Source organism: Pedobacter sp. MR2016-24 (genome assembly GCF_026239655.1).
In the GTDB taxonomy this organism is placed as follows: Bacteria; Bacteroidota; Bacteroidia; order Sphingobacteriales; family Sphingobacteriaceae; genus Pedobacter.
Window position 1 is genome coordinate 288,358 of record NZ_JAPIVO010000001.1, and the last position, 57,671, is coordinate 346,028.

The 57,671-nt window shown below is 39.7% G+C and carries 56 protein-coding genes (2 of these 56 only partly in view); 26 read left to right on the forward strand and 30 right to left on the reverse strand.

All coding sequences use genetic code 11. The annotated features are described in order from the left end of the window. From OQX62_RS01320 to OQX62_RS01360, 9 genes are all read right to left on the reverse strand, one after another. Positions 1-616 carry the 5' portion of a glycosyltransferase family 61 protein gene (locus OQX62_RS01320; protein ID WP_265829498.1) on the reverse strand. Its footprint begins 347 nt before the window's first position, so the window shows 616 of its 963 coding nt (coding positions 1-616); the start codon lies at positions 614-616; its stop codon lies beyond the left edge, outside the window. A gap of 90 nt (positions 617-706) precedes the next feature. Further along, positions 707-1,534 (reverse strand): glycosyltransferase family 2 protein, encoded by an 828-nt coding sequence (locus OQX62_RS01325; RefSeq protein ID WP_265829500.1) that lies wholly within the window; start codon positions 1,532-1,534, stop codon positions 707-709. Continuing rightward, entirely contained in the window at positions 1,534-2,715 is a 1,182-nt protein-coding gene (locus OQX62_RS01330) for a glycosyltransferase (protein WP_265829502.1), read from the reverse strand. Before OQX62_RS01330 ends, OQX62_RS01325 begins: the two co-directional genes overlap by 1 nt. A gap of 20 nt (positions 2,716-2,735) precedes the next feature. Next, positions 2,736-3,614, reverse strand: a complete 879-nt coding sequence (locus OQX62_RS01335) for a glycosyltransferase (RefSeq protein WP_265829504.1) — start codon at positions 3,612-3,614, stop codon at positions 2,736-2,738. After that, positions 3,614-4,414 carry a hypothetical protein gene (locus OQX62_RS01340; protein WP_265829506.1) on the reverse strand — a complete coding sequence of 267 codons (801 nt, stop codon included), beginning with the start codon at positions 4,412-4,414 and terminating at the stop codon, positions 3,614-3,616. The genes OQX62_RS01335 and OQX62_RS01340 overlap by 1 nt, the downstream gene beginning before the upstream one ends. A 2-nt stretch (positions 4,415-4,416) precedes the next feature. Further along, entirely contained in the window at positions 4,417-6,246 is a 1,830-nt protein-coding gene (locus OQX62_RS01345; protein ID WP_265829507.1) for an ABC transporter ATP-binding protein, read from the reverse strand. Positions 6,247-6,312: 66 nt separating this feature from the next. Then, a complete protein-coding gene (locus tag OQX62_RS01350; RefSeq protein ID WP_265829508.1) occupies positions 6,313-7,125 on the reverse strand; it encodes an alpha-1,2-fucosyltransferase in 813 nt (270 codons plus the stop codon). Between the two features lie 11 nt (positions 7,126-7,136). Beyond that, on the reverse strand, positions 7,137-7,871 hold the full coding sequence (locus tag OQX62_RS01355; protein ID WP_265829510.1) for a glycosyltransferase family 2 protein: 735 nt from the start codon (positions 7,869-7,871) through the stop codon (positions 7,137-7,139). 9 nt (positions 7,872-7,880) lie between these two features. Continuing rightward, on the reverse strand, positions 7,881-8,870 hold the full coding sequence (locus OQX62_RS01360; RefSeq protein ID WP_265829512.1) for a glycosyltransferase family 2 protein: 990 nt from the start codon (positions 8,868-8,870) through the stop codon (positions 7,881-7,883). Positions 8,871-8,922: 52 nt separating this feature from the next. Here OQX62_RS01360 and meaB point away from each other — a divergent pair, with 52 nt between their 5' ends. The 6 genes from meaB to recG all read left to right on the forward strand — a co-directional run bounded on the left by meaB (position 8,923) and on the right by recG (position 15,213). Beyond that, positions 8,923-9,810, forward strand: coding sequence for a methylmalonyl Co-A mutase-associated GTPase MeaB (gene meaB / locus OQX62_RS01365; protein WP_265829514.1), 888 nt, complete (start codon positions 8,923-8,925; stop codon positions 9,808-9,810). Positions 9,811-10,215: 405 nt separating this feature from the next. Beyond that, positions 10,216-11,556 (forward strand): OmpA family protein, encoded by a 1,341-nt coding sequence (locus tag OQX62_RS01370; protein WP_265830146.1) that lies wholly within the window; start codon positions 10,216-10,218, stop codon positions 11,554-11,556. A gap of 118 nt (positions 11,557-11,674) precedes the next feature. Next, positions 11,675-11,806 carry a DUF6728 family protein gene (locus tag OQX62_RS25080; RefSeq protein ID WP_323670589.1) on the forward strand — a complete coding sequence of 44 codons (132 nt, stop codon included), beginning with the start codon at positions 11,675-11,677 and terminating at the stop codon, positions 11,804-11,806. Then, positions 11,807-12,187 (forward strand): RidA family protein, encoded by a 381-nt coding sequence (locus OQX62_RS01375; RefSeq protein WP_265829516.1) that lies wholly within the window; start codon positions 11,807-11,809, stop codon positions 12,185-12,187. 1 nt (position 12,188) lies between these two features. Further along, positions 12,189-13,103 (forward strand): EamA family transporter, encoded by a 915-nt coding sequence (locus tag OQX62_RS01380; RefSeq protein ID WP_265829518.1) that lies wholly within the window; start codon positions 12,189-12,191, stop codon positions 13,101-13,103. 4 nt (positions 13,104-13,107) lie between these two features. Continuing rightward, positions 13,108-15,213 carry an ATP-dependent DNA helicase RecG gene (gene recG, locus OQX62_RS01385; RefSeq protein ID WP_265829520.1) on the forward strand — a complete coding sequence of 702 codons (2,106 nt, stop codon included), beginning with the start codon at positions 13,108-13,110 and terminating at the stop codon, positions 15,211-15,213. Positions 15,214-15,219: 6 nt separating this feature from the next. Here recG and OQX62_RS01390 read toward each other — a convergent pair whose 3' ends face one another. Further along, positions 15,220-16,428, reverse strand: coding sequence for a serine hydrolase domain-containing protein (locus tag OQX62_RS01390; protein ID WP_265829521.1), 1,209 nt, complete (start codon positions 16,426-16,428; stop codon positions 15,220-15,222). A gap of 139 nt (positions 16,429-16,567) precedes the next feature. Here OQX62_RS01390 and fumC point away from each other — a divergent pair, with 139 nt between their 5' ends. The 5 genes from fumC to OQX62_RS01415 all read left to right on the forward strand — a co-directional run bounded on the left by fumC (position 16,568) and on the right by OQX62_RS01415 (position 20,251). Next, positions 16,568-17,965 carry a class II fumarate hydratase gene (gene fumC / locus OQX62_RS01395; RefSeq protein WP_265829523.1) on the forward strand — a complete coding sequence of 466 codons (1,398 nt, stop codon included), beginning with the start codon at positions 16,568-16,570 and terminating at the stop codon, positions 17,963-17,965. Position 17,966: 1 nt separating this feature from the next. Further along, complete coding sequence (locus OQX62_RS01400; protein ID WP_265829525.1) at positions 17,967-18,464, forward strand: fumarate hydratase; 498 nt, start codon at positions 17,967-17,969, stop codon at positions 18,462-18,464. A 9-nt stretch (positions 18,465-18,473) separates the two neighbouring features. Beyond that, positions 18,474-19,271 carry a S1/P1 nuclease gene (locus OQX62_RS01405; protein ID WP_265829527.1) on the forward strand — a complete coding sequence of 266 codons (798 nt, stop codon included), beginning with the start codon at positions 18,474-18,476 and terminating at the stop codon, positions 19,269-19,271. 1 nt (position 19,272) lies between these two features. After that, positions 19,273-19,716: a low molecular weight protein-tyrosine-phosphatase gene (locus OQX62_RS01410; RefSeq protein ID WP_265829529.1), complete on the forward strand. Its 444-nt coding sequence runs from the start codon at positions 19,273-19,275 to the stop codon at positions 19,714-19,716. A gap of 79 nt (positions 19,717-19,795) precedes the next feature. Then, complete coding sequence (locus OQX62_RS01415) at positions 19,796-20,251, forward strand: PA2169 family four-helix-bundle protein (RefSeq protein WP_265829531.1); 456 nt, start codon at positions 19,796-19,798, stop codon at positions 20,249-20,251. A 72-nt stretch (positions 20,252-20,323) separates the two neighbouring features. Here the strand turns inward: OQX62_RS01415 and cphA are convergent, their stop codons facing one another. Then, complete coding sequence (gene cphA / locus OQX62_RS01420; RefSeq protein WP_265829533.1) at positions 20,324-22,939, reverse strand: cyanophycin synthetase; 2,616 nt, start codon at positions 22,937-22,939, stop codon at positions 20,324-20,326. Positions 22,940-23,359: 420 nt separating this feature from the next. Here cphA and OQX62_RS01425 point away from each other — a divergent pair, with 420 nt between their 5' ends. The 4 genes from OQX62_RS01425 (at position 23,360) to OQX62_RS01440 (ending at position 28,126) form a co-directional block, all read left to right on the forward strand. After that, entirely contained in the window at positions 23,360-24,235 is an 876-nt protein-coding gene (locus tag OQX62_RS01425; RefSeq protein WP_265829535.1) for a cyanophycinase, read from the forward strand. A 4-nt stretch (positions 24,236-24,239) separates the two neighbouring features. Continuing rightward, positions 24,240-25,082, forward strand: coding sequence for an isoaspartyl peptidase/L-asparaginase (locus OQX62_RS01430; RefSeq protein WP_265829537.1), 843 nt, complete (start codon positions 24,240-24,242; stop codon positions 25,080-25,082). A gap of 70 nt (positions 25,083-25,152) precedes the next feature. Continuing rightward, on the forward strand, positions 25,153-25,782 hold the full coding sequence (locus tag OQX62_RS01435; RefSeq protein ID WP_265829539.1) for a hypothetical protein: 630 nt from the start codon (positions 25,153-25,155) through the stop codon (positions 25,780-25,782). A 211-nt stretch (positions 25,783-25,993) separates the two neighbouring features. Continuing rightward, positions 25,994-28,126 (forward strand): carboxy terminal-processing peptidase, encoded by a 2,133-nt coding sequence (locus OQX62_RS01440; protein WP_265829541.1) that lies wholly within the window; start codon positions 25,994-25,996, stop codon positions 28,124-28,126. Between the two features lie 101 nt (positions 28,127-28,227). Here OQX62_RS01440 and OQX62_RS01445 read toward each other — a convergent pair whose 3' ends face one another. Continuing rightward, positions 28,228-29,151 (reverse strand): SPFH domain-containing protein, encoded by a 924-nt coding sequence (locus OQX62_RS01445; protein ID WP_265829543.1) that lies wholly within the window; start codon positions 29,149-29,151, stop codon positions 28,228-28,230. A 122-nt stretch (positions 29,152-29,273) separates the two neighbouring features. Here OQX62_RS01445 and OQX62_RS01450 point away from each other — a divergent pair, with 122 nt between their 5' ends. Beyond that, complete coding sequence (locus tag OQX62_RS01450; RefSeq protein ID WP_265829545.1) at positions 29,274-29,459, forward strand: hypothetical protein; 186 nt, start codon at positions 29,274-29,276, stop codon at positions 29,457-29,459. On the opposite strand, the gene OQX62_RS01455 is transcribed toward OQX62_RS01450, so the two are convergent. Together OQX62_RS01455 and OQX62_RS01460 are read right to left on the reverse strand one after the other, a co-directional pair. After that, the gene (locus tag OQX62_RS01455) at positions 29,456-30,583 is read right to left on the reverse strand and encodes a CapA family protein (RefSeq protein WP_265829546.1); all 1,128 of its coding nucleotides are present in this window, start codon (positions 30,581-30,583) and stop codon (positions 29,456-29,458) included. The two genes, OQX62_RS01450 and OQX62_RS01455, sit on opposite strands and share 4 nt — an antisense overlap. 76 nt (positions 30,584-30,659) lie before the next feature. Continuing rightward, the gene (locus OQX62_RS01460; RefSeq protein WP_265829548.1) at positions 30,660-31,214 is read right to left on the reverse strand and encodes a C40 family peptidase; all 555 of its coding nucleotides are present in this window, start codon (positions 31,212-31,214) and stop codon (positions 30,660-30,662) included. Between the two features lie 235 nt (positions 31,215-31,449). On the opposite strand from OQX62_RS01460, the gene pdhA reads away from it, so the two are divergent. The 3 genes from pdhA (at position 31,450) to hisS (ending at position 35,590) form a co-directional block, all read left to right on the forward strand. Further along, entirely contained in the window at positions 31,450-32,442 is a 993-nt protein-coding gene (pdhA, locus tag OQX62_RS01465; RefSeq protein ID WP_265829550.1) for a pyruvate dehydrogenase (acetyl-transferring) E1 component subunit alpha, read from the forward strand. A gap of 31 nt (positions 32,443-32,473) precedes the next feature. After that, the gene (locus OQX62_RS01470) at positions 32,474-34,126 is read left to right on the forward strand and encodes a pyruvate dehydrogenase complex dihydrolipoamide acetyltransferase (RefSeq protein WP_265829552.1); all 1,653 of its coding nucleotides are present in this window, start codon (positions 32,474-32,476) and stop codon (positions 34,124-34,126) included. Positions 34,127-34,201: 75 nt separating this feature from the next. Then, positions 34,202-35,590 (forward strand): histidine--tRNA ligase, encoded by a 1,389-nt coding sequence (gene hisS, locus OQX62_RS01475; RefSeq protein ID WP_265829554.1) that lies wholly within the window; start codon positions 34,202-34,204, stop codon positions 35,588-35,590. Positions 35,591-35,611: 21 nt separating this feature from the next. Here the strand turns inward: hisS and OQX62_RS01480 are convergent, their stop codons facing one another. Then, entirely contained in the window at positions 35,612-36,379 is a 768-nt protein-coding gene (locus OQX62_RS01480) for a dienelactone hydrolase family protein (protein WP_265829556.1), read from the reverse strand. 43 nt (positions 36,380-36,422) lie between these two features. Next, a complete protein-coding gene (locus OQX62_RS01485) occupies positions 36,423-36,890 on the reverse strand; it encodes a nuclear transport factor 2 family protein (protein ID WP_265829558.1) in 468 nt (155 codons plus the stop codon). 77 nt (positions 36,891-36,967) lie between these two features. Here OQX62_RS01485 and OQX62_RS01490 point away from each other — a divergent pair, with 77 nt between their 5' ends. Beyond that, positions 36,968-37,738 carry a Ku protein gene (locus OQX62_RS01490; protein ID WP_265829560.1) on the forward strand — a complete coding sequence of 257 codons (771 nt, stop codon included), beginning with the start codon at positions 36,968-36,970 and terminating at the stop codon, positions 37,736-37,738. On the opposite strand, the gene OQX62_RS01495 is transcribed toward OQX62_RS01490, so the two are convergent. The 4 genes from OQX62_RS01495 to OQX62_RS01510 form a co-directional block, all read right to left on the reverse strand. Continuing rightward, on the reverse strand, positions 37,735-38,127 hold the full coding sequence (locus OQX62_RS01495; RefSeq protein ID WP_265829562.1) for a response regulator transcription factor: 393 nt from the start codon (positions 38,125-38,127) through the stop codon (positions 37,735-37,737). The two genes, OQX62_RS01490 and OQX62_RS01495, sit on opposite strands and share 4 nt — an antisense overlap. A 216-nt stretch (positions 38,128-38,343) precedes the next feature. Beyond that, positions 38,344-39,789, reverse strand: coding sequence for an SDR family oxidoreductase (locus tag OQX62_RS01500; protein WP_265829564.1), 1,446 nt, complete (start codon positions 39,787-39,789; stop codon positions 38,344-38,346). Continuing rightward, positions 39,786-41,087: an ABC1 kinase family protein gene (locus OQX62_RS01505; protein ID WP_265829566.1), complete on the reverse strand. Its 1,302-nt coding sequence runs from the start codon at positions 41,085-41,087 to the stop codon at positions 39,786-39,788. The genes OQX62_RS01500 and OQX62_RS01505 overlap by 4 nt, the downstream gene beginning before the upstream one ends. A gap of 14 nt (positions 41,088-41,101) precedes the next feature. Beyond that, positions 41,102-41,746 (reverse strand): TetR family transcriptional regulator C-terminal domain-containing protein, encoded by a 645-nt coding sequence (locus tag OQX62_RS01510; protein WP_265829568.1) that lies wholly within the window; start codon positions 41,744-41,746, stop codon positions 41,102-41,104. 86 nt (positions 41,747-41,832) lie between these two features. Here OQX62_RS01510 and OQX62_RS01515 point away from each other — a divergent pair, with 86 nt between their 5' ends. The 3 genes from OQX62_RS01515 to OQX62_RS01525 all read left to right on the forward strand — a co-directional run bounded on the left by OQX62_RS01515 (position 41,833) and on the right by OQX62_RS01525 (position 45,992). Beyond that, positions 41,833-42,234, forward strand: coding sequence for a hypothetical protein (locus OQX62_RS01515; RefSeq protein ID WP_265829570.1), 402 nt, complete (start codon positions 41,833-41,835; stop codon positions 42,232-42,234). A gap of 298 nt (positions 42,235-42,532) precedes the next feature. Then, the gene (locus OQX62_RS01520) at positions 42,533-44,851 is read left to right on the forward strand and encodes a TonB-dependent receptor (protein ID WP_265829572.1); all 2,319 of its coding nucleotides are present in this window, start codon (positions 42,533-42,535) and stop codon (positions 44,849-44,851) included. A gap of 151 nt (positions 44,852-45,002) precedes the next feature. Then, positions 45,003-45,992, forward strand: coding sequence for an alpha/beta fold hydrolase (locus tag OQX62_RS01525; protein WP_265829574.1), 990 nt, complete (start codon positions 45,003-45,005; stop codon positions 45,990-45,992). On the opposite strand, the gene OQX62_RS01530 is transcribed toward OQX62_RS01525, so the two are convergent. Both OQX62_RS01530 and OQX62_RS01535 read right to left on the reverse strand, forming a co-directional pair. After that, entirely contained in the window at positions 45,993-46,775 is a 783-nt protein-coding gene (locus OQX62_RS01530) for a zinc-dependent peptidase (RefSeq protein ID WP_265829576.1), read from the reverse strand. Continuing rightward, on the reverse strand, positions 46,776-47,792 hold the full coding sequence (locus tag OQX62_RS01535) for a Gfo/Idh/MocA family oxidoreductase (protein WP_265829578.1): 1,017 nt from the start codon (positions 47,790-47,792) through the stop codon (positions 46,776-46,778). Between the two features lie 94 nt (positions 47,793-47,886). Here OQX62_RS01535 and OQX62_RS01540 point away from each other — a divergent pair, with 94 nt between their 5' ends. Then, on the forward strand, positions 47,887-48,231 hold the full coding sequence (locus OQX62_RS01540) for a hypothetical protein (RefSeq protein ID WP_265829580.1): 345 nt from the start codon (positions 47,887-47,889) through the stop codon (positions 48,229-48,231). Positions 48,232-48,313: 82 nt separating this feature from the next. On the opposite strand, the gene OQX62_RS01545 is transcribed toward OQX62_RS01540, so the two are convergent. The 6 genes from OQX62_RS01545 to OQX62_RS01570 all read right to left on the reverse strand — a co-directional run bounded on the left by OQX62_RS01545 (position 48,314) and on the right by OQX62_RS01570 (position 54,725). Next, positions 48,314-48,994 carry an OmpA family protein gene (locus OQX62_RS01545; protein ID WP_265829582.1) on the reverse strand — a complete coding sequence of 227 codons (681 nt, stop codon included), beginning with the start codon at positions 48,992-48,994 and terminating at the stop codon, positions 48,314-48,316. A 165-nt stretch (positions 48,995-49,159) separates the two neighbouring features. Then, positions 49,160-49,858 carry an ABC transporter ATP-binding protein gene (locus tag OQX62_RS01550; RefSeq protein ID WP_265829584.1) on the reverse strand — a complete coding sequence of 233 codons (699 nt, stop codon included), beginning with the start codon at positions 49,856-49,858 and terminating at the stop codon, positions 49,160-49,162. Further along, a complete protein-coding gene (locus tag OQX62_RS01555; protein WP_265829586.1) occupies positions 49,855-51,333 on the reverse strand; it encodes a DUF5687 family protein in 1,479 nt (492 codons plus the stop codon). Before OQX62_RS01555 ends, OQX62_RS01550 begins: the two co-directional genes overlap by 4 nt. A gap of 6 nt (positions 51,334-51,339) precedes the next feature. Further along, positions 51,340-52,620: a replication-associated recombination protein A gene (locus OQX62_RS01560; RefSeq protein ID WP_265829588.1), complete on the reverse strand. Its 1,281-nt coding sequence runs from the start codon at positions 52,618-52,620 to the stop codon at positions 51,340-51,342. Positions 52,621-52,671: 51 nt separating this feature from the next. Continuing rightward, positions 52,672-53,931: a DEAD/DEAH box helicase gene (locus OQX62_RS01565; protein WP_265829591.1), complete on the reverse strand. Its 1,260-nt coding sequence runs from the start codon at positions 53,929-53,931 to the stop codon at positions 52,672-52,674. Between the two features lie 59 nt (positions 53,932-53,990). Further along, positions 53,991-54,725 (reverse strand): DUF4197 domain-containing protein, encoded by a 735-nt coding sequence (locus OQX62_RS01570; protein WP_265829593.1) that lies wholly within the window; start codon positions 54,723-54,725, stop codon positions 53,991-53,993. A gap of 140 nt (positions 54,726-54,865) precedes the next feature. Between OQX62_RS01570 and OQX62_RS01575 the strand changes: the two genes are divergently transcribed. Together OQX62_RS01575 and OQX62_RS01580 are read left to right on the forward strand one after the other, a co-directional pair. Beyond that, positions 54,866-55,444: an RNA polymerase sigma factor gene (locus OQX62_RS01575; RefSeq protein ID WP_265829595.1), complete on the forward strand. Its 579-nt coding sequence runs from the start codon at positions 54,866-54,868 to the stop codon at positions 55,442-55,444. After that, positions 55,437-56,282 carry an energy transducer TonB gene (locus OQX62_RS01580; RefSeq protein ID WP_265829597.1) on the forward strand — a complete coding sequence of 282 codons (846 nt, stop codon included), beginning with the start codon at positions 55,437-55,439 and terminating at the stop codon, positions 56,280-56,282. The genes OQX62_RS01575 and OQX62_RS01580 overlap by 8 nt, the downstream gene beginning before the upstream one ends. A 64-nt stretch (positions 56,283-56,346) precedes the next feature. Here OQX62_RS01580 and OQX62_RS01585 read toward each other — a convergent pair whose 3' ends face one another. Then, entirely contained in the window at positions 56,347-57,357 is a 1,011-nt protein-coding gene (locus OQX62_RS01585) for an inorganic phosphate transporter (protein ID WP_265829599.1), read from the reverse strand. Between the two features lie 12 nt (positions 57,358-57,369). Further along, positions 57,370-57,671: the end of a DUF47 domain-containing protein gene (locus OQX62_RS01590; RefSeq protein ID WP_265829601.1), read on the reverse strand. Its footprint extends 340 nt past the window's final position; 302 of the gene's 642 nt are visible here — the last part of the coding sequence; its start codon lies beyond the right edge, outside the window — the gene reads right to left on this strand; the stop codon is at positions 57,370-57,372.

Consider the following 57,671-nt stretch of genomic DNA (forward strand, 5'->3'; position numbering starts at 1 on the left):
GTTCATTGAGGATCTTTCGGCGGGAGGCTTTTTCTCTGCTAACGTAGATGTTCCTATCCGGCATCTTTTTGGGGATTAAAAATCTATCTCTGATTTTATTGATCAATTCTGAATTGAAATTTCCGGTTGGTGCGGTATGAGAACAGGAAATTAGTTCTTTAATACGGAGTCTTTTATTAGGAACATAGTAATGCGCATCGTAATTCAAAATTTCAAGTGTATCTCGAATGTATGATTTGGTTTTGTATGATTCAGGAAGAATGATCCTGAAGTTATTCTTTTTAGTATCTCTACTATTCAAATAGGACGTTTCTTCCAATGCAAACAAACGCGTTAATGCATCTGTGAACCAGTGAAAGTATTCTGAACTAAATTCATCAGTAATCCATATTGCTTTATCCAGCTTTTGAAAAGGGCGGAAATAAAGACTTATTTTTTTAAAAATCCGTTTTTTATCAGCGCTTTTGGTTCGGCTAAATTGTTCATAAAATTTACAATTCTGCAGATTAAAAATGACCTCTCTTAAAATATCCGAATTTATTAAGCGCAATACTACAGTTTCTTTGATATCAAGTGAAAGCTCATGTTCAAAAAGGAATAAATCCTCGTTCAACATGTTTTTTGGCTGTATTCTTATTTCCCGACGTGATGGTACAATTGTTTCGAAGCTCATATTATCTTAACTGCTCTCACATTTTTACAATATTTATTTCTTCCTGCCTGCTGGAAGGAATAGAACAAGCATTGTCATAAACGCTTTAAGGATCTTCCAAAGTACACGATTTTCTTTTATAATAAAAAATTGTTGTACTCTCTTCTCCTTTATTTGGGAGATTTGCTGATAGTCTGCTACAAATGCCGGGAAATACTTTTTGAGGGAAATGTTTCTTTCCTTATGCATTTGGGCATGGTTTTCAACGTTTGAAGATATGCCAGTGGCATCATAGTCCGTAACAATAAAATCTAAATGTTTGTGAGGCACATTTTCTTTACATATAGCATAGATAAAGAATTCCCAATCAGACACTATTTTGAAACCTTCATTATAAAAAAATATTTCTTCAAAAAGTGATCTTTTAATGAAACTGGCCTGGTGTGAAATGTTATGTTCAACAAAAAACTGGAATGTCAGCTGTTTGGGGAAGCTCCGTTTGTTTTTTTTGTCAGCTTCCTCATAAATAATGTCGCCATAATAAATTCCGTAATTGCCATTTATTTTATGAGTAACAGTACTTAATACTTGATTGTCATGCAGACTGTCTCCACTATTGAGGAATAATATATATTGACCTCTGGACACGCTAATCCCTTTATTCATTGCATGGTAAATCCCATTATCTGGCTCGCTTACCCAATATGTTAGCTTATCTTCATATTTTTCTAATAATTCTTTACTGCCATCAGTACTATTACCATCGATAATAATGAACTCATAGTCTGAAAATTCCTGTTTAATTACGCTCTCTATGGTCTTCTGCAGACCTGCAAAATTATTATAAGAGACAGTTATGATGCTTATTTTTTTTGCATTCATTATATAATAGCTGTAAATAATTCTTTAAGCTGGGCTTTTACGTTTTCGGGAGAGTAACTCTGAATTGAATCATAGGCTGCCTTATTTATTTTTGACCATAACTCCTCATTATTATATAATAAAATGATTTTCCTGGAAAATTCCAAACTGTCATCCGCGCTTAGTACATTAAGCCCGTCTGTTAAATTCATCCCCTCAAGTCCTATGGCAGTGGAAACAATTGGCAAACCAAATTCAAGACTCTGACCAATCTTTCCCTTCATACCTGCCCCATATCTTAATGGTGCAATAAAAACTCTGCTATTAAGAAAGTATGAAGATACATCATTGAGATAACCTGGAACAATGACTTTTTCTGAGGCAAGCGCAAGGACTTCAGCAGATGGATCACTACCTAATAAATAAACAGGAATATCACCTAATTTATGCCAGACCATTGGCATAATATCATTAATTAACCACTTTACTGCATCTATATTAGGGTCATGTTTATAGCCTCCTATAAATAACAACCCCTTCCTCTCCGGAAAGGGAACCTGATTTAGGATTTGAACTGTTTCGTGAACATTTGGAATTACCGTAACATTTTTTATTCCTTCTTCGGCCAATATATTTTTTTCAATTTCAGTAACAACAATAGTTGCATTACTAGAGACGGCAAGTCCCAATTCCAGTTTTTTCGTTTTTAGAGCTTTCTTTTTTAGCTTTGAATCGTTATGGTTTTCTGCCTGACGCAGCATTCTCAGATAATGAAGATCCACCGTATCGAATATTGTTTTTGTTTTCCTACGCAGCAGTTTCTGGTATTTGTGATTAAGAGCAGGCCTTGATATCCATGCATAATCTATTGTATCAAGACGTTGTTTCAGGAGCGCTATGTTTTTAACAGCAGGAGTGCTGATAAGCACTTCTATATCCATCCTTTTAAGGTCATCATAGTATGGCAAAGTTGCTTTTCCATCTTCAGGAAAAAAAATCACGTTAAATCCTATTTCCCTGAATAATTTTAACAGCTCAAATAATCTTTTTGATCCGGATGATTTATCATAATACGGCACATAATCGTCTATAACTAATAATGTCTTCACCTTGGAATCTTCAGAAAATGACAATTTATGATTTTCAGAAGATTTGGGAAATCTTAGTAGCTGAGCTATATTCTTTACTATATTTTTAATCATTGATATGAGTTAGGATGCGTTTAACTTTGACTCTCTTTGATAATGAATTTTATCCGTGAAAATAACGACTTCTTTCTGGTGTAAAATATTTTTTCCGAGTTAGCTATCAATAAATAACACAAGTAAAAGGAGAAAGTGGTATTCAGTAATAATTGGTAGGCATGCAAAAGTTTACTGATTAAATATTCAGTTTCTTTTGGATTGAGAGGGTGATCACGAAATATGTTCAGGTTTCTGACTCTCCTGTCTTTATCATTTATGGTATCTTTTACTGTAGAGTTTGAAAGGTGTCTCCTATGATACACCAGTGTATCCATTATAAAATCAAGGCGACCTAGACATGCTGCTGTATAAGCCATCCACCAATCGTAATACATATTTTCAGGAAATGGGCCTGTGTGTGATAAAAGCTCTTTATTAAAAAAGCAGGCGTGGCCAGAAATTGAATTATTGTAAAGTAGGTAAGCGGTACATTGTCCTTTCACAAAACGATGACCATCAGACATCTTTCCTGTAAGAGATCCATTATGGTCTATAATTGCTGAGTCGTGGTATAGGAGGAGGTTATCATCTATGCTGGCCATCATCAGGGATATTTTATGTAAATCCCAGATATCATCCTGATCTGCTATGGCAATAAAACTACCCTTACAGAGCGAAAGTGCTCGTGCAAAATTTTTGTTAAAGCCTAAATTTTCCTCGTTTTTGTACAACCTGATCTGATCATTTCTTTGCTGATACTGTTCCAATAAAGTGTAAGTACCATCACTGGAACAATCATCCACAATGACAATTTCTAAGCTTGGATAATCCTGCTCAGTAAGTGAGTCTAATTGCTCTCTGAGATATTTTTCTCCATTATAAGTACATACCGCAATTGAAATTAATGCTGGTTCCATTAGCTGGTCTTTTTCTTAAAACCATTATACATTCTCACAAAAAACAACGATATGGGATTTCCCATCAGTCTGCCGATTAAGGAGCCTGAAAGATGGAATACGGTGATATTGGTTTGTAACCAGCGACTTCTGAAAAAATGATTATATTTTTTAATAAGCGCGTTACGGGTCTTATAAAAGTCTTTGTCGGGATTACCCCTGCTTTTATGCGTCAGATCAAAATCAATTACATACGCGGAGTAGCCTTTAATACTAGCTTGCAAACATAATTCCGTTCCATATAGATGAAAGCCTGTTAAGTCGCTGGACAGGCTTAAACTCGCTTCGTTCTTAACCAATAGAAAATTTTCGTCCAGCGTATTCACCGCCAGGGGGAATTTACCTTTACTATTTAGAGGACCATTGGGGTAGGTAATATGGTAAACAATATGATTCGGGCCGGCAGCACCTGCATTGCCACAAACAGCCCATTTGGGATCTATGTGATCAAGCTGATTTAAGCGCGATTTCAGAGCATCGAAATCATCTTTATGAATCAGTACATCCTGATGGCATATAATAATATATTTGCCATTAGATTGGCGTAAAAATTGATTTAGACCCTTGTAAGCATCAAAAGTACAACCTTCACTATTGTCGATATATAAAAACTCACAATTCTCGGTGCTGAAACCTTTATTAATAAAAGTAGCCAGCATCTCGGAATACTCATCTTTTCGGGTTACCAGCGTACAAATTGAAAATTCAAAAGGATATTCTGGCGACTTAACAGACCTGGATATATCGATTAAATTATTCATAGTTAGTCAGTAAAAGCCTGCATATCTATAAGACGTTTGTACAAACCGTTATGAGCGATAAGCTCTGTATGACTTCCCATTTCTTTAACCTGCCCCTGATCAATAACAGCTATAACGTTTGCGTGCTGGATGGTACTTAGCCTGTGTGCAATTACGATAGAAGTACGGTTTTGCATTAAATTGTTGAGTGCTTCCTGCACCAGTTTTTCAGATTCTGTATCTAATGCTGATGTTGCTTCATCCAATAGCATGATCGGAGGATTTGCCAGTACGGCACGGGCAATACAGATTCTTTGTCTTTGTCCGCCAGATAACCTGTTGCCTCTGTCACCAACAAACGTATGGTAACCGTTTTCCTGCTTTACGACAAATTCATGTGCATTTGCAATTTTTGCGGCAGCTGTAACTTCTTCCTGCGTAGCATCTGGTCTTGCAAAGGCTATATTATTAAAAATGGTATCGTTAAATAAAAAGGACTCCTGGTTTACAATACCCATTTGTGACCTGAGACTTTCTGCGGTGATATCCTTGTAATCCAGACCGTCAATTCTTACAGTTCCTGATTTTGGATCATGGAATCTAGGTAAGAGATCCATCAGTGTACTTTTTCCACCCCCGGAAGGACCGACCAAAGCAACCGTCTGCCCCTTGGTTATCTTTATGTTAATACCCTTCAAAACTTCATTGGTGCCATAATTGAAATAGACATTATCGAGTGTTAGCGATTCCTTGAAACCAGCTATTTCAATAGCATCGGACTTGTTTTCAAAATCCGGTTTAGTATCTATTAAGGCCAGGACTCTTTCCCCCGCTGCAATCCCGGAATGTATACCACTAAAAGAGTCACTGATAGCTTTTACAGGCTGCATTACCTGAGAAAATATGGCTATGTACATTATAAATTGCGCTGGACTAAATTCTTTACTTCCTGAAATAACCAGTCCCCCGCCATATAATACGATAAAAACTACCACCAGAATACCTAAGGATTGTGAAACTGGAGAAGCCAATTGCTGTCGGCGTGCCATTTTCCGGTTAAGGTTGGAGTAAAACTCATTTTCCTGATGAAATTTATCCTTAATAGCCGGGGTCGAATTAAAGGCTTTAATAATTTTGATCCCGCTTAATGCTTCGTCCAGGAATCCAATCATTTTTGCAAAAGATTCATGAGCTTCAGTTGCCTGAGCTTTCAAACGCTTAACAATTTTGCTGATGATTAGTCCAGATACAGGGATGACAAGCAATGAAAAAAGTGTAAGTTTTACAGATATACTGAGCAAAACAACAACAAAGAATATCAGCTGGATGGGTTCTTTAAACAAGACCTGTAAAGTGTTAGTCACGGTATATTGTACAACCTGTACATCGGATGATACTTTGGACATAATGTCTCCCTTACGCTCATTATTGAAATAACCTATGTTAAGATCCATGATATTATTAAATACTTTTTTACGAAGATTGAGAAGGGTGTGCACCCTTAGATCTTCCATAAAACGCTGAGATAAGTAACGGAAAAGGTTTCCCAGGATGACTGATGCAAGTATCACGCTACATACGATTTGCAATGTTTCCAGTTTTCCATTGTGGACAATAGAATAATCAACGTAGTGATTAAATTTGGCAAGAAGGTCAAAACTTGAAGCCGATGTTTTAATCAGGGCTGTACTTGCAGAAGCGTCTTTTGTTGCAAAAAGTGTATTTAATAATGGTGTTAGAAGCGTGAAGTTAAATGTATTAAAAAACACAGCTAATAATGTGGCAATGATATAAGGGATTGCAAACTTTTCTATGGGCTTTGCAAAGGATAATAAACGAAAATATATTTTCATGTAATATTTTAAAGGTTCGTATGAAAGAAACAGGTGCAAATATAAGGTTTATTTATGACGGAGTATTTATATGATGTTCCTGAAGCACTGAGCGAACTTTTTAAAGTCGCTTGCATGTATGGACTTGCTTTTATCAAAGATCCAATAGAGATCTCTGTCTTGATAAAAAGCGGCCATTAGAGAAAACGTACTTGGCGGACCAATAATATAATCACAGCAGGATAACAGGTAAAGATCTTCTGCCGGACTGCCATTTAACAAATGAACCTGCTGCTGTAAGCTTTGTTCAAAGTATTTTTTGTCTACATTTTTGTCATTGGTAACGATGAAAATATCAGCATTGCCGATTTTTTCTTTATCAATGAAGTCTGCAATTAAGGTTGCATATTCCTGGTCGGATAAAAGATATTTCCCGCCATGCCATTTCGCATAATCTCCCCTTCGTATATGTATGCCAATCCGCTTATTACCTGATTGATTCGCTGTCAGGTAAGCATTCACGGGTTTGGTAACTTTTCCCTTAAAGCCAAATAGCGCTTTGATCTCTTCTCTGTAGCTAAGGAATAACTCGTAATCTCTAAAACCCCAGCCGTCGGCCAGGATCATCTTCTTACTTTTTAACAAGCTAATTTTTTCCTGCTGATTTTCTTCAGGGTTGTTGAATTCCACTCTGGGAATGAGTTTTAACTTTGTCCCGTATTTAGCAAACAGATAAGTAAATATGGTATATCCTTTTTCATCACTGATTTTGAAATCAAGGTACTTATAGCAGAAGCGCATACCTACAATAGGAATATTATTTTTTCGGGCGAAGGCATAAAAATGTCCAAATTGAAGCATGTTGTTGCACATCTGACCATATCCGGTTATAAAGATCATAATTTAGATGTTTATGATTTAATGAGGTTTTTATATTTCAGGAATGTACCCATAGCATTGTAGAAACTGATGTCGAGCCCAAAACGCCCATCCAAAAAGCCACGCTTGATAAAGTATGATTTTATAAAGCTGACCAGGGGAGAAAAAATCATTTTCAGTACTGCAGCAAATTTGCTGGCGTTTTTTTTACTTATAGCTCCTAAGTGAGCGTACAGATAGGTCTTTGCTTTCAATTCTGCTTTACTGCGGTAAGCATAATGTAACAGAGAGCTGGAAAGGTAAGTTATCTTTTGATTGCTGTTTAGTATTAGTTGCTCATGGCTGGCGCTATCATTCCATAGCGTTTCTTTTGGAAATAGTCTTGTCTTTTTGTCGGGATACCATGCTCCGTACCGGATCCACTTACCACAATAATTGTTGAGCCGCTTAAAGCCATATACTCCATTAAGCTGATTTTTGATGCTGTTGAGCTCAATAATCAGGTCGCCCGAAAGTTCTTCATCTGAATCAAGGGATAAAATATAGGCTCCGCTTGCGGCACGGTGACCCAGGTTTTTCGTCGGGCCATAACCCAGCCATTCAGTATGAATAATCGTGCAGCTATACTCCTGAGCGATAGTCAGTGTCAAGTCTGTGCTGCCAGAGTCGACAATGATAATCTCATCAGCCACTTTAATCAGACTGTCCAGACATTGTTTCAAAGTGCTGGCGGAGTTTTTCGTAATTACAACTGCGGAAATTTGCATGTAAGCCTTTTAGGAGTGTATACGTTTTAGGGTGGCCGTTTTATATTCTTTCAATAATGAAAAGAGGTCTTTTTTAGGTGCCCCATTTTTATTCAATAACATATTGAATGCTGATTTTGATTTTTCCGCATCATTGGCTGTATTCACAAAAGTTGAAAAAGCCTTTATATAGCTGAAATTTAAGCTGAGTGTCCGCGCTAAAATCTCCAGCACGGTCTGAAAATACCAGAAAAATAATTGTGATCCATTCAGGTGGATGAAATGCAGATAGAATTTATTTCGGAGCGTTAAATACTTGATTTTTTGTTTTTTGTTGTACTTATTGATAGTTGTAGAAATCTGATGCATACACTTTGAGGATGGGACATAATACATTTTCCAGCCCATTCTGAGTGCTCTTACAGATAATTCCACATCTTCTACATAAAATGGGCTGAATAAATCATCATATCCATTTAACATTAAAAGCTTTTTTCTGTCGATCAGTGCATTGGTACCGGAAAGAAACATAGTTAGTAATGGAAGTGGACCAGCAGCCGTAACCGGATCAACAAAGTAATTCTCATTTGCTTTTATTTTGAATAAATGTCTGTTGATGATTTTACCTCCGCCCTGCAATACGTCACTATTCCAGTTCAGTACCGCGCCGTTAACACCAAAAGTATCGAGTAGTTTAAATAAAGGAAGCTGAGCTTCAAAATATCCCGGTAATAATTTTACGTCGTTATTCAGTATAAATACAAGGTCTTTTGTAGCTGCTTTTATCCCTTTATTAACAGTACCTGAGAAGCCAAGATTAATTTCGTTTGCCAGGATGATAACATCGGAGAAGTTTTTCTTTATAAAAGCAATAGAGTCATCAGTAGAATTATCATCAACAACTATAATTTCGGAAGGAAGAGAGACCGTTGATAAAGAATTGATTACGCTCGGTAACACATCAGCCAGCAAGGATTTGCCATTATAATTTGGAATAACTACAGAAATACTAAAACTCATTCACCTAATAATTACGATATTGCTTCTTTTTGTACAAAGATAACTATTATTAATGCATTCATCTTCCCAGTTGCATACGGAATTAAAACAAGGCAGCTTTAGCGCATTGGCCAGGATACTTACCCTGGTAGAGAATAGTATTGCTCCGGCTGGAGACTTATTGAGGGTGCTGGAAGTAGGCAATACAACAGTCATCGGAATAACCGGGCCGCCAGGTGCAGGTAAAAGTACTTTGGTAAATGCAATCACTACACGGATTGTTCAGGAAAATAAAAAAATTGCCATTCTGGCGGTAGACCCTACCTCGCCTTTCAACTTTGGTTCTCTGTTGGGAGACCGTATCCGTATGTCTCAGCAGTTCAATAATCCCAATGTTTTCATAAGGTCAGTGGCAACACGGGGAGCGTTGGGAGGAATCTCTGCTAAAACGATTGAAATGGTCGATGTGATGAAATCTGCCGGTTTCGATTTGATTATTGTAGAAACTGTTGGCGTTGGACAGTCTGAACTGGAAATCGCAGGATTGGCCGATCGTACCGCAGTGGTGCTGGTTCCGGAATCGGGCGACGAAATACAAAATATCAAATCTGGTCTGATGGAAATTGCAGATGCATTTATTGTAAATAAGGCCGACCGTGAAGGAGCAGCTACCTTTGCCAATAACCTGAAAAAGCTGGTGCATCATCAGGAACCTGCCATTCCTGTATTTAGCACTGTGGCAGACAAAAGTGAAGGTATAGCTGAAGTATGCCACTGGTTATTAGGCCCGGGTCTGGTAGAAAATAAGCGCAGACCATTTCTTTTAGCTGAAAAGGCATATAAAATAATACAACAGCAAAGAATGAAAGATGTAGATAAAGATAGGTTGCGAAATGAAATCGCAGATGCTTCAGTTATTCCGGGTTTCAATATTTATAAATTTACTGATAATTGGTTTTAGTATCTGTTGTTGTAGGCAGGCTGTCTGAAAAAACAGACTTTTTGGAGCCCGGCGTCAGGAATATTGTTAATGATTGTTAAATATTTAGTACTCATAATTGTCAGTATCTCCTGATCTCCAGAGTTGAGATTGATGTGACAAAATATGTAGCACTAATTTATTTATATGTCATATGTCTTTAAATGGTTGATGTGTAATATTTTATGTTATTTTTTTGCTAACAAAACATCAACAAATCATCCTTTATTCCCTAATATGACAACGATCATTCATACCATTTTTGAATTTTTATAAATTTGGAACGGTGTTTGTATACCCTGTTGTGAGAATTAAAAATTTGTTTAATTTTGCTACACAAAAAAATTATACAATTTAAATTTGTTTAACCTTAAAAAAAGAAAAATTATGAATTATTCTACTTTAAAGAAGGGCTTAGCAGTTTCTTTTGTTGCAGCTTTAGGAGTTACTTCTATTGCTTCTGCACAGGATTCTACAGCAACTTCATCTTCAGCTAAAGTTTTTGGCGGAAGAGGCCAGTACAGAACTTGGTCAATCGGTGTTAATGGTGGTGTTATGTCTCCGTTCCTTGCGATCGGTGGATCTAACGACTTCACAAATGCTGACGTTAACTTAGGTTACGGTGTGTCATTGAAAAAACAATTAGGTCACGCTTTTGGATTAGAAGGTAACATTTTCCGTGGAAAAGTTTCTGGAACTAACAAAGATGCAGCAGGTGCTTCTCAGTTTGGTGCCAGAGAATTTGAAACTGAAATCGGTTATGCTGCTGACATCAGAGGTGTTGTTAACGTTGCAACAGTTGATTTCTTACGTCGTGAGAACTCAGTTAACTTCTTCGTTACTGCAGGTTACGGTTTAGTTGCTTATGCTCCTAAATTAACTACTTCTACTAACCAGGTAATTGACTGGAAAGACAGATCAGGTGATGATGGTGATAAAACTTACGTAAAAGAAGCTTATATCCCAGTTGGTGCTGGTGTGAAATTCAAAGTTTCTGACCGTGTTGCTTTTAACTTAGGTTACACTATGCACTTCATTGATAGCGATAACTTTGATGGTGTATACGCTAAAGGAACTACTAAAGATAAATTCTCATACGGTTATGCTGGATTAGAATTCTCATTAGGTTCTAAATCTAAACCAAATCTTGACTGGGTTAATCCATTAGCTTTAATGTATGATGAGTTGAAAGACCCTTCATTACGTCAGGAAGTTGAAGCATTGAAAAACCGTGTTTCTAACGTTGAGAAATCTGTTGAAGATTTGAAAAAAGATAGCGATGGAGACGGTGTTTCTGATCAATTTGACAAATGCCCAGGAACTCCTGCTGGTACTGCAGTTGATGGTTCAGGATGTCCACTTCCAGTTTCTACTGGTGCTGCTGTTGATTCTAGCAATGTTACTGGTTTCGAAACTATCCAATTTGAATTCAACTCTTCAGTTTTAAAAACTGAATCATACCCTACTTTAGATAAATTATCTTCAGTGTTACGTGAAAACGGTGGTAAAGCATCTGTAAAAGGATACGCTTCAAGCGAAGGTACTGCTGCATATAACTTGAAATTGTCTAAAGACAGAGCAAATTCTGTAAAAACTTACTTAGTTAACTCTGGAGTTAACGCTAGTCAGGTTGCTACAAAAGGTTTAGGTGAAGCAAATCCAATCGCTTCTAACGATACTGAAGAAGGTCGTATCCAAAACCGTCGTGTTGAAACTTCAAGAAACTAATCTTTCTTAAACAACATAGTAAAGGGCCCCGATTTATCGGGGCCTTTTTTGTGCCCTGAATTTTGATCATCATCATAAATGTTAGCATTCGCGCAGGATTATTTTATACATTTGCTTTATGTATTTTTTCAGAAAAAAAGATCCGAAAAGGCCAACAAGTATTGATATTAAGATCATGCATGTCATCAATGCACTTGCGATATCAATTTTTCTGATTGGAATTATCCTAAAACTTATTCACGTAATTTAAATGAAGACAATCATCAATACTACAGACGCTCCTGCTCCAATCGGCCCATATAGTCAGGCCGTATCAGCTAATGGATTTTTATATGTTTCAGGACAGATTCCAATTAATCCTGCAACAGGAGAACTTACTCAGGATTCTATAAAAGCAGAGACAGAGCAAGTAATGCGTAACCTGAATGCAGTATTGCTGGAAGCAGGATACGAATTTTCACATATCCTGAAGACTACCATTTTCCTGACGGACATGTCATTATTTGCCGAAGTAAATGAAGTTTATGGGGCTTACTTTGAGGCTGACTTTCCTGCAAGAGAAACTGTGGCAGTAAAAGGACTTCCTAAAGGAGTAAATGTAGAGATATCGGTGATTGCTTATAAAGGTTAAATTGGCAAAATCTACAATGCGGTATTTGCTGGCAGGCTTAGGCTCATTTGTTATATGGGGATTTTTTTCTATTCCTTTACGTAACATCAAAGCTTTTTCAGCGCAGGATATCCTGTATTACCGCATATTTACTTCTCTTATATTTATTTGGATAGCTATCCTTTTATTCAGAAGAAAGGAATTAAAAGAAGATATTCAAAGAATCAGTTCAATATCAGCTGCAGCACGCAGAACTGTTGCCATTCAGATTTTAGTGGCAACGGTATTCCTGATGTTGAACTGGTTTAGTTTTATTTATGCCATTAATCATGTGAGCCTCACCTCTGCGGCATTTGCTTACATGGTTTGTCCGCTGCTCACCGCATTTGGAGGCTTTGTAATACTCAAAGAAGAGCTTTCCAGGATCAAGCTGATTTCAATGGTTATTGCCCTGATCAGTATTATCTTCCTGGCAACGGGTTCCTTGGTAGAAGTATTATGGTCCGTTTTTATTGGCGTATTTTATGCAGGATACCTGCTTATTCAGCGCAAAATGCAGGGTTTTGATAAATTGAATGTACTTGCACTGCAAATTGCCCTTGCAGTTATACTCATGCTTCCATTCTATATTTATCAGTTTAATGGCCTGCCTCAGAGCCCCTGGTTCTGGAGCCACATAGTCATCATCGCAGTAGTTTTTACGATCATACCCTTGTTCTTAAGTTTATATGCCCTCATAGGTATTCCTTCGTCTACACTTGGAATCATGATCTATATCAATCCAATTATTGCTTTTGGAGTAGCCGTATTATATTTCGATGAGGTCATTACTGTATATCAGCTTTCTGCTTACCTGTTGTTATTATTTTCTGTTTTTTTGTTCAACTGGCAGGCGATAAAGGATATCTTTACGTTAAAAAAGAAACTTAATACCTGAAATTTTGTTCGCTTCCGATTTAGACACAACCATAGAATTTCTGAAAGGAGTAGGTCCTAAGCGTGCCGAAATATTGCAAAAAGAGCTGGGTATTTATACATATGCGCACTTACTGGGGTATTATCCATTCAGGTATATCGACAGAACACGCTTCTATAAAGTCAACGAATTACATCCTGATTTACCTTACGTACAAATTTTGGGCAGGATCACGGGCAAAGAGACTATCGGCGAAAAGCACAAAAAAAGAATTGTAGCGCGATTAACGGATGAAACCGGAACTATCGAACTGGTCTGGTTTCAAAGTCTGAAGTGGGTAGAAGAAAACGTGATGCGCGGTAAAGTGTATATTGCTTTTGGTAAACCTACCGTGTTTAATGGTTCCTTTAGTATTTCTCATCCGGAGATGGAGACTTATCCAAGGCCTGCAACTGTAACGGGAAACTTAACCTTACAGCCGGTCTATAATTCAACGGAGAAACTGAAAAAGTTTTCTCTGGATAGTAAAGGCATACAGAAAATGCAGGCGCTGGTGATTGAACAGTGTTTATCAGAAGTCCGGGAGACCATTCCTCCGCATATCCTGGAAAAATATAAAATGGTGAACCGCAGAGAAGCTATCCTCAATATTCATTTTCCGAAGGACAGTGTGGCACTTCAGCATGCCGAGCGAAGACTAAAATTTGAAGAGTTGTTTTTTATTCAGCTTCAGCTGCTTAGTAATAAACAATTCAGGGAATTAAAGTTTAAAGGCCACCTGTTTAGTACGGTAGGTGAGAGAGTAAATACTTTCTATAAAGAAATACTACCATTTTCACTTACAGGTGCCCAGAAGCGAGTAATTAAGGAAATCAGGACCGATACGCAACGGGGCATACAGATGAACCGCCTGGTACAGGGGGATGTGGGCAGCGGAAAAACAGTAGTTGCTTTAATGAGTATGCTGCTGGCGAATGATAATGGCTGCCAGGCTTGTATGATGGCCCCCACGGAGATTCTTGCGCGACAGCATTACCATTCTATCTCTTCTTTATTAGGAGATAACCTGGTTAAAGTAGCCATCCTGACGGGTAACAGCACTAAAAAACAGCGGACAATATTGCATGAGCAACTGGAGGCAGGTGAAATTGATATCCTTGTAGGCACGCATGCACTGATAGAAGATAAAGTAAAGTTTAAGAACCTGGGATTGGTTGTAATTGACGAACAGCATCGTTTCGGTGTAGAACAAAGGGCCAAACTGTGGCGTAAAAATGCAATTCCCCCACATATTCTGGTTATGACAGCTACGCCTATACCAAGAACCCTGGCAATGACATTATATGGTGATTTGGATGTGTCTATGATTGATGAGTTGCCTGCGGGCAGAAAACCTATAGATACAAGACATCTTTTTGAAGGACAAAGGCTCCGTATGTTCGGTTTTATGAAAACGGAGATTGCGAAAGGAAGGCAGGTATATGTTGTTTATCCCTTAATTAAAGAAAGTGAAAAACTGGATCTGCTGCACCTGGAGGCCGGCATAGAACAGATGCGTTACCAGTTTCCCCTGCCGGATTATCAGATAAGTATTGTGCATGGCCAAATGGCCAATGCAGATAAGCAGTTTGAAATGCAGCGATTTGTGAAAGGAGAAACGCAGATTATGGTTGCAACTACAGTAATTGAGGTAGGTGTAAACGTGCCAAATGCGTCAGTGATGATTATTGAAAATGCCGAGCGTTTTGGTCTGTCACAACTCCATCAGTTGAGAGGAAGAGTTGGTCGCGGTGCAGAGCAATCTTACTGTATCCTTATGTCGGGCAATAAGCTGAGCAAGGATGGTAGAATGCGACTGGATACGATGGTCAAAACTAATAATGGTTTTGAGATTTCAGAAATTGATCTGGAATTGCGCGGACCAGGCGATTTGTCAGGTACCCAGCAGAGTGGGGTATTGGATCTTAAATTAGCCAATCTTGCTAAAGATCAGCAGATTTTGCAGGAAGCCAGAAATACGGTTATTGAGGTTTTTCAGGAAGACCCTATGCTTTCTTTACCTCAGCATGCGCTGTTAAAACGCTTCATCGATAAAAAAAGCAGAGGGATAGCTTTAGATAAGATATCTTAGGCTTCTTTAATCTTCATCACTTCCAGGCATAGATCCGGTGCCCGTATAAGCACCTTTTCTGATTACCGGAACGCCCAAATGTTTATATAGGTCATCCAGATGCATCAGACTTCCGTTCGTGAGGTTGCCCAGGAAGACGATCACTATATTTTTATCTATATCACGGACATAAATATGTCTGAAGCCATGCCACCAGCCAGTATGGTAAACTACTTTTCTACCTTTATCACCCTCAAAAATCCGCCATCCGTAACCATAATTGAAATGGCCGTTGATAGCTTTATTATGACCGGTATAGGCAGAGTCCAGACTTGCTTTTTTCAATAGTCTGCCTGTTTTCAATGCATTATCATATAAGACAAGATCATGTACCGTACTGTATATCCCCTTATCTCCCACCGGCCCGTCCAAAAAGTTCTGAACTACGGAATATTTCCATGTACGGTCGTGTCCAACTACATCCACCGGGATTTTCGGGTAAACAGTAGTAGAATATACATGTGTATGTTTCATACCCGCAGGTTTAAATACATTTTCCATCATATAATCCGCATATTTTTTACCTGTCACTTTCTCAATGATTGCCCCCAATACCATAAAATTGGAATTGTTGTAATGAAAGCGCGTGTCTGGTTTAGCGTAACGGTTAGGTTTGTATTCGGCAATCAGGTTCATGACATCAAGATTGCTCATCGGTTTTTTCTTATCTTTCCATACACCGTCACTGAAGTAAACATAGTTCATCATTCCGCTGCGGTGGGTTAATAACATGCGGACATTAATTCCGTCGTATGGGAAGTTAGGATAGAATTTTTTGACATCATCTGTCAGTTTGATTTTACCTTGTTCAACCAGCTGCATGACAGCAACGCCGGTAAAAGTTTTGGTTACTGATGCCAGTTCAAACTCTGAATTGATTTTAAGGCTGTCACGGTGAAGGTAATCGGCCCATCCGATTGCTTTTTCGTAGATGATCTTACCGTCTTTTGCAACCAGCATATTTCCATTAAATCCGTACTTTTTATGCAGATTTTGTACAAAATCTGCAATCCAGCGATCTCCTTTTGCAGGATTGTATACCAACAGCAGGCTATCGGCTTTATCATCATTTACTGTCCGTACTTTCGGATCCGGCAGTTTTTTTTCAGTATGGGAACAGGCATTAAAGAGAAATGTGGCCAGAAAAGCCACGGGTAGAATAGTACGATAAGTCATGAATAGGTATTTCTTTTTTGAAGCCCGAAAAATAAACAATAATTACCACTTTAAACGCAAAAGAGTTTTAAAGATTATCAGATACTTTACATTCTTCTATACAGATAAAAGCTTATTTTTGGTGCATAATTATAAACAAATGAATTTTAGAACCGAACACGATACCATGGGTGAAGTGCAGGTACCCGCTGATAAATATTGGGGTGCGCAGACTGAACGTTCACGCAACAATTTTAAAATTGGTCCGGAGGCTTCGATGCCTAAGGAAATTATTCATGCTTTTGGTTATTTGAAGAAAGCTGCTGCATTGGCTAATACTCAGTTAGGTGTTTTAACTGCTGATAAAGCAGAATGGATTGCCAAAGCTTGTGATGAAGTAATTGCAGGTCAGCTTGACGATCAGTTTCCATTGGTGATCTGGCAAACAGGCTCTGGTACGCAGAGCAACATGAATGCAAATGAAGTGATAGCCTATCGTGCCCACGTTTTAAATGGTGGAGACCTGGCTGATGAAAAGAAAATTCTTCATCCTAATGATGATGTAAATAAATCACAGTCATCTAATGATACCTATCCTACAGCTATGCACATTGCTGCATATAAACAAGCTGTAGAGATTACTATTCCTGGTCTGGAAAAACTACAACAGACTTTACAGGCTAAATCGGTAGAATTTGCTGACATCGTTAAAACCGGCAGGACCCATTTTATGGATGCTACTCCTTTAACACTGGGACAGGAATTTGGCGGTTATGCACAGCAAGTTACTAATAGTATCAGGGCGGTAAAAAATGCCCTGGTAATGATTACTGAACTGGCACTGGGTGGTACAGCTGTTGGGACAGGATTGAATACACCGAAAGGTTATGATGTACTTGTAGCAGAGAAAATTGCGGAGCTTACAGGTTTGCCATTTGTAACTGCTCCAAATAAATTTGAAGCACTTGCGGCACATGATGCAATGGTAGAATTATCTGCAGCTTACAAACGTACAGCTGTTGCTTTGATGAAAATTGCCAATGACGTAAGAATGCTGAGCTCTGGTCCGCGTTCTGGTATAGGGGAGATTATTATTCCTGATAATGAACCGGGATCATCTATTATGCCTGGTAAAGTTAATCCTACGCAACCTGAAGCATTAACTATGGTTTGTGCACAGGTGATGGGGAACGATGTTACTGTAGGTATTGGCGGCAGCAATGGTCATTTCGAGCTGAATGTATTCAAGCCGGTTATTGCGGCAAATGTATTGCAGTCGGGCAGGCTCCTGGGAGATGCTTGTGTGTCGTTCAATGACAATTGCGCTGTGGGGATACTACCGAATTTACCAGAAATCAAAAAACACCTGGAGAACTCTTTGATGCTGGTTACGGCGCTTAATCCGCACATTGGTTATGAGAACGCGGCTAAAATTGCCAAAAAAGCACATAAAGAAAATAAAACACTTCGTGAGGCAGCAGTTGAGTCAGGCTTACTGACAAACGAGCAGTTTGATGAATGGGTAAGACCAGAGGATATGGTAGGTAGCTTAAAATAGCATGAATAAATACCATTATCTTATTATTCTATGCAGTTTAATGGCGTTTCTCGGTTGTGAGAGACGCCCAAACGTGCAGGGTAACGGTGAAACATTTTTACAGGGTGTATGGAACCAGGACAGTATTGCCAATTCATCTACGCTGATGAACTATACGCAGCACCATCTCAAGTTTACGTGCGACTCTTTTTATGTGGACATGACTACACATTCGAAAGTCAATTATTACGAAGACCCTTGTTATAACAATGGTGTCTGGAAAGAATATGCAAAGGGTGTGTATGAAGTCAGGAAAGACAGCCTGTTTTTACTGGGCACCTATACTAAATCAAATTATAAACAAAAAGTTTCCGGCTGTTATACGATAGGCATTTACAGGAAAAGTTTCCTGATTAAATCATCCGGCAGCCAACATCTTTCTCTGCAAAGCCTGAGTGATCAGCGCGATGTTAACCTGGTGCTCAAACAAAAAATCACCTGTGTACCTCAACAACTATAATCAGATCAAATGAATTTATCAATATTAAAAAAGGTTTGCATCGCAGTAGCACTGGTTGCTTATCTGCCTGTAAATGCACTGGCATGGGGACAAACAGGACACCGCGTTGTCGGACAAGTAGCCGATTACTATTTAACTGCAAAAGCACGCAAAGCGGTCAAAGCTATTTTGGGTGGAGAAACGATTGCTATGGCCAGTAACTGGCCAGATTTTATTAAATCAGATACTGCTTATAACTACCTGGGCAGCTGGCATTATGTGAATATTCCGGGGGGACTGGACCAGAATGGAGTTTTTCATTTTCTGGATACAGACAGAGAGGCGAATGTTTATAACAAAATTCCTGAACTGATTGCTACACTGAAAAATAAACAGAGCACAGCAGATCAGAAGAAGATGGCTATCCGCTTACTGATTCATTTTGTGGGTGACCTTAACCAGCCTATGCATACGGCCAGGAAAGAAGATCTTGGCGGGAATAAAATAAATGTGACCTGGTTTGGGCAGAAATCAAATCTTCACCGCGTGTGGGATGAAGGGTTAATTGAGTATCAGCAATTAAGTTATACAGAATATGCTGCTGCAATTAATCATCCTTCAAAAGAACAGTTGAATCAATGGAGTCATGATTCTTTAAAGCAGAGCGTATATGAGTCATACCTGACCTGCAATAAGATATATGATAAAACAAAAGCAGATGATAAACTGAGCTACCGTTATAATTTTGATTTCGTAGATACGCTGAATGAAGCTTTATTAAAAGGCGGTATTCGTCTGGCTGCGATGATTAACCAGATTTACGCTTAATATGAAAATTCTGATGGTTTGCCTGGGAAATATTTGCCGTTCTCCGCTGGCAGAAGGAATTGTAAGGCATTTGGCAGCAGATGCACAGCTGGACTGGAAAGTGGCTTCTGCAGGAACAGGAAACTGGCATGTAGGACAGCCTGCGGATAAAAGGAGTATTGCAGTGGCGAGAAGTTATGGATATGATATTTCGAAACAAAGAGCAAAACACTTCAATGCAGCTATGTTTGAGGACTTTGATCATATCCTGGTAATGGACAAAAATAACCTGAGAGATGTATTAAAGCTTGCGAAGAACGATGAACAGCGTAAGAAGGTGAGACTTTTCTTAACAGGGGAAACTGATGTTACCGATCCGTATTTTGATGATCAGTTATTTGATCCGGTATTTCAGACGATAGAGCAGAGGGCAAAAAAACTGGTTGAAGAACTCAGGGCCAAATAGAGGATATCTGGCCTTTAGCTAAAATGTAAAAACATTTTTATCAGGTGCCTGTTGTTTGAGTACATCAAATCTATAAAAAATGGAAAACACTACAGTAAACCCGGAAACGTTAAACGACCTGATTCAAATTAATAACGACAGAGTTGCAGGATATGAAAAAGCAATCGAGGAATTAAAGCCAGAAGATAGCGATCTGAAAGCATTATTTGTTAAAATGATTGGCGAAAGCCATAAATATAAATTGGCATTGGCTACTGCTGTTCAGGGAACCGGAACAGAATTAGAAACCGGAACAACTACATCTGGTAAAATTTACCGCGCATGGATGGATGTTAAAGCTGTTTTTACTGGCCATGACCGTAAAACAGTATTGAATAACTGTGAGGCGGGAGAAGATGCAGCACAAAGAGCGTATAAATCTGCTTTGGAAGAGGAAGGTTTGTCTGCTGATACCAGATCTTTAATTACAGAACAAAAAGCTGAACTGAGAGCTTCTCATGATCAGATCAAAGCATTAAGAGATGCGCAGGTATAAAACCGGCATTTTTAGATAAACAAAAGCGCCGCTGGATATATCCAGCGGCGCTTTTGTTTATCTAATGTACTTTTAAATACCGAATTCCTTATCCAGATATTCTGATACTTTATCTATAGCATTGTCGATCGTATTACTCAGGATCGTAATGAAGGAACCAGATTTCGCTGTAGCAATCAGGTACTGCAGGCAGTCTGCGCCATTATTGTTGATAATGATTTCCATATCTGGTTTAACCTCTTTAATACCAGAAATCAGCAGGTCGATAAGTTCCTGTTGCTGTCTGCCACGCAGGTATTTCTCCTGACAGATGATGATTTTATCAAACATTTGTCCGGCTATCCTTGCTGTTTCGATAATATCTTCATCGCGCCTGTCTCCCGTACCAGAGATCACACCTACATGTTCTGTTGCTTCAACTGTTTTAAGATAGTCTTTAATCCCGTTGAAACCGTTTGGATTGTGTGCGAAATCTACCAGGATTTTAAACTCTTTAAATTTAAAGATATTCATCCTGCCAGGGGTTTGTGCTGCAGACGGGATAAATGTTTCGAGCGACATGCGGATGTCTTCAATTTTGTATCCCCAGAGGAAAGTTGCCAATGTGGCTGCAAGTACGTTCTGAATCATGAAATCCACACTGCCACCAAAAGTTAATGGAATATGGGTTACTTTGTCAACCCTGATTTTCCAGTCGCCTTTTTTAATGGTCACATATCCATTTTCATAAATTGCTGCAGTGCCGCCTTTTTTACAATGGTCAACAATAACAGGATTACTTTCATTTGTACTGAAATAGGCGACTTTACAGTCTGCGGTGCTGGCAATTTTAACACAATATTTATTGTCTGCATTCAGTACGGCCCAGCCATCTCTTTTTACTGCTCCGATCACTACGGCCTTAACTCTTGCCAGATCGGCCAGACTATGAATATCTGAAATGCCAAGGTGGTCTTCCTGGATATTGGTAATTACTCCAATATCACAGCGGTTAAATCCAAGTCCGGCTCTAAGTATACCTCCCCTTGCGGTTTCCAGCACTGCAAATTCCACGGTAGGGTCTCTCAGGATAAATTCTGTACTTACTGGTCCGGTAGTATCACCTTTCATCAGCAGGGTATTTTGCACATAAATTCCATCAGAAGTAGTATACCCGACTCTTGTTCCGTTACTTTTAACGATATGGGCAATCAGCCTTGTTGTCGTTGTTTTTCCATTGGTTCCGGTCACTGCAATAATGGGAATTCTTGCAGATTTACCCGGAGGATATAACATATCAATTACAGGAGCGGCAACGTTTCTCGGCAGGCCTTCACTTGGTGCAAGGTGCATCCTGAAACCAGGGGCTGCATTCACTTCAAGTACCACACCACCATTTTCTGTTAAAGGTTGTGTTAAGTTTTGCGCCATCACATCTATACCGCAGATATCTAATCCAATGATACGTGAAATACGTTCACTGATAAATATATTCTGTGGATGTACCAGATCGGTAACATCAATAGAAGTGCCACCAGTGCTTAGATTAGCGGTCGATTTTAAATAAACCAATTCACCATTAGGCACTATAGTTTCTAATGTATAGTCCTTTTTTGCAAGGAGATCAAGGGTATCACGGTCCACAAGGATTTCTGTCAGCACATTTTCATGTCCGTAACCTCGCCTTGGGTCTTCGTTTTCTTTGTCAATAAGTTCCTGAACGGAATTAATACCATTACCTGTCACATGAGCTGGTACACGTAATGCTGCCGCTACCATTTTATTGTCAATTACCAGGATTCTGAAATCGTAACCGGTAATAAAGCTTTCAATGATAATTCTTCTGGAATACTGCTTAGCATATTCAAAAGCTAATATGGCTGCCTCCTCAGTTTTAACATTGATCGTCGCTCCTTTACCATGGTTGCCATCCAAAGGTTTAAAAACCAATGGGAAACCAACAGTTTTGATCGCATCCTGCAAATCTTCAATCTCTGAAATTGTAACTCCTTTAGCTACAGGAATAGCAGAATCCTTAAGCATTCTCTTGGTTTCGTCTTTATTCCCTGCAATATCAACAGCGATGCTGTTTGTTCTTTCGGTCATAGTGGCTCTGAAGCGCACCTGATTTTTGCCGTAACCTAATTGTATGAGGGAGCTTTTGTTCAGCCTGATCCAGGGAATACTTCTTGCAATGGCCTCATCCACGATAGAACCTGTACTTGGACCTAAGCGCTCTTGTTGTCTTAATTCTCTCAGGCGCTGAATATCAAAATCCAGATCATAATCATGGTTGTCGATCAGCGCTTCAGCAATTCTAACACTTGCCTCTGCTGCATACATACCTGCTTTCTCTTCCAGGTAGCTGAACACAACATTATAGATACCATCGGTTTTTGTTTGACGGGTTCTGCCAAATCCGGTATCCATACCTGCAAGGGTTTGTATTTCAAGAGCAATATGCTCTATTACGTGGCCCATCCAGGTACCTTCCTGAACACGGGCAAAAAAGCCACCCGGTTCACCTTTTGAGCACCTGTGCGTAAATAAACTTGGGATCATTTTTTCCAGACGATCACCAAATCCATCGACCAGATTTGTTGGACGTTGTTCCATGTCCTCCAGATCTAATCTCATTTGTATCAGTTTTTTCCTGTTGATCGACCAGATATTTGGTCCTCTTAGCACTTGGATGCCGAGTATTTTCATATAATATTTATTGTTTTTTTATTGTTATGAAGCTTTCGAAGCTTGTTAGTTTTAATATGAAGCTTTTCAGCTTTCATATAGTATCTATTGTATTTTTAAATACCAGGGCCATTTTTAGGACAGGATTTATTGTTCTTTTAAATCAGATGAATAAAATTTGTTTGAGTTTCTGCTCCTCGTTTTCTTTATGGTTTTTTACATAAAAACGCTGTGAAACCGGAGCATTAATATATAAATGTTTTTCAGGATAACGTGCAAATCGCCTGCCAAAATATTTTACTGATAAACGTGTATAAATCTAATCAAAGAATGGGATTTTTAAAGAAATAATTAGGTGTTCAGGACATATTATTAGCTGATAATGGTAATATTTAAAGTAAGGAACATATATTTGAAGTTATAGTACAAGAAAAACGAAACATGGTTCCAAAAGGCAAGTTGATTATTATAGGTGGTGCAATAAATACCGGGAGTTTTACTGAAACACAATTCGGACTTCCTCAAAATATGAATTTTTTTGAGAGGGGCATTCTAAAACGTATTACTACTGAGTCTGTAAAAGATACTGCATCACGTTTTGAGATTATCACAACAGCCTCTCTTGTTCCTGAGAAAGTAGGAGAAGAATACATCAAAGCATTTGCTCAGTTAGATGTTCATGATGTTGGTGTATTAAATATTGGTAACAGAGAACAGGCAAATGATTTACTAAACTGTGAGCGCGTAAAGGCGGCAGATGTGCTTATTTTTACGGGTGGCGATCAGTTGAGATTATCATCTATATTTGGTGGCACTGCTATTCACCAGATCTTACTTGATAAATATGAAAATGAAGAGATTGTAATTGCAGGTACCTCTGCGGGTGCTGCGGCGAGTTCTAAAAACATGATTTATCAGGGTAACAGTAAGGATGCGCTGTTGAAAGGAGAGGTTAAAATTACTGCTGGTCTGGGGTTTATAGATGGTGTAATTGTAGATACGCATTTTGTGCAGCGTGGCCGCATTGGCCGATTGTTGTATGCTACTGCGAGCAGTCCTGGAATATTAGGTATTGGATTGGGCGAAGACACAGGTCTGTATATCTCCAACGGCAGCAAGATGGAAGCCATCGGTTCCGGGATGGTAATCCTGGTAGATGGTAGAAATATGCTGGATACCAACCTGACTGATGTAGAAATGGGCCAGCCTGTTTCTATAAAGAACCTTGTTGTCCATGTCATGTGCGATGGTGATGTGTACGATTTGTCAGCACATCAGCTAACCATTCATCATCCCAAAGTTATACCAATAGATTAATCAGATGAAACTCATTATACACGGGGGCTTTTTTAGCGAGTCTTCCACCAATCAGGAAACTAAAAAGGCAAAGCAGGATGCTTTAGCTGAAATCGCAACACTGTCTTACAAGTACCTGAAAACACATACCGCATTGGAAACAGTCACTTATACTGTGGGGCTGCTGGAAGATAATGTTCTTTTTAATGCGGGACTGGGATCACAAATCCAGAGTGACGGTAAAGTGAGGTTAAGTGCTTCCATTATGGATGGAAAGACGCAGAAGTTCGGGGGCGTGATTAATGCTGAAGATATAAAGAATCCCATTCAGCTTGCATCGGTATTGCTTGAATACGAAGACAGTGTGCTGAGCGGAGATGGTGCAGTTGCCTTTGGGCGTAAAAATGGATTTGAGTACTATAGTCCCATTACTGCACAAAGACAGGAAGAGTATGAACTTAAATTGAATCAATTAAATAATAAGGGAACAGTAGGTTGCGTAGCGCTTGATGCCTTCGGGAATCTGGCGGCCGGTACTTCTACCGGAGGGAAAGGTTTTGAAATTCCCAGCAGGGTAAGTGATTCTGCAACTGTGGCCGGCAATTATGCAAATGCTGTTGCAGGTATTTCCTGTACCGGTGTAGGCGAAAACATTGTGAGTGTTGCTTTGGCAGCGCGGATTGTTACGCGTGTTACAGATGGATTTACGCTAAAAGATGCCTGTGATAAATCTTTTACTGAACTTCAGGAGATTAATGGCTTCGCTGGTGTGATAGGTATTACTGCCGACGGACAAATTTATCATACGGATTCTCATCCCTATATGGTTTGGGCTTCATTTGATGTTAGTTTACAGGTATTTGACTGAAAAGATATATATTTGTAAAATGTATAAACTCTGTTTCGCCCTCATATGTTTTGCTTTTTCAAGTTCAGTGATGGCACAAACGAATAGTCCCGGACAGCCGGAACAACTTCCCGGCAATGGTGCAATTACTATTGCCGTATCTGGAATGGATGAAGCTGATGGCGATATCTATTTCGAGGAGGCTGAAAGAGAAGAAAAAAACGGGGATCTGAATGATGCACTTACACTATTCGGCAAAGCCGCATTTGAATATAATAATTCCAGGAAGTTCTCCCGTTATGGCGCTTCTTTATTGAGACTCAGTAATGTCCATTTCCTAATGGAACATTATACTGAAGCAGAGCAGGTCATCCTGAATGTTGCACTTAAAACGTACTCACGTATAGGAAACAGACCGGGGCAAATGGCTTCTTACAATCAATTGGGTAAGATTTACCTGGCAGCAAATAAGCTGACGCAGTCGCTTTGGTTTTATACGCAACAAGGTATTTTAGCTAAACAAACAAGTAATAATACTTCTTATATTGATTCGATACTGGGCATCGCGCAGGTTAAGATTAAGAAAAAAGAATACTCATTGGCTACAAAGGATCTGAACAGGGCAGAATCGTACGCTAAAATAGCTAAGATCAACCAGTTTAAAGGTCAGATTAAAGCGGCAAGAAATACCATCGCTGATAGAAAGACTTTAAAAAAATAAAGGCAATATTTACAATTGCTAAATGGGCTGTTTATATGCAGGTTAACCTGCAATAAGTGGTGTCAGGCTGACTTATTTTTCAAGTATTTAATTATATTTGGTAAAGATTACAGAAAAGAGACAGTATTATACTGTCTCTTTTCTGTTTATTTGAGAAATTGGTATCATATTGGTTGATAATACAAAAATGGATTTTAAATTATTTAAAGAGATGTTGAAAAGAATATTAATGGTAACCTTCACAGCCGCTGTACTTGCTTGTCAGGCTGCTCCTAAACCACAGAAAATGGTTGAAGGTATCCCTAATATTAAGCCTGATGAACAGCAGAGTTTAGTATGTAAGGAGATCGTCGCGCTTATAGAGAACTACAATTATAAAAAGATAACTATAAATGATTCCATTTCTTCGGTGATTCTGGATAAATACATCAACAAGCTCGATCCATACCGTAGTTACTTTTTAGCGTCAGATATCAAAGATTTTGATCAGTTCAGAACAACGCTGGATGATGCTTTCAGAGTTGGCGACCTTAGTGCTCCATTTTATATTTTCAATGTCTACTCCAAAAGATATAATGAAACGCTTGATTATGCTATAGCGCATATTAAAGATAAATATGATTTCAATCAGAATGACAGTTACGTTTTTGACAGGGAGAAAATGCCATGGGTAACATCTACTACAGAGTTAAATGATATCTGGAAAAAGAGAGTTAAATATGAGCTGATTAATCTGAATATTGCTGGTACAGATCAGGCAAAAAATACAGAAACACTGGTAAAAAGATATAAAAGTTTAAAATCACAATCTGAGAAACTGAACAATCAGGACGTTTTCCAAACCATTATGGATGCGTTTACTGAAGCTATCGATCCGCATACAAATTATTTCAATCCTACAAATGCACAGGCTTTTAACGAAGATATGGCGCGTTCTTTTGAAGGTATTGGTGCCCGTTTGAAATTAGAGAATGATGTATTGAAAATTGATGAAGTTATACCGGGCGGTCCGGCTTTTAAAAGTAAGCTTATCAATGCGGGCGACAGGATCATAGGTGTTGCACAGGGTAATGGGGAGTTTGAAGATATCATTGGCTGGAGAATTGATAATTCCGTGGCTAAGATCAAAGGTCCAAAAGGAACTAAAGTAAGGTTGAAAATCATTCCTGTAGGAAAAGATATGTCGGCCAAACCTGTGATCATCGAACTGAACAGGGAACGTATCGTAATGGAAGACCAGTCGGCGAAAAAAGAAGTAAAAACGATTCAGTCCAATGGTAAGCCTTATAAAATAGGAATTATCACTGTACCAGGATTTTATGCGGATTTCAAAGCTGCAAATGCTGGTGATCCAAATTATAAAAGTACTACACGTGATGTGAAGTTATTGATTGATACTTTGAAGAATAGGGATAAAGTTGATGCCATTGTGATGGATCTTCGTGCAAATGGCGGTGGCTCTTTGGTAGAAGCGATTGACCTGACTGGTTTATTTATTGATAAAGGACCGGTTGTTCAGGTAAAAGATTTAAAAGGAAGTGTTGAAGTAAGCGAAGACCAGAAACCTGGTGTAGCATGGGATGGTCCTTTTGGTGTGATGGTAGATCGTTTGAGTGCTTCTGCTTCTGAAATTTTTGCGGGTGCGATACAAGATTATGGGAGAGGGATAATTATTGGTACCCAAACCTATGGTAAGGGAACAGTCCAGTCTTCAATAGACTTGAACAAATTGGTTAATCCATCTATTTTACAACGCCTGGCGAGTCTTGTTCAGAAAGGTCCGGTTTCTTCAGGAGCAGCTGTTAAAACAGGTAAAGACGGCGCACCAATTCAATTGGGACAGATCAATCTGACTATGGCTAAGTTCTACCGTGTAAACGGTAGCAGTACACAACACAAGGGAGTAATGCCTGATATTGTTTTACCTTCTTTCTATCCTATGGATAAAATAGGTGAGGACACAGAAACTTCTGCTTTACCATGGGATGAGGTTCAAAAATCTAATTTTATTCCCGTGAATAGTGTAACGGCAGTGAAACCGGAACTGATTAAACTGCATGAAGAAAGAATGAAAAAATCATTGGACTATAAGTCACTGATCCAGGATATTGCAGATATGAAGAAACGTGATCTGGAGACTTCGGTTACATTGAATGAGAATAAACTGAAAGCAGAGCGTGACAGCCTTGAGGCTAAAAGTCTTGAAAAACTGAACATGCTGCGTGCTTCAAGAGGATTGCCTGCAGTTAAAAAAGGAGACAAAATCAAGAAAGATGAAAACTTCGATTTCTTTGAGGATGAAAGTATGCATGTAATGGCAGACCTGATTCAACTAAAGAAGTAAGTTAAATAAAATATAATCCATAAAAAAAAAGCTGCAGGAAGACCTCCTGCAGCTTTTTTTATAATGAATAATAAGCATCCGTCAACCGGAACCAGCCTGTTTTATGGCTTCTGTTTGGCTACCTGCATCGACATCATTTCTTTCATCGTTTTGTTCATTCCTTCTGTGGATCCATCCAGGAAGATTACATTGCCATCGCTGTTTTCCGCGAAATGTTTAATAGATTCTGTCCACATGGTAAACAGGATAACGGAGATATCAAGATTGGCCTGTTCCATTTCCTGAGCAGCCTTAGTCATACCATGAGCTACTTCCGCACGGAAGAGGGCAATACCTTGTCCTCGTAGTTGTGCAGCCTCACGCTCTGCCGCAGCTGCAATTTTGATGGCGTTACCGTCAGCTTCTGCACCTTTGGTCTTCGTAATCAGGAGTGCCTGACCTTCATTTTCTGCTGCTGCTTTCAAATTGTTTGATGCTACTACTCTGCTCATGGAACGCATAATCTCATCATCGAAAGTAATATCATTAAGCTGTAGATCTTGTAAATGATATCCCCAGGATTCCAATACAATATCGATCTGCTCTTTTACATGCATCACAATTTCATTTCGTTGCGCCAATACGTTCGCTTGCTTTTGTGTGGCTACGTAAGCTCTGATGGACCCCTCAATGGTACGAATCAATGCCTGCATTAAATTTGCAGCATCAACGAACTTAAAAGCTACATTTTTGATTGTTTCCTCATCATGGTTCAGTACAGAATACAACAGCATCGCTTTGAAATATACATTTGCCTGATCTTGTGTTACTGCCTGAAATGAAAGTTCTACGGAGCGGTTCTGTATAGATATCCTGGAGTGGATCACTTCAATCAGTGGAATCTTGAAATTCAGTCCGGGTCTCAGTTGTCGTCTGTATTTGCCGAAAATTGTTACAACGGCAATAGTGCCCTGTTTCACAGTCACAAAAGAACTAAACAGGACTACAATTGCAAAGAATAATAAAAAGTAAAAAGCGTAGTTCATGGGTTTATAATTAATAATTTAAACTCTTTCAAGATACAAAATTATCTGCATTCCGAGCTGTTACAATTTCCGAATCATCTGGGCACAGATATTGCATGAGCGAAATAAATCTATCAATCGCTATGAACGTAAAACGCACTTTTGGAACAATTTTAACTATACTCGGGATTATCGGGCTTATTTATGCTGGTTATGGCTTCACTAAACATAGTGTCGATACCCGCGGACTTATTGTTGCAGGTATCATCGGTATCATCTTCTTTTTCTCAGGTATAGGACTGGTCAGAAATACGAAAGACGAAGCTTAGTCCGCCTTCACCCGGATGGTCTGGTCTTCAAAAAGAAGGCGGTGCCCGGGGAAATCTGTATCTGTTAAGGAGATGATCTTTTTATAAGCAGTATTGTTATGATCTATAGTTAGCTGGTTAATTTTATCCTGTTTAACCGAAGTAACATCTGCAAAAAGAAAATCTCCTTTCCTGTTTAACCTGATATTCAGTAAAGGAGCAAAACCATTGGGCCCTTTTAAACTGAACATGCCATAAGTACAGAAATTGCCAAGACTATAAGCAATAAACTTATTTTTATATACTTCAACGGCACGTGTGACATGAGGCCCCTGTCCAAGAACAATATCAGCTCCGGCATCTATAACTGCGTGTGAGAATTCATAAACATTTCCCCTGTTCTCCTGATAAAAAATTTCCTTTGCTTTGGTTACATGCTCAAAACGGGCTCCTTCACCTCCTCCATGAAAGGATACGATCACAATATCTACCTGTTTTTTAAGGAAGGAAACCAATCTTTTGGCACTGTCAATATTGTTGATAGATACGGTATTCTCATTTGGTGCAAAAGCACAGAATCCATAAGTAATGCTATCTTTCTCAAAAATGGTATAAGGATGGGTGGTGAGGCCTGCATATTTGATTTGTAAGGAGTCCAGTATCGCTGCAGTACGTTTTCTTCCTGTCAGACCAAAATCGCCCACATGATTATTTGCTACGCTAAGTAAATTAAAGCCGGCCGACTGATAAATTCCGGCATATCGCTCCGGCATCCTGAAAGCGAAGCAGCTATTGCCGGAAGTGTCTTTACATTTAGTGGATTTTCCCTGGTTCAGAAAACAGCCTTCAAGGTTCCCAAATATAATATCGCCCTGCAGGAAAGGTTTCACCTCATTAAAACTGCCTGCCGCATCATCTTTAGGCAGATTGCTTTTTGAAGGGTACGCTGAACCCAGCATCATATCGCCCACCGCCACAATGGTGATGGTATCTTTAGTCGCGATTAGTGTATCTATAGTGTTTTCTGTTGCCGTATTCACCGGAGCGCTGGCACAACTCAGCACAATCAGAAACGCAAAAAGGCTTAGTAGTGATGCTCCTGTTAATTTTAACCCTTGCTGATTATTTTTGCCGTACCTCATCATGTTTTTACTGATTTAATATTCATAAAAAAAGTCCTTCTAAAAGATTAGAAGGACTCTTATATTTTGTTCGGATCGCTTATTCTTCGATCAGGTCTTTCTTTGCAGATTCCAGGATCCTTCCGCCTTTATAAAAGAAGCGGGAGTAGTAAGGCTCGTTCAGGTTGCTGATTACTACACCACGTGATGAAGAAGCATGCGCAAAACGGTCATCACCTAAATATATTCCGATATGTGTAATTCGGGTGCTTTTGATTTTGAAGAATACTAAATCTCCTTCTTTCAGTTCATCTTTAGGTAGCGGATCTACCATACTGAAAATATCTCTGGAGTTTCTCAATAAAGTCGTGTTAAAAACCTTATCGTAAATAGCCTTAGTGAAAGCTGAGCAATCGATTCCTTTTTTTGTATTTCCACCGAAGCGGTAAGGTGTACCAATCCATTCGTAAATGAATTTATAAAGTTTAATGTTTGAAGTCGCATCTACTGCAACACCCATTACCTGAGAAAAATATTGGGAAGCCAGGTTGTCAGGATCTTCTAATTTGTTGGTTTCTTTTGTTTTAGTCTGTGCATTTAAAGCAGTTAAGCTGCACAGGGTAATAAGGGTAGAAAACAAAAACTTTTTTATCATGTTACACTGTTAAGTTTGGGTAAAAGGCACTTACACTTAAACGTACACCACCAGGGCTTGTTGTCAGGTTGTCAAAATTATGTAAATAACTAATGCCATCCAAATGAAATATGTTAAATAATTGAAGTTATTAACATTTAATATGAAATCATCACACGCATTTTACAGTATTTCTTCGATTTATTACAATAATAAAGTAGATTTGCTCTCGTAAATAAAAAAACAATAGCCAAAAATGAGTGCAGTAGAAATTAATAAGGATACCTATCTGAAATGGTTTGAGTCGATGTTACTAATGCGTAAGTTCGAAGAGAAAACTGGTCAACTTTACGGACAGCAAAAAATCCGTGGTTTTTGTCACCTATATATCGGTCAGGAGGCAGTAGTTGCCGGAGCGGTTTCTGCCTTGAATCAAGAAGATTCAATGATTACAACTTATCGTGATCACGCTCATGCTTTGGCAAAAGGTGTAAGTGCAAACAGTATTATGGCAGAGATGTATGGTAAATCGACAGGCTGTTCTAAAGGTAAAGGTGGTTCAATGCACATGTTTAGCAAAGAATTCAACTTTTATGGCGGACATGGTATTGTTGGTGGCCAGATCCCTCTTGGTGCAGGAATTGCTTTCGCTGAAAAATATAAAGGAACTAAGAATGTAAATGTTTGTTACATGGGTGATGGTGCAGTTCGTCAGGGTGCATTAAACGAAACCTTCAACATGGCTATGCTATGGAAACTTCCTGTAATCTTTGTTTGTGAGAACAACGGTTATGCGATGGGAACTTCAGTTGAACGTACAACGAACATGGTTGATCTATATAAAATCGGTTTAGGTTTTGATATGCCTTGTGCACCTGTTGACGGGATGGATCCTGTTGCAGTACACAATGCAATGGATGAAGCAGCACAACGTGCCCGTAATGGCGAAGGACCAACATTCCTGGAGATGAGAACGTACCGTTACCGCGGACATTCTATGTCTGACCCGGCAAAATACCGTACTAAAGACGAATTAGAAGAATATAAAGCTAAAGATCCGATCGAGCAGGTTAGAGAAGCTATCCTTACCGAAAAATATGCTGATCAGGCATGGATTGAAGAGATTGAAGCTAAGGTGAAACAGATTGTTGATGATGCAGTGAAATTTGCTGAAGAATCTCCTTTCCCGGAAGTTGAAGAGCTTTATAAAGATGTATATGTTCAACAGGACTATCCATACCAAGATTAATTTTAGAACATATTTCAATTGATATTATAGAATGGCTGAAGTAGTTAAAATGCCCAAGATGAGCGACACCATGACCGAAGGGGTAATGGCGAAGTGGCATAAAAAAGTTGGCGATAAAGTTAAAAGTGGAGATGTACTTGCTGAAGTAGAAACCGATAAGGCAACTATGGATCTTGAATCCTACTGGGATGGCACCATCCTGTTCATTGGTGTAGAAGAAGGTAAGGCTGTTCCGGTTGATGCCGTAATTGCTGTAATCGGAAAAGAAGGCGAAGATTATAAAGCTGCTCTTGATGCAGAAGGTGCTGCGGCTCCTGCTACAGAAGAGAAAGCTGCCGAAAAACCTGCTGAAGAAAAAGAAGCTCCTAAAGCGGAATCAGGAGCAGCAGCATTAACAGATGCAGACCTTGAAAAAATGGGTGTAACTGTTGTTCGCATGCCTCTTTTAAGTGATACGATGACTGAAGGCGTAATTGCTGAATGGCATAAAAAAGTAGGTGATAAAATTAAAAATGATGATATCCTGGCTGATGTGGAAACCGATAAGGCAACTATGGAAGTAATGGGCTATGCTGATGGTACTTTATTACATATTGGTGTAGAAAAAGGTGCTGCGGCAAAGGTAAACGGTATTATTGCGATTGTTGGTCCGGAAGGAACAGATATCAGTGGCATCCTGAATCAGGGTGATGCTCCTGCTAAACCTGCTGCTGATCAAAAATCTGATGCTCCTGTTAAGGAAGCGGCTTCATCTGAGTCTGCTGCTGAAGAGGTTACTGAACCGGCATCTGCTGATGGCTCACGCCTTAAAGCATCTCCTTTAGCGAAGCGAATTGCGAAAGAAAAAGGTATTGATCTTGCTCAGGTATCAGGTAGTGCTGATGGTGGCCGTATCATTAAAAAAGATATTGAAAACTTTAAACCAGCTGCTGCTCCTGCAAAATCTGCTGATGCTGCTCCTGCAGAAAAATCAGCTCCTGCATTGGCTGCTTATATTGGTGAAGAGAAATTTACGGAGAAACCAGTTTCTCAAATGCGTAAAGTAATTGCGAAACGTTTAAGTGAAAGCTTATTTACTGCTCCGCACTTCTATCTGACAATGAGCATCGATATGGATGCTGCTATTGCTGCACGTGCTAAAATGAACGACTTCTCTCCGGTTAAGTTGTCATTCAATGACATGGTGGTTAAAGCTGTGGCTGTTGCGTTAAAACAACATCCTAATGTGAACTCTTCTTGGAGAGGTGATGTGATCCGTTACAATGAGCATGTTAATATTGGTGTTGCTATTGCAGTTGAAGACGGATTATTAGTTCCTGTGGTACGTTTTGCTGATGGCAAATCATTATCACGTATTTCTGCAGAGGTTAAGGATTTCGCACAACGTGCAAAAGCAAAAAAACTGCAACCATCTGATTGGGAAGGTTCAACCTTCACTGTATCTAACCTGGGTATGTTTGGTATTGATGAGTTTACTGCCATCATTAATACTCCTGATTCTTGTATTCTTGCTATCGGCGGAATCTCTCAGGTACCAGTAGTTAAAAATGGTGCTGTTGTTCCTGGTAATGTAATGAAAGTTACATTGAGCTGTGATCACCGTACGGTTGATGGCGCTACAGGTGCTGCATTCTTACAAACATTCAAAGCGTTATTAGAAGAGCCGGTTAGATTACTGATTTAATAATTTCCTGAATATATTCAAAAAGCTGCTCCGGCAGCTTTTTTTATGCCTTTTAGTTTTTGTACTTTTGCACCCATGTCAAATATCAAACCGTCTTTAGCAAAAGGAACACGTGATTTTTCCCCTCAGGAAATGGTGAAACGTAATTATATTTTTGATACCATCAAAAAGGTATTTAAGAAATATGGTTATGCAGAAATACAAACACCTGCAATGGAAAATCTGTCGACCTTAACAGGGAAATATGGTGATGAAGGTGACAAGCTAATTTTTAAAATCCTTAATTCGGGCGATTACTTATCAAAAGCAAATACAGATCATCTTAACGCTTTAAATTCAAATGCGCTGATCTCGTCGATTAGTGAAAAGGCATTGCGCTATGACCTTACTGTGCCCTTCGCACGTTATGTAGTCATGCACCAGAATGATATCGCATTACCTTTTAAACGATTCCAGGTGCAACCGGTGTGGCGTGCAGACCGACCGCAGAAAGGACGTTACCGTGAATTTTATCAGTGCGATGTTGATGTTGTTGGATCGGAGAGTCTGTTGAATGAGGCGGAATTTGTGCTGATTTATCAGGAAGCACTCACCAATCTGGGGATGACAGATTTTACGATTAAGATCAATAACCGCAAAATACTCTCCGGAATTGCAGAGATTATCGGGAAACCGGAACTGATCGTAGATATGACTGTCGCGATTGATAAACTGGATAAAATAGGTCTCGATGGGGTGACTAAAGAATTATTAGAAAGAGGATTTACTGAAGGCGAGATTGATCAGCTTAAACCTGTGATTCTGCTGGAAGGATCTAATCCGGAGAAATTGGAGAGTTTAAAAACAGTATTGGCAGGATCTGCTATCGGACTAAAAGGAATAGAAGAACTGGAAACTGTATTTGGCTATGTAAAAGCCTTGTTAGCGAACAGCAGTCTGAAAGCGCCTGACCTGGAACTGGATATTACGCTGGCACGAGGTTTAAACTATTATACAGGATGTATTTTTGAAGTGAAAACCAACGAAGCTAAAATGGGCAGTATCTGTGGAGGCGGCCGTTATGACGATCTTACAGGAATGTTCGGATTAAAAGGGCTGACAGGTGTGGGAATTTCCTTTGGAGCTGACCGTATTTATGATGTGCTGGAAGAATTAAATCTTTTCCCTGAATCAGCAGCTGCAGGTACAAAAGTGCTGATCAGTAATTTTGATGCTGCTGCAGAGTTATACGCATTGCCTTTATTACAACAGATGCGTGAGGCAGATATCGCTGCTGAACTATACCCTTCATCTGCCAAGCTTAAAAAGCAAATGAGTTATGCTGATGCGAAAGCTATTCCCTATGTAATCCTGATTGGCAGTGATGAGATGGAAAGCGGGCAGCTGACCATAAAAAATATGCAATCCGGAGATCAGCAAAAGCTATCCGCTCCGGATGTAATTGCTTTACTAAAGGCAGAATAAAATTGAACCTGATTATTAGCCTTAATTGGCTAATACTTCATCAAGAAACATCAGCATATGTTTCCATGATCTTTTTGCTGCAAGCTCGTTATAGGCTGCGCCTTTTGAGTTATCATTGCCGGCTTCCGGCTCGGTAAAAGAGTGTACGGCATTCGCATAGTAAACCATTTGCCAATCTGCTTTTGCATTCCTCATTTCCTGTTGAAAGGCCATGATCTCAGCTGCAGGTTCAAAGGGATCGTCAGCACCATGCAATACCAGCACCTTCGGCTGGATAGGATTGATTACACGAGCAGAGTCACGCCCAAGTCCCCCGTGAAAGGAAACTACCGCCTTAACAGGAAAATTCATTCTCGCGGCTTCAATTGCGCCCGTACCGCCAAAACAATATCCAATAACAATAATCTTTGAGGTCTCTGCACCGGATTTTATCAGTTCCTGCATGGCAAGCTCAATTCTTTTATGATAAGCTGTGATATTCTTTTTATAATAACCTGCCCGTTCACCTGCAGTCTTAGTATCCGCAGGATAATTTCCTTCCCCATAGATATCAGCTATAAAAGCGTGATACCCCAGTTTAGCTAAATCGTCTGCTACGTTTTTGGAGTGTTTGTCTATTCCTTTCCATGCCGGCAGAATAAGGATACCAGCCTTGTTCGTATTTCCTTTTGCAGGTGCAGCAGCAAAACCATTTAATTTTTGCGCGCCATCTTTGTAGGCTACAGGTTTAAGCTGTGCATAGGTGGCAGATACCAAAACTGTAAGGGCGATCGTCAGTAATTTTTTCATCTTATTTTTTTAATATAACAGCTATAAATTAACAATGTTTGGCTTAGCTTGCTGCCATGTACTTTTGCAGTTTACCGGTGGCGGTTTTTCTTACTTTATTTTTCAAAAAAGATGTCCATCCCAGCAACAGACCTGAAAGGCCTAATGCCTGCCTTGACCAGGTATAAAAATTAAAATGATCCTGGTGCCGGATAATTTTGCCATTTTCAATAATGAATGAGGCTTTGACCTTGTTTATAACCTTGTTACCTGTTCCGGAAAATGTGTAGCTGGCAATCCATTCTGCAGTTCCTGTTTTTTCATCAGCTTTGATCTGGCCAAAGGTAATGACCATATCACGACTGCTGCCAACCAGCATCTCCCACATACTCCTTACCTGCAGCGCATTCAGATCGCCGAAAGCAGGATCATTGAATGTAGCATTGTCTGCATAACTGTTTTGCATTGCCTCAACATCTTTTTGCTGAAAGCTGGTATAAAAGTGATGGAGTAATTGTTCGTTGTTATTCATTCTTGCCGGGCTTGAAACTAAGATAGTCTATAAAACAAACAAAACAAATCATTGTTAATCAATAAAAAGGATAAATTATGCGGTCAATCTGGAAAGGTGCAATTGGGTTTGGATTAGTAAATATTCCTGTAAAACTGTTTTCGGCTGTGCAAAACAGTCATCTTGATCTGGATATGCTGGACAGTAAAGATCATTCCAGGATAAAGTTTCAGCGTATAAACGAGAGTACAAAAAAAGAGGTGCCCTTTGATAAGATTGTCAAAGGATATCTGCTTAACGAGCAGTATGTAATTGTGGAGGACCAGGACTTCGAAGATGCCAGTCCGGAAAAAACGAAGCTGATTGAGCTGGAAAACTTTGTAGATATCGATGAGATTAATCCGATATATTACGAGACCTCTTACTATGCTGAGCCTGAAAAACAGGGAAAAAAGGCTTATGCACTACTTTTAAAAGCATTGGTCAAATCCAAAAAAGCAGGAGTAGCCAGGTTCGTTTTGCGCAGCACAGAGAACTTATGTGTAATCCATCCGTTGGGCGACTTTCTGGTGGTCACTAAAATTCGTTTTCAGGAAGAAATCCGCTCTTATGAAGATCTCGAGCCTGTAGATTCCGCTGCTGTAAGTAAAAAGGAACTGGATGTGGGATTGGCATTGATTAAACAGTATACAGCTGATTTTGACATCAGCAGCTTTAAAGATGAGTATAGCAAAGAGTTGTTGAAAATTATCAAAGCTAAGGCTAAAGGTAAGAGAGCTACCGTGAAAAAATTAAAGCCCAGAGAAGAAAGTGGGGATGATTTATATAGTCAGCTGATGCAGAGTCTGGGGAACAAAAAAGGTGCTTAATAAATTTTTCCTGAAAGAATGCCCTCAATACGGTCAAGCAGGTCATCGATATCAAATGGTTTAGCTAAAAAACCATTTGGTTTAAATTCCCCGTGTTCTACGTTTTCTGCGGTATACCTTGCAGAAATCATTAACACCGGTATATGCTCTGTCTGCGCATCAGACCTGAGCAACTTTAATAAATCTCTGCCATCGGCATCTGGCAGCATAATATCGAGAATAATTAAATCTGGTTTAACCTGTTCAATATGGAGCAGCATATCGGCACTTTTATTCAAACCAGTTACTTTATAAGACTCACTTTGCAATATCAATGTGATCACGTCCAGGATGGCGTGGTTGTCTTCAATAACTAGTACGTTTTTGCAGGCGGTAAAGCTGTTGTCCAAAGGGATAGGTTTAGACTGCAAATATATTTAACTCTGTTGATTATGTTCACTTGTTTTGAAATTTTTATAAACAAAAAGGTTGTACATGGTTTTTAGGGGCTGTTGGCCTGTTTTACAACTAATATGATTAAAATATTTAAACCTTTTCAATTGTCATCTGTCTTATATGTGAGTTTTAGGTTAGGAAAAGGTACGGTTGTGGCGACTGTACCTTTCTTATTTTACCTGGTAAGTAGTAATCTTTTTTGCCATGCCTTTAAACAGAATCAGGTGGAAAGGATACATGGTATACCAATAAATTCTGCCCCATAATCCGGAAGGCCGGAAAGTAGCTATCTGAGAAAGGAATGATTTCCCATGATGGTTAATGATCTTAAGTTCCAGCCAGGCTTCACCCGGAACTTTCATTTCTGCATATAGTAGTAATCGTGTGTTTTTTTTATCGGCCAGCAATACACGCCAGAAATCGAGTACATCGCCCGCCTGTAAGGAAACATTGCTGGTACGTCCGCGTCTTGTGCCTACGCCGCCAAATAATTTATCCAGAAAACCCCTTAGGTTCCAGAGCCAGTCCATATAATACCATCCCCTGGTTCCCCCTATGCCCCATATGTTCTCAAAAACTTCTGCTGCTTCCCGCTCAAATGGCATCTTCACTTTATATTCCAGGGTACCTTTCTGCGGCACTTTAACCTGATCCATAAAAGTACTGTCAAGATATCCCCTGTTTAAAGCATCTTTCCAACTGGAAACGATAGAATTTTGCTCAATTTTTTCGAAAGCCAGTTTCAGGGCTTTTTTATAGCTGACGCATATCCTGGGAACTACTTCTTTAATCAGCTCATCTTTACAAACCACCTCGTTCTTCATACTGTCTACCAGGCTGCGGGCCAAAGAATAGGGTACGCTGGTCACCAGGTTGAGCCATAATGATGACAATTTAGGCGTGAGCACCGGTACGGTAATGATCCATCGTTTCAAATTTCTTGACGCTGCATACTGTAGCATCATCTGTTTGTAGGTAAGTACATCCGGACCACCAATATCAAAGGTCTGATTAAATGCTTGCTCGTTCATCAGGATTCCGTTCAGGTATCCCAGAACGTCACGAATCGCAATTGGCTGGCACAGGGTATTGACCCATTTGGGGGCTACCATTACGGGTAATTTTTCAGTAAGATCCCGTATGATCTCAAAAGAGGCACTTCCAGAACCAATAATAATTGCAGCACGCAGTATGGTATAGGCAATGCCGGATTTTTTTAATTCTTTCTCTACTGCCAGCCTTGAGGTGAGATGTTTAGAAAGATCCTCATCATTTACAATTCCAGTCAGGTAAATTAACTGCCGGCATTTGGTTTTTTGTATCGCTTTTACAAAATGCATGGCAGACTCAAACTCCTGTTCGGAGAATTTGTCACCGCTGGAAGACATAGAATGCACCAGATAATAAGCTGCATCAATGTCTTCGGGAATGCTGTTCAGGCTTTCAGGTTGCAGTAAATCTCCTGTAATTATTTTTACCTTGTTGCCAAAATCAGACTCCTCAGCAAACCGGCGTTTATCACGCACCATACAAACAACATCATGTCCCTCTTCTAATAAGACAGGTAATAATCTTGTTCCAATATAGCCATTGGCGCCAGTCAGCAGGATTCTCATGCCACATGTGGTTTAAACGTATCTGTTTTAACTGTTGCTTTTAGTTCCTGAAGTATGGTATACAGACCAAAGTTGGTACGATTCACATAAATGAAATGTTTAACGCCCCTGGCTTGTTTAAATTCAGGCATTTTAGCGATTTTTTCTCCATAAGCATAAAGCTGAGTAAAGAAGTCTGGCTGACTAAAATCAAAGGTGCTGCTCAGATAGGGTTTTGCAAAAAGCTGAATCATTTCCAGATAAGCTTTATAATAAAATTCTATCTGCGCTTCATTATCTGTAGCATGAATCATTTCCAGTTGCCTGAATGCGGCTATCGTTTTTGCTTTATCATTTACTACATCAGATGAGATCAGAGAGAAGAAGGGGATATAAAAATCATCAGGCATTTCTTTAATACAGCCAAAGTCTATTACCCCTAATTTTTCATCAGGTGTAATCATAAAATTCCCGGGATGCGGGTCGGCATGTACCGCACGCAATTCGTGTTGCTGGAAGTTATAGAAATCCCACAATGCCTGCCCTATCTTATTTTTAAGATCCTGCGAAGGATTGGTCTTAAGAAATTCTTTGAGATGAAGCCCATTTATCCAGTCCATCGTGATGATACGTTTTCCGGAAAGTTCAGGGTAATAAGTCGGGAAGACTACATTGTCCAGATCCTTACAAGCATTGGTAATTTCAATAGACCTGCGAACTTCCAGTTCATAATCTGTTTCCTCCAGTAAGCGCTCCTCTACTTCTTTAATGTATATGTTCAATTCCTTTTCACTCATTCCCAGTAAACGGAAGGCGAAAGGTTTTACCAGTTTAAGATCAGAAGAGATACTATCTCCAACACCAGGATACTGGATTTTTACCGCTAATTTCTTACCATTTAATTCAGCCTCATGAACCTGCCCGATAGATGCGGCATGTGTAGAATTGATATTGAAACGGTCATAAATAGTCTCCGGCGTTTTACCAAAGTTCTTTGTAAAAGTTCTTACGATCAGCGGACCTGATAATGGAGGTGCATTGTATTGAGACTGAGTGAATTTATCCACGTATGATTTGGGCAGAATATTTTTATCCATGCTCAACATCTGCGCGATTTTAAGCGCACTGCCTTTTAGCTCGCTTAAAGATTTGTAAATATCAGTAGCATTATCCTCATTCAACTCATCACGACCCAGCTGAGGATTAAAAAGTTTTTTTGAATAATGTTTAATGTAATTGCCGCCAATCTGGAATCCTGTTTTCACAAATTTGGCTGAGCGCTCAACTTTTGTTACAGGAATACTGTTCTGTTCATCCATGTTTTATGCTTTCCTCATTTTTTCTGTAAAATCCCATTTCGGGACAGGAACTTACCGTATTCGAATAGGTTGTCCAGCGGTGAACGCTGAAATAAGTCGAACGTCACATTAATACCTTTTTCAATCGCCTCGTCCGTCTTTTCAAATCCGGCACTATCATCATTCACCCAAAAATTAACAATAAAAGCAAATTGTATCCATAGTGCATCTTTATATCGTTTTGTTAAAAATTTGCGGTCGGCCAGTTCACCACTTTCCACGCCTTCATTGATCAGTCCTTCTGCAAAGTTTTCAAAGATTGGTTTAACTCCTGTAAGTGCTTCAGGAGCTGCAAAACGTGTAGTATGTTTTTTTAGGCTGTAGATAACAAAGCTGCGTTGTTTTTTCAGCAATTCTACATAACTGTAGAAGAATGAAAGCATGCGGTCTCTGGAAGAATATTCACTCCAGATTTGCTGCTGTTGTATTGTGTCAATAGTTTCTGCGGTAAGTTCTACCCAGATTGTTTTTTCTATACTATCAAATGAAGCATAGTACTCATAAAATTCAGCCTCGGAAATTTTCAGCTTTTTTACGAAGCTATATACAGATTTAGGCTGTTCATCATGTGTAAGTACATAATCAATATATCCATTTTTTATTTGCTGTGCATTTGCCATGAGTATAGATTTTAATCATTGAATTACAACAGTTACCATGCCATATTTTTATATAAATCTTCTAATCAGGCTATTTACGTCATATAATGGCAATGTTACCTGGCAGTTGTTCCAATTGCACTTATTTCATTACTTTTGCATTGCAATTGAGAGACAAGCGCCAACATATCAACCGGATCATTGGATTCTTTTTGCTTTGCGTATTTAGCATCGCATTAACGCCATGGAGTTCTCTTCATCACCATGAAGAGGAGGAGGAAAACTGTGTGGAGTATGGAAAGGTTTGTATGCATAAGGTGCATGTAAGCAGACAAGCGCATAATTGTTTAATCTGTTCAGCACATTTCGAAAAGGACTACCATACCAGTCCGGTTTTATATAAAGTTATCCTCGAGAGTAAAGCTGCAGATGAAAGCAACGGTGCTAAAACCAGCGCTGCTTATACTATTCTGATTGGTTCTTCCCTTCGCGGCCCCCCTCTAGCTTAAACTGCTACCAGCAGATCGTTTATCCGCGGTGGCATATAAACAGCATTTTTACTAATGATCATCATTTTTTCAGCGTGTATATTTCATTCCGTTAACAGATCTCTGTTACGTTTTCGGATTTACAGTTGAAATAACAATTACACCTGCTTGATTTTAATTAGTAGTCAGAACATGAGTAAAACTCATGACTATTCACCGAATTACAAATAAGTTATTCCAATGATATCCTCATCATCATGGCTGCTTTTAAACAGGCTATGATGAATAGCTTCATTATTTTTTAGAACAATATATTTTTATGAAAAAGATACATCTGTTATTAGTTGTACTATTATCAGTGTCTGCCTTCAGCAGCACTTACGCAGCCGATGTGATTGAATTAAAAGGTAAAATTATAGATGCCGGTACAAAATCCGGCTTACCGGGTGCTACTATATCCATTCCTGATTTAAACAAATCAGCATTATCCAATGAAAACGGAGATTTTGTATTTAGAAATGCACCCGCACGCGGACGTTTTCTTGTTCAGGTAAGGTATATAGGTTATAAGACGATTACTCAAATTGTTGATTTTGCAAATCCCGGAGCATTTGAATTCGCGTTAGAAGAAAGCGTGATTGAAGGTAGAGAAGTTGTTATTACAGGTTCTCCCGGGAGTTCGGATAACCGTAAAAACAGTACGTCTATATCGACCGTTAGTAAGGGAGATCTATTACGTCACCCCTCTACCAATTTAATTGATGCGCTTTCACGTGTGCCGGGTGTATCACAGGTGACCACGGGACCGGCAATTTCGAAACCAGTTATCCGGGGTCTAAGTTATAACCGTGTAGTTACATTGAACAATGGAGTAAAACAGCAAGGACAACAATTTGGTGATGAGCATGGTATTGAGATTGATCAGTATAGCGCAGACCATGTGGAAATTTTAAGAGGTCCTGCGAGTTTAATGTATGGATCTGATGCATTGGGTGGAGTAATCAATATCCTTGACGGGCCATCTGCTCCGGAAGGAACTTTAAGGGGTGAATTTTTAACCAATTATGCGACAAATAACGGGCTGACCGGTAGTTCCCTGATGTTACAAGGTAACGAAAATGGTCTGGTTTATAAGGCCAGGGGTTCCTACAAAAATGCATATTCGTACAAAACACCTGTAGGTTATGTACCCAATTCCGGATTTAATGAAAGCAATTTCGAAGGGCAAATTGGCCTGAATAAAAAATGGGGCTATGCCCATTTAGATGCATCCAGCTTCCGTACAAATATTGGCTTCTATGAGCCTGCAAGAAATGATGCCGGCGAGTTGATTCTTGAAGATGGGGATACATTTACAGACGCACAAAATAAAGACCGCAGCTTAGCTTATCCCAAGCAGGATATCCGCCATTATAAAATCGCCTTAAACAGTAATATCCTATTAGGTGAGGGAAGCTTAAAAGCGACCTTAGGTTATCAGCATAACCTGCGCAGAGAACTGGAAGAAGAAGGGGCTGGCAATGCTTTATTCCTCAACAGCTATACTTATAGCTATGATTTGAAATATTCTTTTAAGGAGGTAAATGGCTGGGCACCTGTAATCGGTGTTGCGGGCGAATATATCCATAGCTTAAATACTACCGGTGAAGAACAGCTGATTCCTGATTTCGATACACAGGCTTTTGGTGGCTTTGCTTATGTGAAAAAGACATGGGGTAGCAATACCTTTAACGCTGGTGCCCGTTTTGATTATAGAAAAATGACGGGTAAAGCTTTTGGTGGAGATTCTGAGTTTGATGCTTTCACGAATAAATTTTCGCATGTTACCGGTGCTTTGGGTTATACCCATGAATTTAACGATGCACTAAGTTTTAAAGCAAATGCAGGAAGTGCATTCCGTGCTCCAAATGTGGCTGAGTTAGCTTCAAATGGTGTGCATGAGGGTGTATTTCGTTATGAAATAGGTAATGCCGCGCTTAAACCTGAGCAAAGTTACCAGTTTGATGCTTCTTTTGATTACCAGAATCAGTATGTCAGTGCAAGTTTAGGTGGCTTTGCCAATTACATCAACAATTATATTTATTACAGCAATAGCGGCCAGTTAAGAGAATCAGGCGGGGATGAATATCCGGTCTATAATTTTGTGCAGGATAACGCTTTTCTACGTGGTATAGAAGCTTCCTTAACTTTACACCCGGTTAGCTTTATACACTTTGAAAACGGCTTTTCTTACACAAGGGCAACCAACCGTACAACAAAAGAGTCCCTGCCGTTTATTCCGGCTGCTGCTTTACGTAACGAATTACGCTTTGAGCCAAAAATTGCCGGGGCGACTAATTCTTATCTATCTGTTGGTATTGACAATTTCTTTAAGCAACCTAAGATTGATAGTTTTGAACAGGCATCTTCAGGTTATACCTTGTTAAATGCGGCAGTTGGTACAACATTAAAATTGAGCAAATCTCAGGATATCACCTTGTATGTGTCTGGCAAAAATCTGCTGAACAAAGCTTATTATGATCATTTGAGTCGTTTTGCTCCGGGACGTTTAAGTACTGAAGATCCGGGTTTTGGTATTTACAACCAGGGGCGTAATGTAACTTTTGGCGTGAACCTGCCCTTTACATTGAAAAAATAGAATTAATAATACACTAACAAAGCTCTGTTTTGAAGTGCCCTGATAAGTGTCTAACTTTTTTGACACGTCAAAACAGGGCTTTGTTGTAAAATATACGTTAATCAGAACTTTTGGAGCCCTCCAGATGTTTGTAGGTTAAACCTGGTTTTATATGTTCAGAAAATTCCCCTCACTTGCTGTTTGCTTATTTTGTCTTTCCTTTTCTGCTTTGGCGCAGCAGGTAGATACGCTTTCTATCACGCTCGAAAATGTTAAATATGCTTATCCGGTAAGGTATATGCCCATCCATACAGAGGGACAGGATATCAGGATGGCCTATATGGATATTCCGGCTGTACAAAATGCGAATGGCAGAACCGTTGTGCTTTTCCATGGTAAAAACTTCGGTGGTTATTATTGGACAAACGTAATTAAAGCTTTAACCGGACGCGGTTTCAGGGTAATTGTGCCTGATCAAATTGGTTTCGGGAAGTCGTCCAAGCCCTTTATCCATTACAGTTTCCACCAGATGGCCAGATGGAATAAAGCCTTACTGGATACCTTAGGTATACAAAAGGCAAATATCCTTGGACATTCAATGGGGGGGATGCTGGCCACACGTTTTGCCCTCATGTATCCGCAAACGACAGAGAAATTGCTGCTCGAGGATCCTATTGGACTAGAGGATTACCGTCAGTTTGTCCCTTATGCAACTACAGAGGAGCAATATAAAACTGAACTGAAGTCGACCGCAGAAAGTATCAAAAAATATTACCAAAGCTCATATTTCACGATGTGGAAGCCAGAGTATGATGAGCTGGTCAGGATAGGTAGTGGCGTCACCTTTAGTGCAGATTATCCGCGTTGGGCAAAAGTTGCAGCGATGACGTTCACAATGATTTATGAGCAACCTGTAGTGTACGAGTTCCCGAATATTACAGTACCTACCGTTTTATTTATCGGAAAAGAAGATAAAACCATAGTTGGTAAAGGTTTGTTGAGTCTGCAGGAACAGGCTTTACACGGTCAGTATAAATTGCTGGGCAAACAGACTGCGGCAAAAATCCCGAAAGCTAAACTCATCGAATTTGAAGGCAGCGGGCACATTCCGCATCTGGAAATACCCACTGAATTCATTGTTGCACTTTTAGGCAGCCTGTAGTTATTTTTTAGCAGGATCCTGTGAAAAGGTCTCTGCCAGTATGCCGTACAAATCAGGATGTTTCTCTTTGAACTGATCAGGTTTCTCAAAGAAGTATTCTGATACTACGGCTAAAAACTCTGCCTCATTGGTAATTGCATAAGGATTGATATCTGATTTCCCCTGTTCAATTTTATTGATTTCCTGATGGATGAGTTTTACCCAGGGAATAATATACTGATGCGGCATGAGGTTTTCAGGGATGCCATCCGTGGCACCATCAGATTTATCCAGCAGATGTACAAACTCATGGATAGCGGTATTTTCCTTATCCGCGGAAATAGAGAAACCCTGCCGTAGCGCAGAACGGGACAGGATCATTTGCCCGTTCATATATCCCGTGCCCACCATTCCCAGAATGCTGCGGTCGCCCCCCTCAAACTGAAAGTCTTTATTGAAAGTATCAGGATATAGAAGTACACTGCTCAGGTTCTGATACTTCCAGTAATCAAATCCAAAAGTCGGAATCACTGCACTTGATGCAATAAGCACACGGTCTATCAGCTCTATTTCTATGCCTACGCCTTCAATGCGCACATCAGTTAAGAAGGCCTGTACCAGTTTTTCAAATTTAATGCGGTCAGCATGATCAAGATGCTGATAATACGCAACATGTGCTGTCAAAAGCTGACTCATGCCGCTGTCGGCCGCCTGATTCCCAGCAGTCACTTTTGTTCTCTTTTTTCGGAATATGAAGTACATCGCGATCAGGAGTACTGCAATCAATATCAGATAAGGCGTCATTTATTTAGCTTCCAATATTTCCAATTGTGTGATAATCTGTGCCGGAGTGATTGGATAGGGTTTTTCGTTAACTATAGCTTCATAAACGGCTTCGAAAAGTGGTAAATAAGTCGCCGCATCTGATGGGACCAGCTCGTGTGTTTTCTCTCCGTTTTTATTGATCAGCGTCAACCTGCCTTCTTTCCCTTTAGCTTCTATGCCGAAACCAGGTTCGTTCGGTTTGATGCCTAATAATAATTGCTCTTCCTGTACGTCGGCCCTTTCTTTAACAAAACTTCCATTTTCTCCATGTAATACAAAAGCAGGTTGTACATCTGAAATCAGCATGTTGGAATGAACAAATACATTTACACTGTCAGGGTAAGCCAGATGAATAGAAAAATAATCATCTACCTGTGTGTTCTTCCTGTTTTTGCCCAATATTTTATGAAAACTATCTGGTTTGCCAAAAATGCTCAGCACCTGGTCAAGCAAATGCGGACCAAGGTCATATTGTAATCCGCTCGCCGCTAAAGGCTCTTCTTTAAAACTTTTTACACCAATGGCTGCTTTGTACCTGTCAAATCTGAAATGAACTTCTGACAGTTTACCTAATGTACCTGCTGAAATAATGTTTTTCACCGCGGTAAAGTCGCTGTCCCATCTTCTGTTCTGGTAAACAAAAACTTTTTTATCCAGCTTTTCAGCCAGGCCAAAAATTTCTGCTGCCTCTGCAGAGCTGGCCGTAAATGGCTTTTCTACCAGAATATGTTTGCCTGCATTTAAGGCTTTTTTTGCGTAGTCGTAATGTGTAAAATTGGGCGTGTTAATTACAATTAAATCAATTGATTCATCTGCCAGTAAATCTTCCGTGCTGTTATAGCTGATGATTCCGGGATAGTCTTTTTCTGCAGCTTTCTGATTACGTTCAGTTACTGCATGCAGTTTAAAACCGGAATGTGCATGAAGAAAAGGACCGTGAAATACCTTGCCGGACATGCCATAAGCCATAAGGCCTGTTGAGATTACTCTATCCATTTATATTTGTTTTTATCTGCTAAATTAACCAATCCTAAAGATTAAGGTTTAATTATAATGTCATAAACCTTGCTAGAGTTCCTATCTTTGCACTATGAAACCCGCAGAAACTAATGCAAAATGGAAAATCCTGCAGCAAAAAATTGCTCAGGAGTTCGACTCAGATATACCGGATTTAAAAGTCATATTATTCTTAATTGGTGTTCAGGAGTTGGGTAAGGGACCGGGCAAATACAGTAAACGTCAGAAAGAAGAGCTGATGCACATTGCTACCTGTCGTTTACTAAGTGAGATGGGCTTTTATGAATTGGAGGGACTTGATCAGGATGGGTGGCCACACTGGAAGCTGGTAAAAGCTGTGCCTTCATTTGCGATGATGGAACAGGAAATGCTGCTGAAATCGCTGGCTATCCTATATTTTGAAGATATCTATCAATAACAATACAGATAGATCCGATATTCTTTTACATAAAAAAACCGGAGGCCATTAGCCTCCGGTTTTTTTATGCGTATTTCTACTACTAGTTAGCTTGTGCAGCTGCTTCTTTTTTCAACTGATCGTTTGCAACAATAACAACTTCAACCCTACGGTTAGCTGCTCTTCCTGCATCAGTAGTATTATCTGCAATCGGCTCAGCAAATCCTTTACCAGCTGTAGTTAAACGAGATGAAGGTACACCCTGTGCAACAGCATAAGCTTTAACAGCCGCAGCTCTTTTCTGAGAAAGACCCAGGTTATAAGCTTCTGTACCTTTGTTATCTGTGTGTCCGATAATTTTAATCTCTGTGTTTGGATATTCGTTCAATGATCCGGCTAAAGATTTAACGTTATCTTTTGCTTGTGCTTTAAGATTTGCGCTATCGAAATCAAACAAAATACCACTGTCGAATTTAACAATGATACCTTCGCCTTCACGTGTTACTTCTGCATTTGGTATAGCAGTTTTGATTTCAGCTGCCTGTTTGTCCATTCTTTTTCCAATGAAACCACCAGCAGTACCACCAACAGCACCACCAATAATAGCTCCAACAGCAGTATTACCAGCTTTTTTACCAATGATAGCGCCTAATACACCACCAGCAGCAGCACCAATACCAGCACCTTTTTGAGTTTTTGTTAAACTATCGCATCCCTGAAATGCCATAGCAGTCATTGCAAGAGCGATACTAAATGTTGCTATTTTAAATTTTGAAGTAATCATGGTTATCATATTTTTTGTTAATACAGGCAGTAAATCAAACGTGATGCCAAGTATAGGTTTTTTAACATTTATTGTATTAAAACAGAAATATTGCACGAATTAAGGTGAACAATTGTCATGCTCAAGGCAGGTTTTGTTTAACTGACTACAATTCTGTACAACGTATTATCCCGAAAAGTATGTTTCCAGTTCGTTTAAGGTGTTTTTGTCAGTAAGGAGATCTTTAATGATCTTTCCTTTCTCAAATAGTATAATACGGCTGCAAACATCAGTTACATGGTTAAGGTCATGACTGGAGATCAGTGTGGTCAATTTATGACTGCCTGTTAACGACTTTAGGTATGTTTTAAGTCTGATTTGAGTAGTAGGATCCAGATTTGCAAAAGGCTCATCGAGAATCAGTAATTCAGGTTGCTGCATTAGTGCTGCAGAGATACCCACTTTATTCTGATTTCCTTTGGAAAAATCTCTGATATACTTTCCATTATCCAGGATCTCACCATTAAAAAACTCTTCATATTGATGAAGGTATACTTTTACATCGGTTTTCGTCATCTGATGCAGGGAACCAATAAATATGAAGTATTCTTCCGGGGTAAGATAATCGATCAGAAAACCCTCATCAAGATAAGAAGCAGTATAGTTTTTCCATTGGTCATTAGCTGCAACGTTCTGCTGTTTTGAAAGAATTTCTCCTGTATCCGGACGGATCAGGTCGAGCAGCATTCTGAATAGTGTAGTTTTTCCCGCTCCATTATTACCCACAACGCCAATTGTTTCTCCGTCATTAACAAAGAGATATTCAATATCTACCACGGTCCGGTCGGCGTAAGTTTTTTTAAGGTTGTTTATTTCTAAGATCATGATTGTTCTCTAAATCCTTCAGCAATTGTATATTTTCTCTTGTTAAATTCTTTCACCAGAAAGGTAAGCCAGAATTCGCGGGTAAAAAAGCCTGCAATACCCAGTATAGCGATTCCCGCTAGTCCCCAATAGGGATTGCCTATAGCGGTCAGTGGTATATATATGACATATGGCGATAAAAGCAGCGGTATTGACATGATCATTGAGGTAGCCCCAACTCCCTGCCAGTTAAAGCTGGCTCCTTTTTTCAAGTCTATATACTTTGAATTGCGCGTTGCAAAATACAGGACGATGACCGTGCCTATCCCGATATTGTAGAAATAGGCCGCCAACTGTACTGCCAGGATTTTCCAGCTCATCAAGCCATACAGACTTGTGATGATAGTCAGCAACGTTGAGGAGATGGTCAATAGTAGAAATTTGGCCCTGAAAAAGGTGCTGATATTAGTTTTATTGGCTAACATTCCGTCAAACTCCGCTCCCTGCCAGCCAAACATAAATTGTCCGTAAAGTATGATCATATTTCCTGTCATAAATATGGCCGGGAAAAGCAGCATCCAGAACTGGTTATTGTCGATCACGTCTTTTTTGTAAAGCAAAATACCATAGAATAGGAAGATAAGCCCTTTAGATACCGTAGCACGCGGACGTTTATTCCGTAATATCAATTTGATCTCCAGCGCTACCAGTGTTCCCGCCTCGCCAAACCTGTCCAGAAAAGGATAATCGGTACCCGATTTTTTACCTGTACTTGATTTTAGCTCTTCGATATAAAGGTTGTTATTGAGGTACTGCGCATTGATCATAAACATGGCTACGGCAAGAATAATGATTAACAGTCCAAACGCTGGTTGTAAGGCGACGTAATGGAATACACTATTTGATAAAATTGCTATAGAAAGCACTTTGAAATATTCCAGTAAACCCAGCGTAACGAGTAAGAAGAATCCTGCTAATACGATTTTTGCATTTCCGGCTGAGATCCTCTTAAAATACAGTGCGGCATAATTGTTAAAAATCATGAGGGAAAAAATGACCAGCAGATACATTATACAGGCAAATACACCATAATCATCGCTGATAATAAGGATACAAAATGGAAAGAATACCAGTAGTGGAATAATATTGAAAGCAGAGAAAAGAGCCCTGATATTTAAAAAATTTACCAGTTTACTTCGGGGAATGTTAAGGTGCAGGTAAGGTACAACAGCTAAGGTTGGCAGTTCCTGCATCTGGAGGCGCGCAAGAAAGTCTATTGCAAAAAAATAGAGTATCATGCCATTAAATACCTCAACGGTATCCTTACCAGGAAGGAAATGTGCAATCAGGTTTTCCATTTGGTAACCTATCAGGATGGCTACCACAATAATATACAGTGCCAGTAGACCCATAATGACCTGAGCAGCGATTACACTGCCTTTTCCGCTTGATCTCCAGAAGCTGGTCCACTGGTGACTTAAAAAAGTTAAGAGCATAAATGATTAGTAATTGTACTTGTCCTTCCAGTTTTGTTTTAGTTTCTCCCTTAATTTATCTTCTGCAGGATTTTTTCCCGGATCATAGAGTTTGGTTCCGCTGATCAGATCCGGCAGATATTCCTGCGGGGCAAAATTTCCTTCGTAGCCATGTGAATATTTATAATCTTTCCCATAGCCAATGTTTTTCATCAGTTTAGTGGGTGCGTTTCTGATATGGAGCGGGACAGGCAGATTCCCGGTTTGTTTGACCAATTGCTGCGCCTTATTAATCGCTTCATAAGAGGCATTGCTTTTTACAGATGATGCCATATAAGTAACCGCCTGTGCCAGAATAATTCTTGCCTCAGGGTAACCAATTACATTTACTGCCTGAAAGCAGTTGTTTGCCAATAGCAGGGCATTGGGATTCGCATTCCCTATATCTTCAGCAGCAAGAATGAGCAGCCTTCGGGCAATAAAAAGAGGATCTTCCCCACCTTCTATCATTCTGGCCAGCCAATAAACTGCTGCATTGGGATCGCTGCCTCTGATGGATTTGATGAAGGCAGAAATAATATCATAGTGCTGTTCTCCCGCTTTATCATACAGCGCCAGATTTTGCTGTGCATGTTCCAGTACATTCTCATTTGTGAGTACAATTTTTTTACCGCCAATACCATTTACCGCAATTTCCAGCACATTGAGCAATTTTCTGGCATCACCGCCAGATAAACGGATGAGTGCTTCATGGTCTTTTATGGTGATATCTTTTTCTTTCAGGACTACATCCTGTTTAATCGCTGTATGGAGTAAACCTGACAGTTCCTGTTCGTCCAGCGACTTCAATATGTACACCTGTGAGCGCGATAATAATGCGGAAATTACTTCAAATGAAGGGTTCTCAGTGGTAGCTCCTATTAAGGTAACTAAACCACGCTCTACAGCGCCCAGTAAACTGTCCTGTTGAGATTTACTGAACCGATGGATCTCATCTATGAATAAGATGGGCAAACCCAGCAGACTGTCTTTTAACAAAGCGGCTTTATCAATCACCTCGCGGATATCTTTAACCCCTGAATTGATGGCACTCAGATTAAAAAAGGGGCGATCTAAAGTCTGGGAGATAATATAGGCCAAAGTTGTTTTTCCCACTCCCGGAGGTCCCCAGAAGATCATGGAAGGCAACTGGCCACTTTGAATAGCTTTTCGCAATACTGCATCGGGCCCTACCAGGTGCTGCTGACCAACATACTCGTCCAGATTTTGTGGACGCATGCGTTCTGCTAAAGGGGGTAGGTTCTGCATAATCATAAAGATAAAAAAACAGGAGCAACAAATATTGCTCCATGCTTGTGATTATTGTGAGTTTGGCGTTCCGCCAGCCACTTTAGGTTTCTTTTTCCAGAATTTGCGCTTAGGCTTAGTGGCGTCAGACCTTTCCGGCCTGTCGGTGCCCGGCGTTCCTGTTGAAGCTGTTTCAACTGGTGCAGCGCCCAAGTGTTCTGGTAATGGCATTCTGTCTATAGTCTTGCCAATCAGCTTTTCTATATTTGCAAACTTTCGTTTGTCCTTATCATTTACCAGGGTGATTGCGGTGCCTGTAGTCGCCGCTCTTGCTGTACGGCCAATCCTGTGGATATAATCTTCAGGATCATGTGGCACGTCAAAGTTAATCACCAGAGAGATTCCTTCCACATCAATACCTCTTGAAAGTACATCCGTACCAATTAAAACAGGTACACGTTTGTTCTTAAACTCCGATAAAATTGCTTCTCTTTCTTTCTGTCCCAGGTCTGAGTGGAAAGCCTCAGCTTTAAATCCAAGTCCGCGGAATACCTTACCCAGGTTCTTCACCTTTTCCTTTGTCGAGGCAAAGATCAGGATACTCGGGAAGTCCACATTTTTCATCAGCTCAGTCAGTAATTTTACTTTCTGCGTATCATGAACAATGTAGGCTTGCTGGTTAATACCTGCAGCTGGTTTTGAAATGGCAATACTGATCTGCTCAGGCTCTTTTAGCAGAGTTCCTGCAAGCTTTCTGATTTTAGGCGGCATCGTGGCAGAGAATAAAACTGTCTGCCTTTTTTCCGGAAGAAAGCTTACAATACGCATGATATCGTCGTAAAAACCCATATCAAGCATTCTGTCAGCCTCATCTAAAACAAGGTGCTGCAACTGATCGAGCTTAAGCAGGCCAGATGACAGATGAGAAATTAACCTGCCCGGTGTAGCGATAATAATATCGACACCTTCACGCATGGAGCGTTTTTGCTGCTCATAGGCAATTCCGTCACCACCACCATAAACTGTTAAAGAACTGATATTTGTAAAATAGGAAAGTGCCTCTACCTGTAAGTCTATCTGCTGTGCAAGTTCACGTGTAGGTGCCAGAATAAGGGTGTTATTATGGCGGTCTTTCGTCTCACTGATCATATTCATAATAGGGAGCAGATAGGCGCCGGTTTTACCCGTACCTGTCTGTGCACACGCTATCAAGTCTTTTTTAGCGATGATCAAAGGAATCGCTTCCTGTTGTATGGGGGTTGCATTTCTGAAACCCATTGCTAATAAACCCTCTAATAAGTCAGGGTTAAAATTAAAATCTTTAAAATCCAATATACTTCTTGTTATTCGTAACGGTATTTTATAAAAGTAGCTTTTATTTTTCTACTATTTTATTTGTTTTTATCTGCGTAACCAAATACTTTTTGAAGTAAGGTAGTTGAGCGTGCGTTCATGTTGTTCCTTATGGTCAGTTCTTCCTGTGCAACCTGTATAAACATGCCCTCAATAGCTTTTTGTGTCACATATCCAGACAGGTCGGTATTAACGGGCTTTACGAGCGGTAATTTATTATATTTTCCTGCGGCATCACCCCAATATTTTGTTGCTCCTACTTTGCTGAGGCTGTTGGTTACTACAGGACTAAATTTTGCTGTCAGCTGAGCGGTAGTCACTCTTTTGAAGTATTCCGTTGCAGCATCCTTATTGCCCAGTAAAATGTTTGTTGCATCCGTAATCGTCATCTGTTTAATAGCAGAAACAAAAATTGGCTTTGCTTCTTTTGCAGCATCTTCTGCAGCTCTGTTTAAACTCAGGATAACATTATCTGCCAGGGAGCCCAAACCAATTGAACGTAGTGTTTTCTCTACTTTTTGCGCTTCCGGCGGAAAGAGCAATTTAACCGCAAGGTTGCCTAAAAAGCCGTCTTTTGCAGAAAGCTGGTCAGCTCCTTTCGATGTGCCTATCTCTAGTGCCTGTTTGATACCCTGACCTATCTCCAGTGCACTGGGGTTAGCCGTAGTGGGTAATTGTTTGAGTATGTTTCCTAGTTTCGACTGACTCTGTACGTCACAGCTGCTCAAAATAACGGTGCAGATGGCCAGGAAGAATAAATTAATTTTATGCATTGATTTGATATATATCCAATAATAAGCAAAACTCTGGCCATTATGTAATTAACATGTTATTTTGACAATCCTTTTTAATTTTTCCCTGCAGAGTCAGAAAATATTTTTATACTTGAAAAGAATTTTCCTTCCCATATACTTTGAAGTTTATAAAAAACACATCCAGGATTAAAGAGCAGAGCGACGCAATGCTGCTGGCACAGTACAAAAGTACCGGTGATCTGGAGATATTGGGTATTCTCTATAACCGCTACATGCATCTGGTGTTTGGTGTGTGCCTCACTTATTTCAAAGAAGAGGAGCCAAGCAAGGATGCTGTGATGCAAATTTTTGAGGAACTGATTGTGAAGCTGAAAATCCATGAGGTGCAGAATTTTAAAAGCTGGCTGCATGTGCTGACAAGGAACCACTGTCTGATGGCACTGCGGAAGGCTGCAAAGAATAACACGGTATCTATTGATGATACATTTGTGGAAAATACAGAATTTGTGCATCTTGATATAGAAGATACAAAAGAGAATCAGCTTACGGTGATGGAAAAATGTATGGAAACATTACCAGAAGAGCAAAGGGTGAGTGTAGACCTGTTTTATTTGCAGGAAAAATGTTATAAAGAGGTGGCAGAGATTACCGGATATGAAATGCTCAAAGTAAAGAGTTATATTCAGAACGGGAAAAGAAACCTGAAAATTTGTATAGAAAAAAACAGCAGTGAGTAACGATTGGTTAGATATAGAATTACTGGAAGATTACCTGGATGGTAAACTTGATGCTAAAGCTATGCATCGGATTGAACGACAGGCGCTGGAAGATCCTTTTGTTGCGCAGGCACTGGCAGGTTTAAGTGAATCTCCAAAAAGGGTTTCTGCTTCGGTATCAATTCTTCAGAAACAATTGTACGAGCGTATTGCACAGCAACAGGTAGTTCAGAAAGAAAGTGTATTTACCTGGCAGCGACTCAGTGTTGCCGCTGCCGCTGCGGTGATGTTTACATCTGTCAGCATCCTGTTTTTTATGCGTGATAAAGAAAATCGCAGGCAACTGGCTAAAAACGAACCTAGAAAAATAGAAGTAAACATAGCGCCATCACCTGCCGCAGTAGATTCTGCTAAAAGCGATGCATATGCGGCTAATATTACTGCTGAAGCTGCAACACCAGTTATGATGGCTAAAACGGCACCTGGAAGGACAAAGCAGGTTCAGGCCGAAATAAGTCCGGATACCACTGTTTTAAATTCTGCCATGGCTAAAGTTGCCACTGTCTCCAGCGCAAGAGTAGCTGCCGTAGCCGCCCCTGCTGTATCTACGCCTATTGGTGGTTGGGCAGCATTCGATACTTACCTGACTGATAATAATAAATTGGGTGCAGTAAAAGCAGGTAAGTTTGTAGAACTGAGTTTCCTGATTGACAGCGATGGTAATCCTTCGGATATAAAAATTGAAAAAGCTGCAGGCAAAGAGTTTGATGATGAAGCTTTGCGTCTCATCAAGGAAGGACCTAAATGGGAAAGGCCCGCTACACCGGAAAGCAGGATGACTTATACGATCTCATTTTAAAAAGAAAATCCCCTCAGCATCTGCTGAGGGGATTTTCTTTTTAATTTTATATAACTTGTATTGTCTAAAAGAACAGATCGATTATTTTAAAGATGATCACTGCAAGTACACCGGAAACAGGAATCGTTAAGATCCATGCCCATAATAAACTTACCGTAACGCCCCATCTAACGGCAGAAACCCTTTTCAATAAACCAACACCTACAATAGATCCTGTGATCGTATGCGTGGTAGAAACGGGGATTCCGAAATGTTCGGTGATACCCAATGTTACTGCACCTGCAGTTTCAGCAGCCACACCTTCAAAAGCATTTACTTTTGTGATTTTGGAGCCCATTGTTTTAACGATTTTCCATCCACCGCTCATTGTGCCTAATGATATTGCAGCATAACATGAGATAGGAATCCATTCCGGCATGGTGTCTCCTGTTTTTAAGACATTGGCAGCAACCATAGCTACATAAATAATCCCCATTACCTTTTGTGCATCGTTACCGCCATGCGTGAAACTTAATGCTGCTGAAGAGATCAGCTGTAACCTTTTAAACCATTTTTCTGCGGTTGATGGTCTTGAATTTTTTGAAATATGAAGCAGGATGATGGAAATAATCACTGAAATCACCATACCTATTACCGGTGCAAGTACTATAAATGCAATTACTTTCAGTATTGGAGCCAGGTTAATGGCAGACATGACACCGATACCCATTGTTGAGGCTTTTGCCATTCCTGCGCCTGCAAAACCACCGATGAGGGTGTGAGAGGAACTTGAAGGTATACCATACCACCAGGTAAATAAGTTCCACACTATAGCAGCAACCAAACCTGCCAGGATAACCTCCAGGGTGATAAAGTTTTCTACCACAGTCTTCGCTATTGTATTTGCAACTTTATGGTCTGTAAAATAAAAATAGGCGGCAAAGTTAAAAAGTGCTGCCCATAATACAGCCTGAAAAGGAGTAAGGACTTTTGTTGATACCACGGTGGCGATTGAATTTGCCGCATCGTGGAAACCATTGATATAGTCAAAACCAATAGCTAATATAATTACAACAACCAATAAGGTAGTTACCATTTTCGTATTTTTTTAAGCGTTCTTAACGAGTATAGATTCCAGCACATTCGCGGCATCTTCACATTTATCTGTTGCCATTTCAAGTGTTTGGAGAACTTCTTTTTGCTTGATCAGCTCAATTGCATTAGTTTCAAACTCGAACAATCTTGCAATAGCAATATTACATACATAATCAGCCTGGTTTTCACCACTGTTAATACGTACACAAGCATCAGCAATTACGCGTATATTTTTAAAGCTTCTCAATTCCTTGATCGCTTTGTCTAAATCTGTACACATTTCTACCAGCAGTTCTGCAAGTTTGATCATCGCAT

Bases quoted from the DNA above. Each gene is read 5' to 3' on its own strand.
- OQX62_RS01350 (WP_265829508.1), bottom strand. From the start codon at position 7,125: ATGATCTTTATAACCGGATATGGTCAGATGTGCAACAACATGCTTCAA.
- OQX62_RS01585 (WP_265829599.1), bottom strand. From the start codon at position 57,357: ATGGTAACTACCTTATTGGTTGTTGTAATTATATTAGCTATTGGTTTT.
- OQX62_RS01330 (WP_265829502.1), bottom strand. From the start codon at position 2,715: ATGATTAAAAATATAGTAAAGAATATAGCTCAGCTACTAAGATTTCCC.
- OQX62_RS01445 (WP_265829543.1), bottom strand. From the start codon at position 29,151: ATGAACTACGCTTTTTACTTTTTATTATTCTTTGCAATTGTAGTCCTG.
- OQX62_RS01450 (WP_265829545.1), top strand. From the start codon at position 29,274: ATGAACGTAAAACGCACTTTTGGAACAATTTTAACTATACTCGGGATT.
- OQX62_RS01345 (WP_265829507.1), bottom strand. From the start codon at position 6,246: ATGAAAATATATTTTCGTTTATTATCCTTTGCAAAGCCCATAGAAAAG.
- OQX62_RS01325 (WP_265829500.1), bottom strand. From the start codon at position 1,534: ATGAATGCAAAAAAAATAAGCATCATAACTGTCTCTTATAATAATTTT.
- OQX62_RS01490 (WP_265829560.1), top strand. From the start codon at position 36,968: ATGCGGTCAATCTGGAAAGGTGCAATTGGGTTTGGATTAGTAAATATT.
- OQX62_RS01515 (WP_265829570.1), top strand. From the start codon at position 41,833: ATGGCAATGTTACCTGGCAGTTGTTCCAATTGCACTTATTTCATTACT.
- OQX62_RS01410 (WP_265829529.1), top strand. From the start codon at position 19,273: ATGAAAATTCTGATGGTTTGCCTGGGAAATATTTGCCGTTCTCCGCTG.
- OQX62_RS01405 (WP_265829527.1), top strand. From the start codon at position 18,474: ATGAATTTATCAATATTAAAAAAGGTTTGCATCGCAGTAGCACTGGTT.
- OQX62_RS01415 (WP_265829531.1), top strand. From the start codon at position 19,796: ATGGAAAACACTACAGTAAACCCGGAAACGTTAAACGACCTGATTCAA.
- OQX62_RS01460 (WP_265829548.1), bottom strand. From the start codon at position 31,214: ATGATAAAAAAGTTTTTGTTTTCTACCCTTATTACCCTGTGCAGCTTA.
- OQX62_RS01370 (WP_265830146.1), top strand. From the start codon at position 10,216: ATGAATTATTCTACTTTAAAGAAGGGCTTAGCAGTTTCTTTTGTTGCA.
- OQX62_RS01560 (WP_265829588.1), bottom strand. From the start codon at position 52,620: ATGCAGAACCTACCCCCTTTAGCAGAACGCATGCGTCCACAAAATCTG.
- OQX62_RS01550 (WP_265829584.1), bottom strand. From the start codon at position 49,858: ATGATCTTAGAAATAAACAACCTTAAAAAAACTTACGCCGACCGGACC.
- OQX62_RS01510 (WP_265829568.1), bottom strand. From the start codon at position 41,746: ATGGCAAATGCACAGCAAATAAAAAATGGATATATTGATTATGTACTT.
- OQX62_RS01480 (WP_265829556.1), bottom strand. From the start codon at position 36,379: ATGAAAAAATTACTGACGATCGCCCTTACAGTTTTGGTATCTGCCACC.
- OQX62_RS01425 (WP_265829535.1), top strand. From the start codon at position 23,360: ATGGTTCCAAAAGGCAAGTTGATTATTATAGGTGGTGCAATAAATACC.
- meaB (WP_265829514.1), top strand. From the start codon at position 8,923: ATGCATTCATCTTCCCAGTTGCATACGGAATTAAAACAAGGCAGCTTT.
- fumC (WP_265829523.1), top strand. From the start codon at position 16,568: ATGAATTTTAGAACCGAACACGATACCATGGGTGAAGTGCAGGTACCC.
- OQX62_RS01335 (WP_265829504.1), bottom strand. From the start codon at position 3,614: ATGGAACCAGCATTAATTTCAATTGCGGTATGTACTTATAATGGAGAA.
- OQX62_RS01540 (WP_265829580.1), top strand. From the start codon at position 47,887: ATGAAACCCGCAGAAACTAATGCAAAATGGAAAATCCTGCAGCAAAAA.
- OQX62_RS01470 (WP_265829552.1), top strand. From the start codon at position 32,474: ATGGCTGAAGTAGTTAAAATGCCCAAGATGAGCGACACCATGACCGAA.
- OQX62_RS01570 (WP_265829593.1), bottom strand. From the start codon at position 54,725: ATGCATAAAATTAATTTATTCTTCCTGGCCATCTGCACCGTTATTTTG.
- OQX62_RS01500 (WP_265829564.1), bottom strand. From the start codon at position 39,789: ATGAGAATCCTGCTGACTGGCGCCAATGGCTATATTGGAACAAGATTA.
- OQX62_RS01505 (WP_265829566.1), bottom strand. From the start codon at position 41,087: ATGGATGAACAGAACAGTATTCCTGTAACAAAAGTTGAGCGCTCAGCC.
- pdhA (WP_265829550.1), top strand. From the start codon at position 31,450: ATGAGTGCAGTAGAAATTAATAAGGATACCTATCTGAAATGGTTTGAG.
- OQX62_RS01360 (WP_265829512.1), bottom strand. From the start codon at position 8,870: ATGAGTTTTAGTATTTCTGTAGTTATTCCAAATTATAATGGCAAATCC.
- OQX62_RS01555 (WP_265829586.1), bottom strand. From the start codon at position 51,333: ATGCTCTTAACTTTTTTAAGTCACCAGTGGACCAGCTTCTGGAGATCA.
- hisS (WP_265829554.1), top strand. From the start codon at position 34,202: ATGTCAAATATCAAACCGTCTTTAGCAAAAGGAACACGTGATTTTTCC.
- OQX62_RS01530 (WP_265829576.1), bottom strand. From the start codon at position 46,775: ATGACGCCTTATCTGATATTGATTGCAGTACTCCTGATCGCGATGTAC.
- OQX62_RS01430 (WP_265829537.1), top strand. From the start codon at position 24,240: ATGAAACTCATTATACACGGGGGCTTTTTTAGCGAGTCTTCCACCAAT.
- OQX62_RS01535 (WP_265829578.1), bottom strand. From the start codon at position 47,792: ATGGATAGAGTAATCTCAACAGGCCTTATGGCTTATGGCATGTCCGGC.
- cphA (WP_265829533.1), bottom strand. From the start codon at position 22,939: ATGAAAATACTCGGCATCCAAGTGCTAAGAGGACCAAATATCTGGTCG.
- OQX62_RS01520 (WP_265829572.1), top strand. From the start codon at position 42,533: ATGAAAAAGATACATCTGTTATTAGTTGTACTATTATCAGTGTCTGCC.
- OQX62_RS01375 (WP_265829516.1), top strand. From the start codon at position 11,807: ATGAAGACAATCATCAATACTACAGACGCTCCTGCTCCAATCGGCCCA.
- OQX62_RS01455 (WP_265829546.1), bottom strand. From the start codon at position 30,583: ATGATGAGGTACGGCAAAAATAATCAGCAAGGGTTAAAATTAACAGGA.
- OQX62_RS01340 (WP_265829506.1), bottom strand. From the start codon at position 4,414: ATGAATAATTTAATCGATATATCCAGGTCTGTTAAGTCGCCAGAATAT.
- OQX62_RS01545 (WP_265829582.1), bottom strand. From the start codon at position 48,994: ATGATTACTTCAAAATTTAAAATAGCAACATTTAGTATCGCTCTTGCA.
- OQX62_RS25080 (WP_323670589.1), top strand. From the start codon at position 11,675: ATGTATTTTTTCAGAAAAAAAGATCCGAAAAGGCCAACAAGTATTGAT.
- OQX62_RS01390 (WP_265829521.1), bottom strand. From the start codon at position 16,428: ATGACTTATCGTACTATTCTACCCGTGGCTTTTCTGGCCACATTTCTC.
- OQX62_RS01435 (WP_265829539.1), top strand. From the start codon at position 25,153: ATGGCACAAACGAATAGTCCCGGACAGCCGGAACAACTTCCCGGCAAT.
- OQX62_RS01400 (WP_265829525.1), top strand. From the start codon at position 17,967: ATGAATAAATACCATTATCTTATTATTCTATGCAGTTTAATGGCGTTT.
- OQX62_RS01525 (WP_265829574.1), top strand. From the start codon at position 45,003: ATGTTCAGAAAATTCCCCTCACTTGCTGTTTGCTTATTTTGTCTTTCC.
- OQX62_RS01355 (WP_265829510.1), bottom strand. From the start codon at position 7,871: ATGCAAATTTCCGCAGTTGTAATTACGAAAAACTCCGCCAGCACTTTG.
- OQX62_RS01440 (WP_265829541.1), top strand. From the start codon at position 25,994: ATGTTGAAAAGAATATTAATGGTAACCTTCACAGCCGCTGTACTTGCT.
- OQX62_RS01485 (WP_265829558.1), bottom strand. From the start codon at position 36,890: ATGAATAACAACGAACAATTACTCCATCACTTTTATACCAGCTTTCAG.